Origin of the sequence: Sphaerochaeta halotolerans, assembly GCF_003429665.1 — a bacterium.
Lineage (GTDB): Bacteria > Spirochaetota > Spirochaetia > Sphaerochaetales > Sphaerochaetaceae > Sphaerochaeta > Sphaerochaeta halotolerans.
Genome location: NZ_QUWK01000009.1, coordinates 1 through 57,671 on the forward strand (window position 1 = coordinate 1; position 57,671 = coordinate 57,671).

The following is a 57,671-nucleotide window of genomic DNA, read 5'->3' on the forward strand; positions in this document are numbered from 1 at the left end:
AAGAAGTAGGCAACCGGGTCTATGGAATTGAATAGATTGGTGTCTTCAGTCTTCCAGACCTCGATGTTCTCCTGTTCTCCTTCGATGGTCCAAAGGTCAGTAATGGGGGGCTCAGCAATACCACTTCTCCCTGCGATGAACATAGCCCCACCATCTGTCTGCACGCCTACCGAGGCAGCACTTGATCCGTGGACATGCACTTTGGCGTGGATGCCAGGTTTCTGGGAGTTAGATACCAGAATTGAAGCAATTGCCCCACTCTCAAATCGTACAGTCCCAACAGCGGTATCCTCTACCTCGATGTAGGGGTGGTTCACATTCTCCCACTGTGCATAGACCTCCTTGACCGGTCCAAGGTACCAGCAAAGCAGATCCAGCTGGTGAGGAGCCTGGTTTATCAACACACCGCCTCCCTCACTGTCCCACTTGCCTCTCCATGGGTCACTGTTGTAGTAGTCCTCATCTCGCCAGCCCAGCATCGTGACCTGGCCGATCATAGGAGTACCGAGTTTCCCATCATCGATAGCCTTCCTGATACGCTGACTTGCAGGGAACCACCGGCGTTGGCTTATGACGCCAAGCTGCTTCTTTTCTTGCTTTGCCACCTCGATCATGGCATCACATTCACTCACGGTAAGTGCCATCGGTTTCTCTACCAGGACATGGGCACCTGCCTGCAAGGCAGTAATGGCATGCTTCTTGTGCAGTGGATGGGGGGTGGTGATGATTACAGCATCAACCTTTTCTTGTTTGACCATCTGCTGCATGTCGGTGAAAGGGGTAATGTTCCACTCAGCTGCAAACGCCTCAGCTTTCTCCTTGTTCCTGCCCCAAACAGCAACCAAGCTACTCTCTTTTGCTTCCCTGATCGCCTTTGCATGAACGTGTGCTACCTTGCCATATCCTACCAGTGCATAACGAACCATAGTTTTCCTCACTTTTTACCGGGAACCAGTACAACCTTGAGAAGTTCTTCTTCACGATTGTAGAGTTTGTCGAACCAAAGCGGACCTTCTTCCAAAGGTGCCACCTTGCTGATCAAGTCATCCACCACAAGCGTCTTGTTTGCCATCATCTTTAGTACAGCTGGGTATTCCCCGTTGATTGCACACGTTCCCTGGAGTCTAATCTGTCGGGTTACGACCTGTTGTAGTGGAATTTTGATTTCAGGAGTGATATTTCCCACTAGAACAACCTCTCCTCCTTTTTTTACCAGGGAGAGCGCTGTCTGAACGGGAGCTGTAGCGCCCACTGCCTCAAAGACAAGGGGGAGCATTTGTCCTGCAGTAATCTGCTGGACGTGTGAGAGCATATCGCTTTGTGTTGGATCAAATGCTTTGTCTGCACCTACCTCCAGAGCCTTTTTCCTTCTGTTCTCATCAAGATCCAATGCGATGATGGTACCACTGGTCATGGTCCTCAGTAGTTTGATGATCAGGAGCCCTATCAAACCGGCTCCTACCACTGCAACATCGTCTGCAAGAGAAACTTGGGCGAGTGAAATTGCATGGGCAGCAACGCCCGCTGGTTCAGCGAGGGATGCCTGTATAAAATCCAACGAGGGGGGAAGATGAAACAAGATTCGCTCTTCCACCAAGGCGTACTCGGCGAAAATGCCATCCTGTTTGTACTCTTCACAACTAACCCCAAGTACCCTGCGGTTGTCACAAAGATTGAACAAGCCTTGTCTGCAGTAGGAACAGGTACCACAGTAGATGGTTGAGTCAAAGGTAACACGGTCACCAACGGCAAAGCCGGTGACCATCGCACCAACTTCTTCAATGACGCCACTTCCTTCGTGCCCCATAACAATAGGGGGGCGACGTCGCCCGCTTGATCCATCATAGCCGTGGACATCGCTACCACAGATGGCAGCTGCCTTGACGCGAATGAGCACCTGGGTAGGGGATGTGATGACAGGGCGCTCCACATCTTGCATTTCCAATTTCTTATAGTCAGTGAGAACAAGTGCTTGCATCTTTACCTCTGAATACGTGCACTGCCACCCTGGGCAAGTGCTTCCACCTGGGCCAAGGTGGCCATGGTGGTATCACCGGGATAGCTGGTCAGGAGCGCTCCATGGGCCCAACCCAGGCGTAGTGCTTCCTCCGGCTCTTTCCCTTCCAACAGTCCATAGATGAGACCACTGGCAAAACCATCTCCCCCTCCAACCCGGTCATAGATATCCAGGTCACAGGTGGGAGCCTGATACCCCTTCCCATTGAGATGGAGTACTGCACTCCAGCGGTGTCGGTTGGTTGATTGTACTTCCCGCATGGTGGTTGCCACCGCCTTAATCTGGGGGAACCGCTTGGAAACGGTCTCCATCATTGCATAGAACGAGGATGGATCGAGCTTGTCAGTCTTGTGTACTTCCGGCCCCTTGAGCCCCAATCCGAGCTGGAGATCTTCTTCATTGCCGATGAGCACATCAACATGTTCAACGATGGAAGAAAGTGTCTCTTGGGCAACCTGCTGGGGATCTTGACCCGATTCAGCGACGGACTTCCAAAGCTTCTCACGATAGTTCAGGTCGAAGGAGATGATAGCACCTTGTTCCTTTGCTTTTTCCATTGCATGGATGATCAGGGAAGGAATGGTTGGGGAGAGTGCACTGAAGATACCACCGCTGTGGAACCATCTCACCTTCTGGGTGAAGATGGCATCCCAGTCAAAGCTATCCTTGGTGAGTAAGGATGCCGCTTCATTGCTTCGGTTATAGAAAACCACCGGGGCGCGAAGCCCTTGGCCCCGATCGCTGTACACATGGGCCATATTGGGACCCCTGACCCCATCATGGGCAAAGCGTTTGTAGAACGCCTGTACCCCCATTCTTCTGACCTCGCTCTCAATTTTCTGTCCGACGGGGTAGTCTACCATTGCACTCGCAATGGCTGTTCTTTGCCCAAAGGCCCTGCTCAGGTTTGCAGCCACATTATATTCACCACCTGAAACATGCAAATCAAGATTCTGGGCATATTCGAAAGGAATTACACCCGGGTCGAGACGAACAACCAAAGCTCCAAGTGAGAGAAAATCCAAGGATGCGTCCTCTTTGTTTATGAGTGGAAATGATGCCATCTACAGACCTCCAGTGTGTTTATACGGTATAGGTGGTGCTGGCGGTATCTCCGCCACGACCGGTCCAGTTAGTGTGGAAAAACTCTCCCCGATTCTTGTCGATGCGTTCATAGGTATGGGCGCCAAAATAGTCTCTCTGTGCCTGTAGAAGGTTAGCGGGCAGATGTTCAGTTCTGTAGCTGTCAAACCAGGAGAGTGCAGCACTCAGGGAGGGGGTGGGAATACCATTCAGCGCAGCAGCAGCAACTACTTCTCTCAGACTTTGATGATTTTCCTCTAGGACCTGAACGAAGTAGGGGTCCATGATTAGGTTCTGCAGCATGGGATTCTTGGTAAATGCCTCACTGATCTTGTCCAGGGATGCAGAGCGGATGATGCAACCACCTCTCCACATGAGGGCAATCCCTCCTAGGTCTAGGTCCCAGTTGTTTGTCTCTCCTGCTGTCTTGATCAGGCTGAATCCCTGTGCGTAGCTGATAATCTTCGCAGCGTAGAGTGCCTTGCCAAGCATGGTGATGAATGCTTTCTGATCAGAAACAGGGTGGTTGGGTGCTAAGTTGAACACTTTACTGGCTGCAAGACGTTCGTCCTTCTGGCTGGAAACACTTCTTGCAAAGACCGATTCAACGATCAAGGTCAAGGGAACACCCTCATGAAGTGCGCTGATGCCAGTCCATTTGCCGGTCCCTTTCTGTCCGGCTGTATCAAGAATCTTGTCAAGCAGGAAGGACCCGTCTTCTTCCTTATATCCAAGGATGTCCGTGGTAATCTCAATCAGGTAGCTGTCCAGGTCGCCTTCATTCCAATGAGAGAAGATACGCTGCATGCTCTCATTGTCAAGCTTCAAGAGACGATGCATGAGGTCGTAGATCTCACCGATAAGTTGCATGTCCCCATACTCGATACCGTTGTGCACCATCTTTACATAATGCCCTGCGCCTCCGCTTCCGATCCAGTCGCAGCAGGGCTGTCCATGTACATGTGCGCTGATGCCCTGGAGTATGGGCTTCACTGCCTCCCATGCAGATTTTGAGCCACCAGGCATGATGGATGGTCCCTTCAATGCCCCCTCTTCACCTCCCGATACACCTGTACCTATGTAGAGCAAACCCTTGCTTTCTACGAAGGCCATTCTCCTCTCGCTGTCTTCGTAATTGGAATTTCCCCCATCGATGATGATATCTCCTGCCTCCAGGAGTGGGATAAGCTTTTCAATGGTGTCATCGACAGCTTTTCCTGCCTTTACCATCATCATCACTTTTCTGGGACGTTCCAGATTTTCAACCAGTTCTTCAAGGCTGTGGGTACCTATGATGTTCTTTCCTTTCGCCCTGGAATCAAGGAAGGCATCGACTTTCGCGATGCTCCTGTTGAAGACAGCGACACGAAACCCTTTGCTTTCCATATTGAGCACCAGGTTTTCTCCCATTACTGCAAGACCAATAAGGCCGATTTTTGCTTTCATTGGTGTATGGCTCCTCATCTTAAATTCTTCGTTTTGCGATTACATCTCTCATTTTATTCAAATTTTCCACCCCTGAGTTCTCCAAAAGTTCAAGGATTTCCACATACAGGACATCGATGAGAACCAAGGAGGTGATTCTTGCGGAGAAGGACTCTGCGACAATTCGGGAGCAACAGGCTCTAACTGGCAGTACATAGTCTCCTAGTTTTGCTAGGGGAGAGCGTCCATTGCTGGTTAAAATCAGCAACTTGGCTCCATTGTTCCTCAGTTCTTCTGCCAAGGCAAGGGTATCATACCCTTCGCCGGTGTGGCTTATGATCAATGCAACATCATCCTTTGTCGCTTGACTGGCAAGCATCAGCTGCATATGAAAGTCTGCAGCGTACTGACAGTTGATTCCTGTTCTGATCAACTTATGGTAGGCATCTTGTGCAAGGGTATTGGATCCTCCTAGTCCCATGAGAAATACAGAGTGAGCCTTGGCTATCAGGTTCGCGATTTCCTTGATAGCCTTACGGTCAATGCTCAGCAATGTTTCTGCAAGCGTTTGCTGTGCATTCTTGAAGACCATGTCTACGACATCTTCTCCCTCGGTCACCTCTGTTTCAAAAAGTTGTTCATTTCTGGGTATGGTTTCCCTTGCGAGAGCGATTCGAAAGCGCTGATATCCTGAGTATCCCAGCTTGCGTGCAAAACGCACCATGGTTGATTCGCTGATCCCAATTCTTTCAGCAAGTTTCTCAATACTCGGGTTTACCGATTCCTTGGGGTGCTCAAGGATGAAGTCAGCTATTTTTTTCTCTTTCGCACTGAGTGTGTGATACTTGCTCCGAATTGTATAGATGGCACTGACTTCCTGCATAGAGCTCCTCTTGTAGGTAGTATAGTATGAAAAAAATATTCAGGCAATGAGAAAAAAATATTCATTTATCGCTATACAATTTCAAAAAAGGGGGTATACTATAGCTAAAAGGTTGTATTTGTACAATTTTACAAAGGAGATGAAGAAATGAAGACGAAAACAATGATCGTTTTTGTGTTGTTGCTCGGGCTTTTGTTGGCACCGATGTTTGCACAAGGGACAAAAGATGCAGCTCCGCAAGAAATTCGTGTTTTGTTGGCGAACCACCCTTACGGTGAGTTGCTGAAGACCAAGATTCCTGAATTCGAAGCAGAGACTGGAATCAAGGTGAACTATGAGAGTCTGCAGGAAAGCCAGCTTACCAATAAGTTGACCACTGAATTCGCAACCAACAGTTCTACCGTTGATGTGTTTATGACACGTCCACTCCAGGAAGGCTTGATGTTCATCAAGAATGGTTGGTATGAGAGTTTGGACAACTATGACTTTGCTGATTATCCTAAGAACTCAGTTGATATCGGCCGGAAAGATGGGAAAGCGTATATTGTTCCTCTCGTAACCGAGTGGCAGGTCATGTACTACCGCAAGGATTTGTTCCGTAAGGCTGGTCTCTCAATTCCAACCACGTTTGCAGAACTTGAGAATGCTGCAAGAGTCTTGAACAAGGATGGAATTGCAGGTATTGCCTCGAGAGGCAAGGGTGCTGCAGCAGTAACCCAGCTTTCTTCCTATGTCTACAACTTTGGTGGTAGGTATCTTGAGAATGGAGAGGCTGTTTTTGATAGCCCAGAGGCAATCGAAGCCATTCGTTATTATGGGAAATTGCTTGGAAATTATGGACCACAGGGTGTGACAAGCATGTCCTGGGAAAATATCATGCCAGTGTTCCAGGCTGGAAAGGTCGCAATGTGGACTGATGCAAGTGTCTTCTATGGACAGATTGTCGATCCAGCAAAGACCCAGATTCCCGCAGAGGACATTGGGATTGCACAGCTTCCCAGAGGGCCAAAAGATGATTCACCGTTCACTGTAGTTTCTTGGGGTATGGCAATGTCCTCAGCTTCAAAGAACAAGGATGCTGCACAGAAATTCCTCGACTGGGCAACAAGCAAGGAACTGGCCAAAGAAGGTATGCTCTCGAACATTACCATGGCTCGAAACTCCGCTTGGGCTGATGCTGAGGTCAGAGCAGTCATGAATCCGGGTTTGGTTGAGACACAGGCCCATGCCGCAAAGAACGGATACCCGTTTGACCGTCCATTCATGAGTTCTGTTGGACAGGCTCGTGACCTGATTGGAGAGGTTATCATCGAATCCATCAACACCAAGGGGACTTCAAGCAAGCTTGAGGCACTTGCCAGAGAAAAGGCAGATGCTGTCGATGAGCTTTTGAAGGCTGACGGTGAGTACGGACTCTAAGTAAGTAGTAACTGGAATTGGCCGACCGAGCGTATCGGTCGGCCTATCGCATTGCAAGGAGTTGTCCCATGGCCAAACAAGGTTTCTTAGAAAAAAATCTACGCTATTTATTCCCACTGCCTGCTGTACTATTCGTGATAATACTGATGGTGTTTCCGGTAGTGTATACATTCTTTCTTAGTTTTACTGATTGGTCATTGACCAGCGGGAAACCTCTCTCTATTGTGGGATTAGAAAGTTACCTCAAGGTGCTCAAGGAACCCAGGTTTATAGAGTCACTGGGAAGGACTTTCTACTTTACGTTTGGGGCAGTAATCGTGGAGATGGTTCTTGGAACCGTCCTTGCCCTGATTCTCAACCGGAAGTTCAAAGGGCAGGGTATGGTGAAAACCTTGTTGTTGTTGCCCTTGGTTGCAACTCCGGTTGCCATTGGTATTGTGTGGAACCTGTTTTACGATCCGACAATTGGTATTCTCAACTATGTGCTTAGCGTACTGAAGCTACCACAGAGTGGGTGGGTCAGTGATGCTAGGACCGTTATGCCTTCCTTGATTCTGGTGGATATCTGGGAGTGGACACCTATGATTACCATTATCGTCCTTGCAGGTCTTGCTGGTTTACCCTCTGAACCCTATGAATCGGCCAGGGTAGATGGGGCAAATGCCAGACAGGTTCTGTTTCAAATTACGCTTCCTATGTTGATGCCGACAATTCTTACTGCTGTTATCCTTCGGGCCATCGATGCCTTAAAAACCTATGATATCATCTACTCGATGACTGGGGGAGGGCCAGGGTATGCTTCGGAGAACCTGAATGTCTTGGCGTTTAAATATAGCTTTGAATATTTCAGAATGGGGCAGAGTGCTGTCATGTTGGTCTTCCTGTTTGCCATCGTCATGCTCTTCAGCTTGATGGTGATGCGCGTACGTAGCATTTTCGAGTTGTAGGAGGCCAAGACATGCAGAGAAAACCCATTCACTCAATACTCTTCGGCATTATGCTGTTGTTGATCATCATACCAATCCTGTTTCCCTTTATCTGGATGCTGATGAGTTCGTTTAAGACCCAAGTTGACATCATCAGTTGGCCTCCAAAGTTCATATTTACCCCAGTGATGCAGAACTATGAAAGGGTGTTCATAGAGCAGGATTTCCTGCACTACATGAAAAACTCAGTTATTGTATCGGTGGTAAGTGTATTCTTTTCACTTATTCTTGGGCTTCCTGCAGCCTATTCCATTGCTCGGTACAAGCAGAATAAACTTTCTGTCTTTATCTTGGTCGCACGCTTGATGCCAGGCATTTCATTTCTTATGCCTTGGTACATTGTCTTCTCAAGGCTACACTTGATGGATAGTTATGTTGCGTTGATCCTCAGCCATATGCTTATTGCACTTCCTTTGGTCGTATGGGTTATGGCTCCTTACTTCGATTCGGTACCTCGTGAGCTTGAAGAGGCTGCAATGGTGGACGGGCTGACACAGCAAAGTGCGTTCCTCAAGATTTTGTTGCCACTCTCCGGCCCTGGGGTAGTTACGGCAACCACGTTGAGTTTCATCTTCAGTTGGAACAACTTCATGTTCAGCCAGGTGTTGAGTCAACAGAAAACAAGAACGCTCCCCATCGCTGTATATAACTTCCTAAGCTATGTTGAAGTTGACTGGGGTGCAGTCATGGCAGCTGCGGTAGTCATCATGGCCCCGGCAATTATTCTTACGATGTTCTTCCAGAAGTATGTTGTCAAAGGACTTACAATGGGAGCTGTGAAAGGATAGTCCCGCTTTCTCTTGATGCTTGTCTAGTTTCCCCCCCATACCCTCTGCTATACTGTAGCAGAGGGTTTCCTACATGAGAAGAATCGGTGTTCACGAAACTCGTTTCAAGGAATACGGGAACGACGATGTCGTAGCCCTGTTTCCCAAAGTGAGGGAGAACGAATACAATCTGCTCGAAATCAAGGCAGAACGCTTGCTCTCCTTATCTCCCCTTGGGTTTAAACGGATATCCTTGGAAGCCCGAAATTTCCAGCTTGATCTCTCCTATTCCCTTGTCCTTGGCCCTCTCTATGACCTCTCATCCCAGGAGGAAGAGGTGAGAAAAAGGGGACTCTCAACAGTTGAACAAATCATCAGGAACATCGGGCAAATGGGTGGAGGAAGCCTAAATGGACCTTTTTACACTTCTTTTCCTCCTGTGCTCCACTTGAAACCTCAGAAGGATCGCTTATTTGAACAGAGTGTAGGCAGTCTAAGAACATTGGCTATCATTGCTGAGAACGAGGATGTCTTGTTGAACATCCGTCCGGTAAATCGTTACGAACACTTCTTTTTGAACACTGCCTCAGATGCTCTGCAGTTCGTCCGGGCAGTCAATCATCCCAGTTGCGGGATTGATCTTGATACCTTCCATATGAATATCGAGGAGTCGGACATGCTTGCAGCATTCGAGCAAGCCGGGTACTACCTACACTGCATCCATATCAGGGAGAACAATGGACAGGCAGTGGGCAAGGGACAGTTACCATGGGATCTTATCAAGGAAAGACTTGATCTCATACACTTTGAAGGTTCGCTTGTCCATGCCCCAGAGAGTGATATTCAGGATATGGAGATACCTCCTTTTGAGGGTAAGAAGATTAGGCAGATACTTAGCTAGGAGCTTTTCTTCCTTCCTTAAATTATGTAGGCTGTTTGCAGGAGCACCTATGCATAAAAATACATATGATACTACAAGTGTGATTACCATGGCCCCTGGAGTTTCCAGAAGGGTTCTTTCCCATACTTCAGAACTGATGTTGGTTGAGGTAACCTTCGCTTCTGGTGCGGTGGTTCCTGCCCATAGTCACCCCCATCAGCAAATAAGCTATATCAAGTCAGGGCGTTTTTCGTTTACAAACAACGGAGAGGAAGTGGTAGCAGATCCTTCCGATTCCCTGGTATTTCCTTCGAACGTGGAGCATGGTGTCACCTGTTTGGAAAATGGTGTGGTGCTCGATTGCTTCACCCCCGCTCGAGAGGATTTTCTTTAGGATCCCTTCAGGCTTGAGGGAGGAACCCCATGATGCTGTCGGAAGACCCTTGAGAAGTAGTTCTGATCATGGAACCCCGTCATCTCAGCTACCTCTCGTATGGTATAATTACTATCACAGAGGAGTTTATAGGCCTTCTCCATTCTGATCCTCGTCAGATATTCTACAAAGGTAGCTCCAAGATAGGTCTTGCAGAGCCGGCTGAAATACTTTGTATTCAACCCGATTAAATTGGCTGCATCCTCCAGTGAGATAGGGCTCTCCATATGTTCTTCCAGATACTGCTTGATGAAGGCAAACGGGCGTTCATACCGATCCATGCGGTCTTGCTCGATAGCTTTGCAGGCAGTATCAAGGAGATCCATGAGATATATTTCCATCTCCATCACTGAGCTCTTGGGGACACTGGGAATTCTCAGAAGTGTAACGGCTTTGCCAACTTCATATGAGAAGACCGTAAGTACCTCGAATAGCTCATCGATTGCCCTTTCTTCTTGTTCATGAGAACCCAGAATGACATCGAGGAGCTCATGAGCGAGAGTCCGTGCCCGTTCTAGCTTTGCATCCAAGGTCTCAGAGAGCATCTGATTCCGAATCTGGATAATCTTTCTCTGGTCTTTGGGGGTAACGAGTACATCACTGTATCGTTGCAATCGAAGATTCTGACGGAATGCCGTGGTGTAGGCAATTGAGGCAGTAGCGATGGAGTGGGGGATCAGTGCAAAATCGTTAAAGGGTACCCCGATACCGATGGTAATTTCCTGCTCTTTTTGTCTTCCTGCAATCTGTTCTATCACTTTTGCACTCTGATTGGTAAACAGCAAGACGGTGATTCGGTCAACAGAAGGGAAGTAACTGAGCCATAAATGCCCCCAAGTCCTTCCTTGCATGAAAAATTCCTGTATCTCTTCTTCCGGCAAACCTCCTATAATCAATGCTACTCCCTCTTTCTCCTTGATACCCTGCATCATGAAATAACTCTGCATAGCATCCTCGGACACACGGCCATATTTCAGCGCAGCAAAGAACTCCCTGGAGAAAATGTTCAGTACCTCCCGAATCTCCTCTTCTTGTTGCAACTTGTTCTCTTTCTGCTTCTCGAGATTGGCAATCAGGCGGTCGAGAAGGTCATAGACCTCTTTTCGCTGTACTGGTTTTACAAGGTATTCACTTGCCTTCAGTCTGATTGCCTGGTGGGCGTATTCAAAGGTGCTCCATGCAGTGAGAAATACAATATAGCACTCGCTGTGTTCCTTCCTGATGAGTTTTGCTGCTTCCAATCCATCCATACCGGGCATACGGATATCGAGAAAGGCAATATGGGGATGGTACTGCTTGGCTAGGAGTACCGCTTCATTGCCATTTCCGGCTTTTACAACCCTGATAGGGAGCTTTGCTCTTGTAACGAGCAGTTCGATTGCATCACATTCAAGAGGTTCATCATCTGCGATCAGCAGCGTGTACATGTCGTGTCCCTCCTAATTGATTTGGAATGGAAATGCTGACCACTGTTCCCCCTTCTTCACTGATACGATGTATAGCTACATTAGCCTTCCCCTTGCAGTAGTGGTCGAGTCGGTCGATGATGTTCTTGATTCCGATATGTTGCTTTGGCTTTCCTTTCTGCTGTATAAGCTTTTGCTCATCGATACCGACTCCCGTATCGGTAATAGTGATCAAGACATGCTTCTTCTGTGCTTGTACCCCAATGGTGATACTTCCACCCTCTACCTTTGGTTCAAGACCGTGGATCATGGAGTTCTCAACAAATGGTTGGATGACCAATGGGGGAAGCCTCATCTCCATAAGGTCAGGAGGACAGGTAATGGTGTAATGCAAACGGTCCTTGAACCGGAACTGTTGTATGGTGAGATATTCACGAACAAATTGGAGTTCTTCCCCAAGTGATACATCCTCGTGTTCCTCCAAGGTGTAGCGAAAAATGGAGGCAAGGCTATCGAGCAGATCGACGGTGGAATCAGCATTTTCGAACAAGGCGGTACGGCTGATAATGTTCAGTGTATTGAAGAGGAAGTGGGGATTGATCTGCGCCTGGAGTGCCATGTAACGCGCTTTTTCCAACTCCCTGGTGGTGCGTAGCTGTTCCAATTCCTGCTTATGGACCGTTTTCTCTAGTTTTTGATTCTCCTCAATCATGTGGAGCCGCTCCTTCAGACTCTCCCGCATCTGATTCATGCTCTGCTCGAGATAGCGAATCTCTTCTGGCCCTTCCAGGGGAATCGGGGGTCCATCAAACTGCCCATGGAAAATTTCTTTCGCAGTATCAACCATAGAATTCACTGGGGTGACCAGGCGCATGGTCATTCTGTACATGGCAATTGTGTAGGCTATCGCAATGAAAAGAAAGACGAGTATTGCAATGGTCCGATAATTGAGAATCTGTTGTCTTGTCTCCTGCATCCAGACAACCTCATTTTCCACAATTGCGCTCAGGTACTGGTTGAAGGTATAGTCTTGCAGATACGTATAGACCCTGTCGGTGGAGTAGAATAGGTTGAAGTACTCAAGTCCCTGACTCTCCTTGTCCATCGCTTGCAGCTTTTCAAGGTTAGCATTGATGTAGTTGATACCATTGCTGATGCCTTGATAGAGGAAATACCGTTGGGGATCTTCCTCATAGGATACAGCAATTCTCTGTAAACTGATGTTGATCTCTCTGTCCAAGAGGGAGAAATCAGCCAAGAGAGAGGCATGCTTCTGTGAATCGTCTTCATTGGCAATGAGCGTGAACAACGTCCTGCTTTGTGCAAGTTGTCCGCTCAATGTGTTGATGGCCTCATAGCGGCTGTTGCGGTTTTGCATCTGGGAGAGAAGGCCGAAAACAAGACTGAACACAATAATTACCAATGCAAGGATAATGCTTAGCATTGCCATGTTGTAGGAGAGCAGCCATCCTCTCAGTGTTCCTGCTTGTTTTTGGTGGTCCTGGTCTACGTCGTCAACTGTCATGATGAAACAGTATAGCATGTTGAGGGTGATAATGGAGAAGATATTCCTCAGTGCATTTGTATTCTACGATACCGGATATACCAGCTAAAGCATTGCGGGTGGTAGGACAAAAGGAAGATTTTTCATGAATTTTCCCCAATTTTCCGGCTTTCTTTGCAATGAATCGTACGAGATACTGTGGATGAATCAAAACACTTGTTCCTGAAGGAGGAACCCTATGAAAAAAATGCTCGTGTCCGTATTATTGGTCACCCTGCTCATTGCACCGGTGTTCGCATAAGGTACTTCTGAGAGCTCATCCCAGAAGCAGATTGTGCTTCGTCTTGCTGACAACCAGCCTATCGGTTATCCAACTGTCCTTGGTGACGAGGAATTCGCACGTTTGGTAGGAGAGTACACCGACGGTCGTATCAAGATTGAAGTGTACCCTCAGGGCCAGCTTGCTGATGAGAAGAGCGCCATCGAACAGGTTCAGTTTGGTGGAATTGACTTCACTCGTGTCTCCATTTCTCCCCTTGCATCCTTCCAGCCATTGTTGAATGCGTTGCAGATGCCGTATCTCTACCGCGATGCGAACCACATGTGGAACGTACTCAATGGTGAAATTGGCCAGTTCTTCCTTGACTCCATGGAAGAGAAAGGCTTTGTTGGACTGGTATACTACGATAGTGGTGCACGCTCCTTCTACAACACCAAGAAGCCTATCTACACTGTCAAAGATCTGGCAGGTATGAAGATTCGTGTTCAGGAGTCAACTCTGATGATGGGCTTGGTACAGGCTCTCGGTGCAGTTCCAACCCCGATGGCTTACGGAGATGTCTACAGTGCACTGCAGACCGGTGTTATCGACGGTGCTGAGAACAACTGGCCTTCCTATGACTCCTCCAGCCACTACGAAGTCGCCAAATATTACTCAATTGATGAGCACACCCGTGTTCCTGAAATGATCATTGCTTCCAAGATCACCATGGACAAGCTTTCTGCCGAGGATCAGGCTATTATCAAGAAAGCAGCCAAGGAATCCCAGGCAGTGCAGATTGCAGCATGGGCAGACTATGAGAAGAAGAGCGAAGCGAAGGTTCGCGCAGCTGGTTCACAGATCAATAAGATCAATGACCAGGCAGAGTTTGCAGCAGCAATGGCTCCTCTCTACGAGAGTCAGCTGAATGCAGAACAGAAAGCTTGGGTTGAAAAGATCAAAGCTGTCAAATAACGAATACGTGATTTACAAAAGGTGTGGAGCCAAGCTGGCTCCACACCTTTTGCTGTAATTCTGTCGAATTGGAGGTATCCCATGGAGCAGTTCAAGAAAGTACTTGACTCCCTGTTCGCCTGGATTCTCAAAGTGGCCATGGTGATGTTGACGGCGATGGTGGTAATCGTCTTCCTCAACGTTGTCCTACGGTATGGATTCCATTCTGGTGTCCATTGGGCTGAAGAGATATCCCTTGTTATCGTTATCTGGTTTACATTCATCTCCATGGCCCTCGGTGTCAAGGAGAACCTGCACATCAACATCACTGTGCTTCCCCGGAAGTTACCAGAGAAATTTTTTATTATCCTCGATGTCATCAAGGATGCGCTTGAGATACTCATCGGTGCCATATTGATACTATTTGGTTGGAAACTGACACTAAACGGTGCCAGGTCCTTCCTGCCGGCAACCCATATTCCCAACTCAATCAACTATGTAGTACTTCCTATCGTGGGAATCTTCATTATTCTCTACGCTGTACTCTATTTGCTTGAAGACTTGAAACGCTATAAGAAAGGAGGAGTACAGTCATGATGAATGCTTCAATGGGCTCCTTTATCCTGATTGGCTCCTTTGTTGTGATGCTGATCTTCAAGTTCCCGATTACGTTCTCCCTCTTTCTCTCCTCCGTTTTTGCCGCGATGTACCTCAATATTCCGATGATGTCCATTGTGCAGCGGTTGGTTAGCGGAGTGAACTCATTCAGCCTTTTGGCCATCCCGTTCTTCATCCTCAGTGGTGAGATTATGAGCCAGGGTGGCATCTCCCGTCGCTTGGTAGCCTTTGCAAATGCCCTCATCGGTAGGGTGCGTGGCGGGCTTGCACAAGTGAATATCCTTGCATCGATGTTCTTCGGTGGTATCAGTGGAAGCGCTGTTGCCGATGTCTCCTCCATTGGAGCCATGCTTATCCCGATGATGGTCGATGACGGATATGACCCAGACTTCGCTGTAGCAGTCACTGTTACCAGTGCATGTGAAGGGATCTTGATTCCTCCCAGCCATAATATGATTATATTTGCCATGGCTGCCGGTGGTGGTGTCTCAGTAGGAAAGCTCTTCCTAGGAGGGCTCCTCCCAGGTGTAGGCCTTGGCCTTATGCTCATGATCCCCACAGCAATTATTGCCTATATGCGTGGTTACCCCAAAGAGAAGGGATTTGGTTGGAAAAAGACCCTCAAGCTGGCACGTGATGCATTCTTTGGGCTTTTTACGATTCTTATCATCATGGGTGGTGTTATCAGTGGGGTATTTACTGCCACTGAGTCCGCAGCTGTTGCAGTGGTTTACTCGTTCATCATCACCTTCTTCGTCTATCGTGAGATTCCCCTCAAGCAGATGGGCTCCATCCTCCGCAACTCCCTGAAGACCTTGGCAATGGTTATGAGCTTGATTGCCGCAGCATCCTCATTTGGGTACCTGATGGCATTTCTACGTATTCCCCAGGCTGTCACCAATGGCTTGTTGGCAATAAGCGGAAATCGTGTGGTCTTGCTTCTCTTGATCAACCTGATGTTGCTGGTGCTTGGAACCATCATGGATATGGCTCCGTTGATCATCATAACCACGCCTATTCTCTATCCAGTAGTGGTTACCCACCTGGGGATGGATCCCATCCAGTTTGGTATTATGATGATCCTCAACCTGGCAATTGGACTCACCACGCCCCCGGTTGGGAGTGCGCTCTTTGTTGGTTGTTCAATCGGGAAGATCCCCATCGAGAAGGCGACCAAGGCAATCATGCCGTTCTATATCATGATGGTTGCTGATCTGATGCTGGTGACCTTCTTCTCTCCGACAACGATGTTCCTGCCTTCTTTGATGAACTAGAGCACCAATTTGTTCCAAATACAAGCCCTGTTGGCCTTTGTGGTCAGCAGGGTTTCTCATAGTTGCCGAGTGCAGAGACTCTTTGTATGTTATAAGTATAACCAAGGAGGTTTTTCATGCACATGACCTATTTTCTCCCAACCAAACTTGTATTCGGACAAGATACACTGTCAACACTTCACGAGCAGTCACTTCCCGGCAAGAAGGCGTTGATCGTTATTTCCAGTGGGACATCAACCCGGAAGTACGGCTATCTTGGTCGAGTGGAAGAACAATTGAAGCAAGCTGGTGTTGCCTATGAAGTCTTTGACAAGATTCTTCCAAATCCCGTTAAACGGCATGTTGCCGAAGGGGCTGCACTTGCCAAGGAGAAAGGTTGCGACTTTGTCATTGGTCTTGGTGGGGGGTCGGTTATCGACTCTGCAAAGGCAATTGCCATCATGGCAACCAATGAGGGGGATTATTGGGATTATGTCAGTGGAGGCTCTGGAAAAGGTAAGCCCATGAGTAAGAAGCCGCTTCCGGTTGTAGCCATTACCACTACAGCCGGAACCGGCACAGAGGCAGACCCTTGGTTGGTTATTACCAAGGAAGAGACCAATGAGAAGATTGGTATGGGTACTGAGGATACGTTCCCAACACTTAGTATCGTAGACCCGACTTTGATGGTCAGTGTTCCTCCCCAGCTTACTGCATTCCAAGGATTCGATGCACTGTTCCACAGCACAGAAGGGTATCTCAACAAGACAGCAAATACGTTCAGTGATCTCTATAGCTTGGAAGCAATCAGGCTTATTGGCAAGAGCTTGAGAACTGCAGTTGCGGATGGTAAGAACCTTGCTGCTCGTGAAGATGTGGCTTTAGCCAACACGCTTGCAGGTTTGGTCGAATGGACCAGTGGATGTATCAGCGAACACTCGCTGGAGCATGCCATGAGTGCCTTCCATCCTGAGCTTCCTCACGGTGCAGGGCTGATCATGATCAGCAAGGCATACTATACCCATATTGCCGAGAATCATATTGCAGATGAACGAATGGCAGCAATGGCGAAGGCACTGGGTAAGGAAGATGCAACAGAGGCAATGGATTTTGTAAGAGCATTGGAAGATCTCCAGAGGGATTGTGGGGTTGCAGACCTCAAGATGAGTGACTATGGAATGACTGAAGAGGAGATTCCCTTGATGGTGAAGAACGCCAGAGAGAATATGGGAGGTCTGTTCGAGGTTGATCCTATGACCCTCAGTGATAAGGATTGTCTGGAGATTTACCAGCAGTCGTTTAGATAGTTTACAATGTGGTATCATCCATCCGTTTCTTGTGTTGCAAGGGGCGGGTGTTTTTTTGTGTGGTACTCTGTTTGAGAACCATAGGGAAGAAGCATACTGTCAGCTAGTGGAGGATTAACCCTGTTGTCAAAAGCAATCGTTACAGCTTGGGGGAACCGACAACCTGCTATACTACTCACTACCGTGCATGAGAGCGGTATGTCCTGTAGCATCTATCCCACTTGTGCAGATCTTTATCAAGATACTGAGATTGTTAAGGCCAACAACTCCTTCAATACGACGAAACAGAACCACTGAGGGGGGGGAGCCTACTATGTGTTGAGGAAAGCATCCAATCCCGTCAAACACCCTGGGCACGGAGCACTCGTACTCCATGCCTAAGAGGGATACAGATGTCAGGAACAGTTCTTCTAATGAGCCAAGTGAGAGGAGAGCACGAGTTTCTCCTTCACGGTCAAACGAAGCACTTCTTCCTGAGAGACAAGCTTGCTGTACTGCTTCTTCAGAGCAGTGACGACCGCTTTCTGGCTAGGAAGTGCTTCTATTGCTTGCTCATAGCGATCAGTGAGCTCAAGTAGCAAAGCTTCTTTCTTTCCGTATGCATCAAGCAATACCTTCACTGTATCCAATAGTTCTTTCAGTTTAACTTGCACATTCAACTGGTATCCTCGATGCAATTCATCAACCAAGGTTGCTACCGGGACGATTCTCTTAACCCGGTATGCGTTGCTTCCAGCAAATACATATCCGCTGTTCAGCAATCCTCTTCTTGCATTGTTCAATGCAATGGAGATGCAGTAGTGAGCCTGTTCCGCCTTACAGGTAGCCAGGCACTTCCATGCGCATCGGAACGATGGATTGTTTCCAGCTTCACTATTGAGGATGAATTGGTTGCGAATTGCGCGACCCGGCATTCCTACAGGACTTTTGATGAGTCCTATTTGTTCCTTCGTGCAAGAGACATAGGCTTCCTTGAAACGAATATCAGCGTCACACTCGTCAGTGGCTACAAAACGGGTTGCCATCTGTACGGCACTTGCACCGAGACTGAGTACTTTGTAGATATCCTTCCCTGTGTAGACACCACCTCCTGCGATGACAGGAATAGCAACACCCTTGCTCTCTTCAAAGGGTTTCAATGCTTCTACTACCAAGGGAACGATTGTCTCCAGTTGATACTCTGGATCATCCAGTTGTTCAGCGGTGAAGCCGAGGTGTCCCCCGGCTTTTGGCCCTTCCACGACGACTGCGTCCGGGGTGTCGCCATACAGCTTCTCCCACATGCGGAAAATCATCTGTGCTGCCCTGGCAGAGCTTACAATAGGGGCGAGCTTGACATTCGCTTTTCTGAGTGCCTCCACGGGTATGTTCTTGATCGGGAGCCCTGCCCCAAGAAAGACAATATCTACTTTTTCTTCAATAGCTACATCGAGGAGCTGGTGGAAATCATTCACTGCGACCATGATATTTACACCAATGATTCCGTCGCTCATGCTCCTGGCTTTTCGGATCTCATTTCGAAATGCTCTAAGATTGGCTGCCCTACCGTCCTTATAGTAGTCCTTCTCAAGCAGTCCGATTCCGTTTGCAGCGATGACACCGATACCTCCAACGTTGGCTACAGCCGACGCAAGGGATGAGAGAGAGATTCCAACTCCCATTCCTCCTTGGACTATGGGAGTCCTTGCCACAAGATCACCGATCCTCAATTCCGGCCAGGTAATCTTTGCACTGAGAATTTTTTCAATGGCAGGCTTGACCTCTCCTAGATGGAGTTGTTGCACACAGTGTTGCAACACGTTCTTGAGATTCGTATGTAATGTTTCTAAGTCTGGTATTGTCATGCTCTATTCCTTTATTATCCGTTGCCGGTACTAATGTGTTCAAACATTAACACAATTACAAAAATTGTAATAGTGTTAGGAAAGAATCTTTATTGACACCCTGCTGTCTCCATCAAAGTGTTGTCTGATCGGGATTGCTTATGCGACGAGACTACTCAAGAAATAATCCAGTAATGCGGCTTCCTAAGGACCATCTTCCTTTTTCGCTTCAGTTGAGTTCACTCCTTGGAGTGCTTGAAACGCCCGGGTGAAGGAGGTAGGGGAGTCATATCCAAAGTATAGTGAGACCTTTCCCCCCGGCTGGTAAATCTGCCCGGTTTGAATCATAAAGAAATACCCAAGGAATTGAACCTTGGGTAGTGTCGAAAATGCTCTTAGAACTTAGTGCTTCTTCTTTTGGTAGGGGGTGTCCTCCAAGGGAAGGGATGTACGGAATATCCCGTCATAGCGGTAATACGCATTCTGACAAGCCGGAGCGGTAGGGATGGTGGTGAGTTCGCCAACCCCTTTCACCCCATAGGCAATAGGATGCTTGCCTGGTCCTTCCACCAACTTCACCTCCAAGGGAGGTACATCGGTGCTGCGAAGCAGTCCCAAAGTACCATAGCGGACCTTCGGATATCCCTCTTCGATGGGGAAGTCCTCAGTCAACCCATAGCCAAGGCCCATGGTAACCCCCCCTTCTATCTGACCGGTAAGGGCTTGATGGTTGACAATTTGCCCTACATCACAAGCAGCAACTACCTTCTCCAGTTTTCCTTCTTCGTCAAGGATGACAACCTGGGCTGAATAGCTGTATGCCACATGACTCACCGGATTCTTCTTCTTGCTGGTAATCGGGTCCGTTATGGATGTATATTCTCCATAGTACTCCTTACCTTCAAGATCCTTGAGAGAGGACGTCTTTAGATCCTCTTTTAATTTCAAGGCAGCTCTTCTCACTGCTTCTCCCGTAAAGAGCGACTGTCGACTTGCCGTACTGGTCCCAGAATCAGGGGTTCTGGATGTATCGGGATCTTCTACGACAATCTCGTGAGCCTTCAGGGAGCATGTCTGTCCAAGCATCTGGGTACAGACCGTAGCAACTCCCTGTCCCATACAGGCAGCACTGGTCCTGATATGAACCTTTCCCTGTTCAATCGAAAGAATGCAGCGGCCAGTATCGGGGAAACCAACACCCAATCCACTATTCTTGAACGCTAGGGCAATTCCTGCCCTAGGTGAGGAGTAATAGGCATCCTTAACAGCTTCAAGGCATTCAATGACACCGGTGTCATCGCTTGCAACCTGTCCATTCGGCATGATATCCCCTGGCCTAAGTGCATTGATTCTCCTAATTTCGTAATAGTCCATGCCCAATTCATCCGCAAGAAGATTGAGGTTGGACTCCACAGCAAAACAACTCTGGGTGACCCCAAATCCACGGAAAGCACCAGCTGGTACCATATTCGTATAGATTGCCTTACCGATAACCTCGAAGTTCTGGAAGTTGTATGGGCCAGAGGCATGGGTACATGCTCTCTGGAGTACCGGTCCCCCAAGGGATGCATAGGCTCCTGTATTGGCTAGGATAATTGCCTTTACACCGGTAAGATGCCCCTTCTCATCACAACTGGTGGTAATCTCAATATCCATGGGATGGCGCTTTGGATGAACCTGCAGGCTCTCTTGCCGGGTAAGCCTTACCTTGACAGGAGCCTTTAAAAGCCAAGCTGCAAGCGCTGCATGGTGTTGGACGCTCATATCCTCCTTGCCACCGAAACCACCTCCTACGAGCATGCTGTGACAATGCACTTTATTCGGTGGGAGCTGAAGCATTGTGCAGATCTCATGTTGATCATCATAGATGGATTGATCTGAGGTATGGACGAGTACACCCTCTTCTCCTTCAGGAAGGCCTACTGCACATTCTGGTTCCATGAAGGCATGCTCCGTGTACGGGGTTTTATAGGTACGTGTAATGACATGGGGACTTTCCCTGAATGCCTTCTCTACATCGCCACGGTGGATGTGCTCCAGGGAGAGCAGGTTGCCATCCTCATGTACCTTTGGAGATTCCGGTTCGAGTGCCTTGTAGATATCGAGAACAGGGGGGAGTACTTCATAGGAAACTTCCACCAGTTTTGCAAGCTCTTCCAAGGTTTCAGGGCTCTTGCCAACCACGAGACAGATTGCATCCCCGGTGTACCGGGTGATTTCCCCAACAGGAATGAACACCGGCCAGTCCTGCTTCATGTGTCCGATGATATTGTGGGGTACGTCCTCACTGGTGATGATACGTACGAAATCTGGATGCGTCTTTACCTTTGAATCATCAATGGACAGAACCTTTGCACGGGGAAACGCAGAACGTACAGCCTTGGCGTGCAACATTCCAGGAATCCTGATGTCATCGGCATACATACCTTTTCCTAGTGCTTTTGGTTCGGCATCTACACGGCGGTAACGTTTGTCGAGCCTTGGTTCTTCTTCAGTTTTAGGGACCGGCCGGTTCTCCCGAAAGAAGTCAGCACACATGAGAATTGCTTCCTCAATCTTCTTATACCCGGTACAGCGACAGATGTTTCCCCTGATGGCTTTTGTCACTTCTTCACGGGTTGGAGAGAGGTTTGTATCGAGCAGACTTTTTGCACTGAGAATCATACCAGGTGTGCAGTACCCACACTGTACTGCCCCAGCTTCAGCAAAACAGTAGGCAAATACCTCTGCTTCTCGCTCACTGAGCCCCTCAATGGTTGTAACCGACCTTCCTTCAAGCCGTGAAAGGGGGATAGTACAGGCCTTCATTTTCTTTCCGTCTACCAAGACAGTACAGGTGCCACAAATACCTTCACTGCAACCGTCTTTGGTGCCGGTCAAGTTCAAATCCTCACGGAGGAATCGTAGCAGTTTCTTGTCTTCACCGTTGTAGGTGATCTGATTTCCATTTACGCTGAATGCATACATAGCTGTGCTCTCCATCGTACGTTGGTACGTTTGGTTCTTTGGGAACAAGTGCTAGCCGCTTAGCGTCAGTACCCAGAACTGGATACATCGGTCTGTGATGCTATACATCCTCAAGATTGCAATGAACCCGAAAAAAGTCTATATTTTGTTGCGATAAGGTTACAATTGTTGTCTTTTTTTGTTGCAGTATACCGCAAAATAATAAAATAACCTCAACAAGGTAGAAATGAGCAACGCCCACTTCTACCATTGGTTCAGATATCCTAAATTCGCTTTTCTCTATTGAATGGGATACCAAGCGAAGTCGGACCAAGAAGCTGGCTCTCTCTACTAAATGCAAGGACAATGATGACCAGCACATAGGGCAACATTACCGCAAACTCATAGGGGAAGTTGATGCCTTGACCCTGAATAGCCAACTGCAAGGCTTGCGCCAAACTGAAGAGCAGTGCTCCACCCATAATCTTTACCGGATGCCAGTGCCCAAAGTAGACCAAGGCAACAGCAATGAATCCACGTCCAGCGATAATCTCATCACTGAACATTTTCACCTGTGCCAAACTGAGGTATGCGCCTGCAAGACCTGCCAAGGCTCCTCCCACAGCAAGTGCCTGGTAACGGACCTTGTTGACCTGGATACCAATTGAGTCAGCTGCACGAGGATTGGTCCCTACTGCACGTACCCTGAGCCCCCATGGTGTTTTGAACAGGATGTACCATGCAAGGGGAACAAAGAGGAATGCGAGGTAGACCAATACATTGTGACTGAAGAAAATTGGTCCGATGAACGGAATTTTTGAGAGGCCTGGGATGGGGAAATTCCCGATACCAGGGACTGATTGGGTTCCTCCGATGAAATGTCTGAACAGTGTGCCAGCAGTTCCGACCCCAAACATCTGTAGTCCAATACCTGCAATTCCTTGTGGTGCACGGAACGTTACTACAACAAAGGCGAAGAAGATACCAAGCAAGGCACCAACCACCATGGCAAGACCCAACCCCAGGACATTGTACATGCCGGAAGTGGGGCCTCCCTGCCCAATGCTATAGGGTACAAGCATTCCTAGGAATGCCCCCATAGCCATGATGCCTTCACAGCCAAGGTTGAAGACTCCTGCTCTTTGGTTGAACATCTCTCCAAGGCTGGCGATGAGGAGAGCGACCGAGAACGGGATACCCAGACTCAGGATGTTTACGATAAAGTTCATGCTTCCACCTCCACATGTTTCTTGCCGATTCCTTGGTATTTACGCCAGACCCGTTCCATCAGGTAGGGGTCGGCGAGAATCATCTTGGTAGCAACGATGACCAGGATGATGACACCCTGCAGCACATTGACCATGTTTGCTGGTACTCCGACCATGCGTTGGGTCATGTCCGCTCCAACGATCAAGAGACCAAAAAAGAAAGACGCTGGTATGATACCTGCAGGGTGCAAGCCTCCAAAGAGGGCGACAACAATCCCACTGAATCCGTACCCTCCAGTAATACCTTCAATTGCTCTTCGGTGAACTCCCGCGATCTCGATGGCACCTGCCATACCAGCAAAGGCACCACTGATTACCATGGCGATGACCAGATACCAAGTCACGCTGATACCGCCGTACCTGGCTGCCCGGGCACTTGCCCCAGCTGCTCTCATCTTGTAGCCATAGTTGGTCTTCCAAAGGAGGAGGTAAATAAGCAATGCAAGAAACAAAGCAAAGAAGATACCAGTATGCAATCGAGTTCCTTTGAGGAACCGATTAAGCCAGATCCCCGTTGAAAGTCTCATGGACTGGGGAGTCCCGCTTCCCATCGTAAGTTCTGCTGGATCGAGGAATGGACCACGCAGCATGAAGGTATAAATCTGGGCAGCAATATAGTTGAGCATTACCGTCGAGAGCAGTTCGCTGACCTGTAATTTTGCCCTCAGGATACCTGGGATGAATCCCCATACTCCTCCTGCCATTGCCCCAGCCAAGATAGCCATTGGAAGCAGGATTGGTTTTGGAAGTTCTGGGAAGGCAAGTGCCACTGCTGTGGTACCGAGTATTCCCATCGCCATCTGACCCTCTCCACCGATATTGATGATACCGCTGCGGTACGCCACCGAAATACCCAGTGCTATGATGGTGAGCGGGATAGCCCTGATCAGAACCTCGGTAAGCTGGAGGGTCGTCTTCAATGGCTCGAAGAGAATGACCCTATAGGTCTTGAAGACATCAGCCCCGATGGTCATCAAAATTATTGAACCGATCAACATTGCAGCCAAAATGGCCAGAATGATGATGGTAACCTTGTAGAGTACCCTAAACTGTTTGGTCATCTTTCACTCCTGCCATCAAAATACCAAGACTCCTGCGATTAGCATCCTTCCTGTCAAGGACCTTCTGAATCTGGCCCTTGAAGATTACCGCCACACGGTCTGAGAGGTCGAGAATCTCATCCAGCTCTTCACTGATGAGCAGGATGCCAATTCCTTCACGTCTGATCTCCAAGAGTTGCTTATGGATGAACTCCGCTGCTCCAAGGTCCAGACCTCTAATGGGGTAGACTGCAATCAAGAATTTTGGTCTTCTGGAAATTTCACGAGCCAGGATGACTTTCTGGATGTTTCCCCCCGAGAGAGATCCTGCCGCTATAGAGATATTGGGACTGCGGATATCGAACTTTACACGCAGGTCTTCTGCATTCTTGTCTATGGCCTTGTTCTTGAGGAATGCATGGTTGCTGAATTCGTCATGTTCAGTATCCTTGAGTATAAGGTTCTCCTTCAGTGAGAAAGAAGGAACAATGCCTTCTGTGTTGCGCTCCTCAGGGATATAGCCCATACCGGCTTCAATGATGTGGTGAGGGCTCTTGTTTGCGATGTTTTCGCCATAGAATTGGATCTCTCCACTCTCAACCTTCCTCAGTCCGTTGATGGCCTCAGCCAACTCCCGCTGCCCATTTCCTGAAACACCGGCGAGGCCTACGATCTCACCAGAGGAGATAGTCAGATTCAGATCCTTGAGAGCAAGAAATCCACGGTCACTCTTTACATTGAGGTTCTTGATATCCAGGACGGGAACACCCTCCGGGGCAGGTTCCTCATTCAGTGGAAGGTCTACCTCATGGCCAGTCATCAAGGCAGCAATGTCGGAAGGGGAGTGCTCATGGGTATTCCCCTCGAAAACAACCGCCCCATGACGAAGGATGGTAATCTTGTCCGAAAGGTCTTTTACTTCCTGCAGTTTGTGGCTGATGAAGATGATGGAGAGTTCACTGCTCATATTCTTGAGCAAAACAATCAGTTCATCAGTTTCTTGTGGGGTAAGTGCACTGGTTGGTTCGTCAAGGATCAGAAACCGTGCCCCCAGGCAGAGGGTTTTTACCAGTTCGACTCTTTGTTGTTCTCCAACAGAGAGTTGCCAAATATACGCATCGGGATCGACGACGAGCCCATATTTCTTTGCTATTTCAGTAATCCGGTCACGCACCATCCCAAGGTCCAGCTTGTATGGTGACCATGCCGCCTTGAATCCTAGGGCAATGTTCTCCAGAACTGTCATGTTTGCAACCAGCATGTACTGCTGGTGAACCATGCCGAGCCCTGCTGCAAAGGCATCATTCGGGGAGCGGAAGTGTACTTCCTCTCCATTGATAAGAATACGCCCTTCATCTGGCTGGTAGAGACCCATGAGTATGTTCATCAAGGTCGTCTTGCCTGCTCCGTTCTCTCCAACCAGCGCCAGGATCTGGCCCTCTGATATCTCCAAGGTGATGTCATCACTCGCCAAGACTCCAGGGAAGCGTTTGGTGATGTGTTCCATCCGCAGGTTGGTTATTTTCTTCTGTGTGAGTTCCATGGGGGAAGCCTCCGTGGGAAAGAATGAAAAAAGTAGTCATGCAGAGGTGTCCCTGCATGACCGGGAAACAATGTGCTTACAGTTTGGAGTAATCAACACTGGTGTAGTTGATGGTACCACTTGCAGCTTTGAATGAATCGATGGCTGCATTGACCTTCTCTTCAATCTCCCCTGCATACATGTTTTCAAGAGCAGGGTTGAACTCAAATACGAATCCACCGTTCTTGAAGTTCAAGGGAATTACTTCCCCACCCAAGATACCGGCGTCCAGCTTGGCCACGAGACCTTCGATGACGGATGCATAATTGTAGGAAGATGCTGCGATAACCTTGTAGCCCTCGGTAATGTGAATCTGGGCAATGTCCTGGCCAACCCACCAGATGTCCTTGTCAGGGTAGTCAGCAACAGCACGAAGTGCACCAAGAGCCTGCTGGCTGCTTCCGGTCAATACATCGGCACCACTTCTGATCTGTGACTGTGCAACCTCTCCGGCTTTTACGAAATCACTGAAGGACCCACTGTGTGCGACCATGATCTTGGCGCTTGGATTGACAGACTGGACACCTAGTACGAAACCACGGTTATAACGGGCAGCATCACCAGCATCAACAGGACCGACTAGACCGATGATATTGGCTTTGGTGGTCATACCAGCAATGATACCGGAAAGGTAACCGGTCTCTTCACTTTCAGGCATGTAGGTGAATACATTGTCGGGACCAACCTCTGCGCTGGTTCCAAAGGCGAAGGAAACATCAGGATACTCTTCAGCCATTTCCATGATGAGGTTCTTGTACTGTGCCCCATGTGCGATGATGATATCAAATCCCTGTGCAACATACTGGCGGGCAGCTGAACCGGCATCGACTGGTTTCATCTTCTCTGTGTAGCTGTACTCAATACGACCGGGCAGGCTCTTCTGGGCAGCAATGATGCCATCATGCATGGCCTGACACCAGCCCTTGTCGTCAATGGTGTTCTCGATGATCAAAGCAATTTTGACCACATTGGAATCAGCCTCCTCAGCTGGAGCCTCACTGCTACCTGCAGCAAAAAGCGAACCACTGATGAGCGCAAGACAAAACAGAATTGTCAGTAATTTTCTCATGTTCCTTCTCCTCTTGGAATATCAACCCATTTTTGGTGGGTCTAAGCTTTTTCTAGTATAGAGGCTTAATGGATACTCTGTCAAAAGAAAAGTGAAAATGAAACAGAAATTATCGATTGATAATTTGAGCTATCAGTGATATTTATCATAATATTACTAGGAAAATGACGATTTTTTTGTTGCAATTTTAGTGAAACCTAAATATATGAATATGGTATTGCACCATTCATATAGACTAAAAAACTAGACAATACTTCCAGGATGTATAGATTTTGCATTCTTTGTTGCAACTTTTGTTGCTTCGATTACAGCTTGTTGCAGTTTTACGCCTTGTAGCAACTGCACTGTCAGGGCAGCACTCAAGGAATCACCACATCCGATGGTATTCACCACCTCTGTCTTCACAGTAGGGGAACTGAAGAAACGAGAATTCTGTACCCAGAGTTCAGATGCCCCTCGGGAGATTACAAATGTACAGCCAAACTGATCATACAAACCACGGAGCATTTTCTTGACAGGCTCCTTGAGATCATCGGTATTCTGATGTTCGGCTACCTGGATTCCAAGGAAGGTATGGACTGCTTCACTCAGGTTGATCTTCACTACATCAGGGTGGTGGAGGATACAGCGCTTGAGGTCTTCACCTTTCAAGTCGAGCAAGACAAACTTTCCCAGTGCTTTCGCTTCCTGTACGAAATCAGCGTACAGAGCATCTGAATATCCAGGGGCACGGGTACCTAAAATTACCAGACCATCGCACTCCTTGATGTGCTGTGAGAAGAGGGCTCTGATCGGCTTTTCACAAGCTGGGTCGACAGGGAAGGGTTCTTGAACCAATTCAGTAGCTCCTTCACTGGTGAGCACCGTGACACAGGTCCTGATAGCACTGCCACTGTCCGCCCAAAGCGTGGTGAACCCATCTTTCCTGCAAAGGCTGAGCATCTCCTCTATCCGGTTTCCTCCCAAGTGGGTGAGCAAAAGGCTCTCGTGTCCTAGCTGGCTGATTATCCTGGCTGCATTCATACCCTTGCCCGATGCATCGAGGTAGTGTTCCTGAGCGCGATTTACCTCCCCTACGGAAAAGGAGGGGAAACGCATCGTGATCTGGAAGGTTGGATTCAAACAGACCGAGAGAATCTTCATGATAGTTTGAGCAGAATTGAACCGTGTTGTGGAATCAGCTGTCGGTAGGCAACACCTGTCTTGTCAAACATCAGCTTGGATGCTTTCGTGTTGTCAGCTTCACTGTACTTATCAGAGAGGAATACTACTTCCTTTATGCCCGACTGGATGATTGCCTTCGCACACTCATTGCAGGGAAACAATCCTACATACAGCGTGCAACCCTTCAGACTGCTGCTGATTGCGTTAAGAATGGCGTTCAGTTCAGCGTGGCAGACGTAAGGATACTTGGTCTCGAGCCATTCTCCTTCCCGTTCCCAAGGTATCTCGTCATCATCCACCCCAATAGGGAAGCCATTATATCCGACACCGACAATCTTGTGGTCGGTGTTTACAATGCAGGCTCCTACCTGGGTGTTCGGGTCTTTGCTCCTAAGTGACGAGAGGACGGCCACTCCCATGAAATATTCATCCCAACTGAGATAGTCTTTACGTTTGGGCATGATCAGTTGTCTCCTTTTCTAGCAAAAATTCGAGAATGGTATCTGTTAAGGATTGTTGGATGGACCGGTAGAGCAGAAGGGCATGACGGCTGTGATTGTAGTTTCCCATTTCTGTCTCAAGGATGTGGAAATCACTACTCCGTTGTTCCTTCTCTATGATCTTGAGATTTTTGAAGGGGACTGTCTGATCGTTGACATCGTGTATGGAGAACAGTGGGCAGGTAATCTTTCCCAGATCCCTGCGAACACTTTTCATGGCATGGACAAGGCTCATGCCCGGTCGGATGAAGAGCCCTCCATAGCCGAACCAATATTCGTTGCCATCCTCTCCCTTTGGATTGCCTTTCACCACATGGGCTCCAATGGATGGGGTGAAGAGTCCCAAAGTTCTGGTTATATACTGTTTCCAGTCAGTAATGATGCCGTCCCTTACACTGTTGTACACCACAGGGGCTGCAATAGTCACCAGTTTATCAGGGGAAAGGGTACTTTGGCAGTAGGTTTCACCCAGCTTGAGGGTCATCATCCCCCCCATGCTGATACCCAGCACGTAGAGTGTCTCATACTGATTCCTGAGGTTTTCGTAGTATCGGCAGAGGTAATCGAACCACTGGGTGAATGTGGTGTGGGCAAACTGCTTAGGATCTGTTCCGAAGCCGGGCAGCAAAGGTGCGTACACATCCAATCCTGCTTCATGAAAGCGCTCAGCGCTGTAGTGGTATACAGACGGGGTGGATGGAAAGCCATGGACAAGCAAGATTGCCTGCTTGTTTCCCGGTGTAGTTTTTATGATGCTTTTAGCCTCATCACAGAAGGTCTTGGATTCATCGACGGTGAGCGGTGCGACATTCCTGTCACGATAACCAAAGAGTGTCGCGTTCCAAACTATAAACACAATGATAAGGATAATGATAAGGAGTAGGATGGTGAACCTCATGGGATTTACTATATCCCAAAGTTTCGATGAAGGAAAGAGCGAAAAAACAAGAGCCTACCGGTGAGGATAGGCTCTTGGGATTGTTGTGAATCAAATTCTTTCTATCTAAGCCATCATGAATGGGATGACTGCAAGCAAGACACCAGCTGCAACGGCTGAGCCGATAACACCAGCAACATTCGGACCCATGGCGTGCATGAGCAGGAAGTTCTGGGGATCGGACTCCTGTCCAACCTTGCTGGAAACACGGGCCGCCATTGGCACTGCGGAGACACCAGCGCTTCCGATGAGTGGATTAACCGGGTGTTTCGGGTCAAGCTTGTTCATCAGCTTTGCAATCAGAAGTCCAGAGGCAGTACCGATAGAGAATGCAATCATGCCAAGAATGAGGATGCCCAAGGTGTTCAGGTTGAGGAAGTGGGAAGCTTCCATCTTTGAACCGACAGAGAGCCCGAGGAAAATCGTGACGATGTTCATCAGTGCATTCTGCATGGTGTCAGAAAGACGGTTGGTTACTCCACACTCCTTGGCCAGATTACCGAACATCAGGGAGCCGATGAGCGGGGTAGCCGAGGGGAGCAAGATTGCACAAGCGGTCAGAACGGTCAAGGGGAAGAGAATCCTTTCCAGCTTGGAGACCGGTCGCAGCTGTTGCATCTTGATCATCCGCTCTTCCTTGGTGGTCAGAGCTCGCATGATCGGGGGCTGGATGATGGGAACCAATGCCATGTAGCTGTAGGCAGCTACGGCAATGGGACCCAGCAGGTCCGGTTTTAGACGGCTAGTCACATAGATAGCCGTCGGGCCGTCAGCACCACCGATTATACCAATGGAACCGGCAGCATAGAGGTCGAAGTTGATCCCAGGGATGAAGCTCAGGGCAAGTGCACCAAGAAGGGCAATGAAGATGCCTGCCTGGGCTGCTGCACCGAGCAACAAGGTCTTGGGGTTTGCAATAAGCGGTCCGAAGTCCGTCATTGCACCAACGCCCATGAAGATCAAAATTGGGAAGAGACCGGTATCGATACCCATGTCGTACAACAGCTTGATAAACCCAGGAGCTCCTGAGGTAGGATCAATGCCTGCTACATATCCCATAGGGATGTTCGAGAGGATACAACCGAACCCAATGGTAACCAACAATAACGGCTCAAATTTCTTTGCAATACCTAGGTAGAGGAGGACAAAGCCAATGAGTATCATGACAAAATTGCCGACACCAAAGCCTTCAGCCATCCCCAAGAATCCAAACAGTCCTGTGGACTGCCAGAGTTGATTAAACGCTGAACCAATCATCTCAGAGTCTCCTTTAGCTGATCACCAGCAATTCGTCATCGCTTTGCATCTGCTGGCCTTGGCTTACGGCGATTTTGGTTACTACGCCATCACAAGGAGCATAGATCTCATTTTCCATCTTCATGGCTTCCATAATCAAGAGTACCTGGTTCTTCTTGACCTGCTGGCCTTCCTTTACATCCAAGCGAAGAATCAGGCCTGGCATGGGTGCATAGACAGAGACAGCTTCATGGGAAGCGGCAGCAGAAGCATCGGAGGCAACAGGAGCACTCCCGGCAGTATCCTTGGTTGTTTCGATGGCATTCTCATCGATGCCGAAAGCAACGTTGAGAGGATACTCATTGCCATTGACCATGGCCGAGTTCTTGGTGAGCTTGACACCATAGGCTTTTCCGTTGACGGTAACGGTGTACTCGCCCTTCTTCTTGGCAGCTTCTTCTTCGCGGTCAACCTTGTAAATGCCGTTTACCTGAGCTTTACCAGTAAGGTAGAGGATGCCCTTCTCCTTGCAGGAAGCAGCGATGAAGATGTTCTCATCGGTAAGAGGAAGTCCTTCCTTCTCGAGCATCTCTTTTGCTACCTTTACCCCTTTCTTGGGATCGGCATCGTTGATGTCGACAACCTTCTTGGTGGTGGGCTCCATCTTCATCTGTTCAGCACAAATCTTTACAACCTCGGCATCGGGTTCAACGGGAGTTTTTCCAAAGTAACCGAGAACCATCTTGCCGTAGCCTTCTGCAATCTTCTTCCAAGGTCCGAACATAACGTTGTTGAAAGCCTGCTGGAAGTAGAACTGGGAAACAGGGGTTACGGAAGTACCAAAACCACCTTTTGCTACAGTTTCTGCCATTGCCTCGACGATGGCGGGGAACTTGTCCATCATGTTGTTGTCACGCAGCATCTGGGTATTTGCCGTAAGGGCGCCACCAGGAAGTGGTGAGAATGGGATCTCAGGGCTGACGGTCATTGCTTCAGGGGGAATGATGTAGTCTTTCATACAATCCCTGAATACAGCTTCAGCTTCACGAATCTTCTTGATATCGATGCCCAAATCATAATCAGTATGACGCAATGCGTGCCACATGGTGATGATGTCCGGTTGACAGGTACCACCGGAAACCGGGCTCATGGAGAGATCGACCTGGTTTGCACCAGCTTCAATGGCGCTGACATACTGCTGGATGGAGACCCCTGCGGTGTCATGGGTGTGGAATACGAGGTTCATATCCTTGCCGAGCAACTTTCTTGCGCGCTTGATGGTCTCATATACATAGGCTGGGGTAGAGGTACCGCTTGCGTCCTTAAAACAGACGGACTGGAATTCAATTCCTGCATCCATGATCTGCTTAAGGGTTGCTTCATAGAAGTCAGGATCGTGAGCGCCCTCGGTGTTTGGGGGAAGGCTCATCATGGTTACTACTACTTCATGCCGCAGCCCTGCATCAACAATGGACTTTCCGCTGTCGATGAGGTTGTTGACATCATTGAGTGCATCAAAGTTACGGATTGTGGAAATACCGTGCTTCTTGAAAAGTTTGGCATGCAGGTCGATGACATCTCTTGGCTGGGAGTCCAAGCCTACAACATTGACACCACGGCTAAGGGTCTGCAGGTCTGCATCATCCCCAGCGACACGTCGGAACTCATCCATCATGGCGAATGCATCTTCATTGGTGTAGAAGTACAGGGATTGGAAACGGGCGCCACCGCCAGCTTCAAAGTGGTTGATGCCAGCCTCCTTGGCTGCTGCAACTGCAGGCATGAAATCCTTGGTGAATACACGTGCACCGTATACTGACTGGAATCCGTCACGGAACGCTGTGCACATAAAATTGACTTTCTTCTTCATTTGGGATGATCCTCCGGGGTTTCTTATTCTTTTGATTTTGCGAAGGCTGCTACGATTGCTGCTGCTATGTCTGCCTCACTGGCAGAAGGTGCAGAAGCTGCGACAACAGCAGGACTGCTTACGACGGCTTTGGGTTTCTGTGGTGCGATTTTTCTTGCAATTGCGCTCATGGCCTTGGTGAGAAAAACCAACAACGTAAGAAACACAAACACCGTAGCAATACCCAGAATTGTGAGGATGACCCCATTCTCCAACTGGGCGACAAGTTGCTCTTTCGGTAGTTGCGCTAAGAATACCATACGAACTCCTATTAAGGTTTATAGTGATCGTAGCCAAGGACTACAAATAACACACTGGGGGTTAGTATATCGGAATCATGGGGAGTGTTTCAAGTAAAGACACGATAAATGCTTTGTGGAATTTAGCATAGCTCATAGTAGAACGTTCATTTTTCTTCGAAAAAACAACCTCTTTCGAAAGTTCTGGTTTGCCTGTATACAATTATCTGGGTACCTTTTTATAGAATACTGCATCGATGACAGACTGTACTTTACTTCTCTTGTCTGTTTTCATCCTTTGCAGTAAGGTACTCTGAGGTAAAATGACCTTAGGAAGAAGGATATATATGGCTGAAGGAATGGATTTTGCACAGAAAATTGCCGAGGACAAAGCAATCAGGGGAAATATGGATAAGATTGGGAGAAAAATCCTGATCATGAGTGGGAAAGGCGGTGTGGGGAAGACCACTGTTACTGTCAATCTTGCCAATGCACTTGTCGACAGTGGATGTACTGTCGGCATTCTTGATACAGACCTCCATGGGCCAAATGTTGCAAAAATGCTCGGTTGTGAAAAGGAGATCCTCACCACTGAGAATGATGGAAAGACGTTCTACCCGGTTGAAGCCCGGCCAGGGTTGAAGGTAATGAGCCTTGCCTTTGCAATCGAACCCGATAGTCCTGTGGTATGGCGTGGGCCTATGAAGATTGCTGCCATCAGGCAGTTCCTGGCCCAGGCTGATTGGGGAGAGTTGGATTATCTTCTCATCGATTCCCCTCCCGGCACTGGTGATGAGCAGCTTACCGTCTGTCAGACCATTCCTGAACTTACCGGGACCATTATCGTAACCACCGGGCAAGAGGTTGCCATTCTGGACGCCAGAAGAAGTGTGAGCTTTTCAAGGAAGATGGGTGTGGCAATTCTTGGTGTCGTGGAGAATATGAGTGGCTTTATCTGCCCCGGCTGCAAGACTGAGATCCCCATCTTTGGTATCGGTGGTGGAAAAAAGATGTGTGAGCAGATGGGTGTTCCCTTCTTGGGGCGTGTGCCCCTTGAGGTCCCTCTCATGGAGGCTGAAGATGCAGGCAAGAGTTATTTGGGTATGCAGCCTGCAAGTCCTTCCTCTGCTGCATTGAAGGCTATCGCTGAGATCATCAACAGCGGAACCGCTGTCTCATCCCATCGTTCAACTGATTTTGCTGGATCTGCTTCCTGTGCACCTTCTGCTTGTTCCTCGTGTAGCAGTAACTGCTCATCCAGGAAAGGAGAGTAAGGGTATGTTTGACCCGTTTTCACAAGATGGAGAAAGTAAGGAGACTAAACATCTCGTTTGGAAGTCTGGTCAGCGTCAGCGTGTCTTTAAAGGACCAATCTTTGATATTTGCACCGTGCAGCGCACCAGTACGGATGGACGGAGCTCTTCTTTCATCGAGGTCGATGCTCCCAACTGGGTGACCATCATCCCCTGGTACCGAAACGAGCAGGGTGTTCCCATGATGATCATGGAGGAACAGTTCCGTCATGGGTCGAATACTGTTACCCGTGAGTTTCCTGCCGGGGTGGTGGAAGAGGGTGAAGAGCCGCTCGACGCTGCGCTCAGAGAGTTACGGGAGGAGACAGGTCTCGCCGGGGGTAGGATGACTGAACTGGGGAACGTCAGTCCGAATTCTGCCTTCATGAACAACCGTTCCTACTTTTTCCTGGTCGAGGATGCAGAGCATGTCAGTGACCAGGAACTCGATCCGAATGAACAACTGGATGTCTTTTCTGTTCCAGTGGCCGAAGTGGTTGCGAATATGGGCACCGGCATTTATGATAATGGTATTATGATGATTGCTTTAGGGTTTTTCCTTCGAGAGGCGCAAAAGCGTCCTGAGTTGGTGACTGCCCTGAAGAAGGAGTAGCTCCGATGAAACGAATACGTTTTGCTTTCCCTATATTGGCACTTGCCATTGTTCTTCTACTCTCTTCCTGTGTGACAGGAAGGGACTTGGTGCGGACCATCGAGGTGCATGGAACTGCAAAGGTGACCATCACTCCAGATATTGCTACCTTTTCCATCCAGGTCAGTGAGCTGGGAAAGACTACCGAAGAAGCCCAGAGGCTTGCAAATGCCAAGCTGGCGCAACTGCGCTCCGTTCTTGATGAGTACGGGATAGCTGAGGCAGATGTCAAAACCACTTCACTCAACTTGAGGCCGAGTTACCGTTGGGATGAGGGCGAGCAGATTCTCGAGGGGCAGGTAGCAAGTCAGAGTCTTTCTGTGAAGGTACGTGACCTGAAGGCGCTTGGTTCAATCATAGACCAAATGGGGAAGGTCAGTGGTATCTATCTCAACTCAGTACAACTTGATAAGGAAGACAAGAGTGAAGCACTTGAGCAGGCAAGATTGGAAGCAATCCAGAATGCAAAAGCCAAAGCTGAGCTCTATGCAGAAAGTTCAGCCATGCAGGTAGGTTCCCCTATCACAATCAGTGAATACTCCGTTGCCTCTAATCCCTACAATACAAGGATGAAGATGGAAGCAGTATCTGCGGTTGCTTATGACATGGCTACTGAGATTCCGGCAGGAACAATGGAGGTCTCCTCCACGGTTTCCATTGTGTATGAGATGTACTGATAGAGAGAAAATAATGAATAGCAACTTGTTTTTAAACAAGGAAATGAAAAAAAGCTATGAAAGGACTTAACAGACAAGAGATTTATTGGTATAGTGTAAGTGTCCGAACGTGTGGGCGAGTAGCTTATGACATATATTCTCTCTCCCACCGTGTGTCTTGTCGTTTTTTCCCCCTCTTTTTGAGGTAACGGCAGGTACAGGCCGCGAATATGCGGAACTCCTTCAAGGGTGCAAGCTTGAGGGAGTTTTTTTTGGCTCTTCACATTTTCTTGTGTGATTGGAACCGAAACAGTTCCCAAAAGCTGAGGATATGCTGATTAATCCGATCAACTATACCAAACAGGTTGTTGAGGGAGATTGCGATCACACTTGCCCAGTTACCAAGGATATCAAATGTTCTACCAAGTTTTACATCCCTGCAGGGTCCGGCCCAATCAACCGACCGTTTTCGTCCTGCTCCCAGAAAATGCAGATTCCTACCAGTTCCTTGTAAACAACAGCTGGATGGCAATGGCTGATGGTTATAAGCTTAACTTCGTACTTGCAGGACCGGGGAATGGCACCTGCAAAAGTCTAAGAATACCGATACTTGAATGCTCTTTGCGAAGATGTTAGCTACAGCCTCTTCTTCATGAAAACTCTAGACGTAACACGTCATATGTGTTAATCTGTGATTGAAAATAAAGGATTCAGACATGGAAACAACTGTCCGTAACAAAAAAACCCTGGCAGAGCAAACTGCTGATCGCTTGACAGAAACCATCATGAATGCTGAGTTTAAGAAAGGGCAACAGTTGCCCAGTGAATTCCAGCTCGCTGAAAAACTCGATGTAGGTAGGGGTACCATCCGGGAAGCAATCAAGATCTTGATATCTAGGCATGTTGTTGAGATTAAGCGGGGGACCGGTACGTTTGTAGCGGAAAAACCGGGACAGGTCGAGGACCCACTGGGCTTGGCTTTCATCAAGGACAAGAAGAAACTGTCGATGGACCTCTATGAGATGCGCCTCATGATTGAACCCCAGATCGCTTCTCTCGCCGCCAGACGTGTGACCAAGGAAGGGATGATGAAGCTCGAGGCATCATTGCAAGCTATAGAAGAGAATATCGCCAAAGGGATGCCATGGACAGATGAAGATATTGCTTTCCATGAAACGATAGCAGAGGCATCGGGCAATCAATTGGCATCAACGCTCATTCCGATTATCCATTCTGCTGTCAAGGTCTTCGCCTACTTGTATGGGAAACCTCTCACCGAGACAACCATTGCAACACACCGCGAAATCATGGACGCCATCAGGGCTAAGGATCCCGAACGTGCGGAGATTGCCATGAGAAATCATCTACAGCGAAACAAGGTTTACGCTGAGCACCTTAGAGAGACTGCAGGAGAAAATGCATGAGGGATAATACCTACGACATCCTTATCATAGGGGGTGGCGTCATCGGATCATCTGTTGCGAGGGAACTTTCCAGGTACCGCCTGAGAATAGGTGTCCTTGAGAAAGAGCTCGATGTGGCGTGCGGTAATTCCTGCAGAAATACCGGCATGCTTCATGCCGGTTTCACTTACAAGCCTGGTTCCCTGAAAGCTGAGTGCGCGGTGGAAGGGAATCGAGAGTTTGACCAGGTGGCACAGGAGCTTGATATTCCTTTCAAGCGAACCGGCAAAGTGGTAGTTGGCTTTAGTGATGAGGACATGCAAAACATCCTCAGGTTCAAGAGAATTGGCGAGCTGAATGGGGTGCGAGGCCTGGAGATGATCGACAAGGCCAAGCTAAACCAGATTGATAACAGCGCGGGGGGAGAGTTTGCCCTATACAGCCGAGATTCTGGCATCCTCAATCCGATGTTGTACAACATCGCCCTTGCGGAAAATGCCCATCAAAACGGTGTGGACTTTTTCTTTGACAGCGAAGTTAAGGCCATTAAAAGGCAGGGTGAACATTTTCAGGTCACAGCTGGTGATTCGGTTTTCTCCAGTCGCTGGATTGTGAACTGCGCTGGGATGCATTGTGTAACTATTTCTGAAATGTTGGGATTGCATGGGCACCAGGTGAAGGGCTTCAAGGGAGAGTATTATGTGTTGGACAAGAAAGCCAGTCAGTTCATGAACATCCCAGTCTACCCTGCTCCCAATGCCAAAGGGGGCTTCTCCACCCATGCAACACCTACTGTCGACGGAAATATCTTGGTCGGTCCTGATTCCTATATCACCGAGGATCCTGACGATTTTGCCTCCACCCGCGATCATATGCAGGGTCTCGTAAAAGACGGCTCGGCGATATTCAAGCATATGAAGGCTGAGTATTTCATCAGGAATTTTGCCGGGACCCGTTGGAAACGGGTAGACCCTGAGACAGGTGATGTCCTGGACTTCCTTATTGAGAACAGGGATGACCATCCAGGGGTGGTGAACCTGATCGGAATCGAGTCTCCCGGACTTACCTGCGCCTTGCCCATTGCCCGCCGTGTGGTGGCAAAGATTCAGGAAAAGGAAGTACTGGAGGTAAACAATGATTTCAATCCATATCGCAAGGGAATTGTACGTTTTGCAGAACAGTCGAAAGAACGGAAGAAAGAACTCATAGCCACTGATCCTGACTATGGAGAGATAGTTTGTCGCTGTGAAACTGTTACACGGGCTGAGATTGTCCAGGCAATCAACAATCCTCTCGGAGCGGTGACATTGACGGGCATCAAGAACCGCACCAGGGCCTGTATGGGTAGATGCCAAGGGGGGTACTGTGAAACACGAATCACGGCCCTGATCCAGGAGCAGTGCAAGGTGAGGGAACATGAGGTGATGTACCAACACAAGGGCTCTGGGATGTTCATCGGCAAGGTAAGGGAGGTCCTGGATGGAGAATAAGGATGTCATTATCATCGGTGGAGGCCCTGCCGGGCTGGCTGCAGCCGTTCAACTGTACAAACTTGGGATTACCAATATTCTGATCCTTGAGAGGGAAAAGCATTTGGGAGGTATCTTGCGGCAATGCATCCATGATGGATTCGGCCTTCAGCGGTTTTGTGAATCGTTGAGTGGCCCTGAATATGCCCAGCGATTCATTGACGAGGTAAGAGAGCTGAACATTCCCTATATGACTGAGGTGACGGTAACAGAAGTGACTGCCGGTAGGAAAGTGACAGCCATCTCCAGGAGAGGAGTCATGGAATTCCAAGCCAAGGCGGTAGCATTGACCATGGGTTGCAGGGAACGGACACGTGGTGCGATCAGTATTCCAGGGACCAGGCCAGCCGGAGTATATACTGCTGGAGTTGCGCAATCCTATATGAACCTTGCGAACATCATGCCGGGACAAGAGGTGGTAATTCTCGGCTCCGGTGACATCGGCCTGATCATGGCCCGTAGATTGACCCTTGAAGGGGCTCATGTCAAAGCCGTATTCGAGGTACAGCCCTATCCCAGTGGTCTGCCACGCAACATCGAACAGTGTCTCAATGACTATGAAATTCCTCTTTTCTTGAGCCATACGGTGGTTGATGTCAAAGGTCATTCTCGGCTTGAAGGTGTAACCGTAGCCCAAGTCGATGAACAATATCGACCTATTCCGGGAACAGAACAAGAGTACAATTGCGACACGCTTATTCTCTCAGTAGGTCTTATCCCTGAGAATGAGCTTTCCCTTGGAGCTGGCCTCACACTCGATTCAAGGACCAAGGGAGCTGTCGTGGATGAAGATTACCAGACAAGCTGCACAGGAATCTTTGCAGCTGGCAATGTCCTGCAAGTCCACGACCTGGTGGATTTCGTCTCCATCGAGGCTGAACGCATGGCTCTTTCCATCCAAGAGTGCTTCCTCTCTTCCCAGTTTGGGAATGCAGAAATCGAAATCGTTGTTGATGCCTCCATATCCTATTCAGTTCCGCAGAAAACTACTGGGAAAAAGGACTTTACACTCTCTCTGAGACCGAAGAGGCCAGGTCGTAATTGTACAGTTTTCGTGAAACAGGAAAATGTGACTATCGCCCGAAAGAAGTTCGCCAAAGTCCTTCCCGCTGAGATGATCCAGCTTGCCATTCCAGCAGAAAGGATTGACCCAGAGAAGAAATTGGAGATTACACTCATATGAGAAGAGAGTACACCTGCATCATCTGCCCCATCGGCTGTGATATGACCGCAGAGATTGAAGATAATGAAATGGTTTCTCTCGTTGGCAACAATTGCGCCAAGGGTAGAGTATATGTACAGCAGGAGTTGACCAATCCGATACGTACTATCGCAACCTCCGTTCTTGTAAAGGGAGGCGAATTGCCCTTGGCAAGTGTCCGTCTGAACAAACCGGTACCCAAGGCCAGCCTTTTCAAGGTGATGGCAGAGGCAAAAAAAGTGATTCTGCTTGCGCCGGTAAGGATTGGACAGGTGGCTTTACAAAACGTTGCAGGAACCGGTGCAGACTTGGTTGTTACCAAGCATGTAGATGCGATTCATTGAATGGGTAGGCTTGGCTACTCCCTAATTCGCTTATAGGCATTCCTCTTACGCCAGAGATGGGCGAACATGAATTTCTCCCCTTTGTTCCTGTCTTGTTTTTCCAGGTATGCAAGGATTTTTCTGTGTTCTTCCTGGGTTTGCATCTTTCCTTGGTTGCTGAGGCGTTGGTAGAAGAGCGGGCTGTTTGTGTTCAGGTTCAGCCTACTGAAGGCAGGGAGCTTCTTGGAAAGCATTCCCAAGAACTATTTCTGCTTCTACGATGTCGGGCTTCTTAGGCTCAAAGAGCGGTCGTCCACCATGTTCATCTCCACAGACGCTACGTTCCCGCAGTCCACGGGTACATGCCCAATCCCTCAGGTTCATGCTGGCGTTCCTGTCACGTTCGACCAGCTTCCCGCAGGATGGGCAAATCCACTCCCTGACAGAGTGGGGTAAATTCCTATATGTTGTTTTACACGTATTGCAAGTCTTCGAGGACGCGTAGAAGCGAGGTGCCAGCATGAAGCGCTTCCCTCTCTCCCTGCACTTCTGCTCCATCCTCATCCGGAAGAATCCAAACGAGGCATCACATAGGGATTTGGCCAGCTTGCGGTTCCTGAACCTTGGAAAGCCCGCTTCCTTTCTTTGGAAGAATTTCTTGTAAGCGGTGTCCAGATTCCTCGATGCCATCTGCAGGGCCTGGGAGTTGACCTCGCCAAGCCAGGGATAGACTTTCTTGAGAATACCTTTCATTGCCAATCAGAAAAACGTATGAGCACTAGCATCTCTCGCCCAAAGTCGGGAGACTTCTGGTGCTCTTTCTTATAAAAGAGCGTTAGGAGAGGTTAGCCTCAGTAGTCAATTGAACACTGCTCTCATGTAGTCATTGAGGTCCTCTTGTTCATACATCATCCGGTAGAGTGCCTGTACGAGGGGGAACTCCTCTTCTACATGTCTTTCGCGGGTGAGTTCACCCATCAACTTGACGGTTCTGCTTCCCTCAATGACTGTGGCTGAGCTGCCACTGTTGTCAATGGAGAATCCTTTTCCCATCAAGAGGCCGAGCGTCCTGTTCCGGGAGAGGTCATTGAGACTGGTCAGTCCCAAGTCCCCGAGCCCACAGTAGCAGAAGATGGTTTCTGTACTGCAGCCAAAAAGACTGAGAAAATGGCGCATTTCCCCGACTGCCTTGGTGTAGATGAGAAAGTCGACATTCGGTGAGTTGAACCGGCCGCTGACCAGTCCGATTGCAATGGCATACATGTTCTTCAGGATACTCATCAGCTCGACTGAACGAATATCATCGGTGTAGTCCAAGTAAAGCCCAGTATCCTTGAGCACTTCCTTCTTGAACCGGTCATAATCCTCTCTCTTTCCCCCAAAGGTGAAGGAGGAGGGTAGCCCATGAAGCACTTCGATTGCGAAGGTCGGTCCCTTCATGCTTGCTGTTCTGGGAAAGGGAATCTGTTCGGTGATGAAGGCCCCATCATCACTCATGCCCTTTGCCAGGTTGATTACGAGACAGTCTTCCTTTGTATACTCCTTGATCTCCTCGGTGAAGGAGATAATGACCTTTGAGGGGATAACAAGGAGAATACAGTCGGCACTGCGGAAAATCTGCTTGTCACTTGTTGCCCTGATGCTGGTGTTCAGGAAGTGGGTAGGGAAGTACTTGGTATTCCGATGGTTCCGGTTGATATCCTCAACTACATCCTTCTCGATGGACCAGAGGATGACGGTATTATTGGTATTCCAAGAGAGCCGTTCGGCCATGGCGGTGCCAAAGACACCGGCTCCTGCAATTACGATGGTATTGTGATAAGGCAAGGCGCAACTCCTTCTTCGTGTGGCCAGATCATGGTTCGGTGTGGGATGTTTGCTTCATAGAAGATTGTCTGATCTTCTGCAATGAAGCCAAGCTTCTGATAAAATCCCTCACTCTGAATCTGGGCATGGATATAGATAGGCTTATGAGAAACGCTCAAGGCACAACGTACCAAGAGTTCTCCATAATGCAACCCACGGTAGGTGGAGAGCACTGCAATGCGTTCCAGTTTGGTTCCTTTTTCCGTCATCCGGATACGTACAGTCCCTACTGCTTCATCACCGATGAGCAGCAGGAGATGACCGCAGTCAGGGTCTTTTCCATCGAAATCGATGGCCTCGCTTACGCCCTGTCCTTTGACGAAAACCTCACGTCGTATGTGCTTGCACATTGCAAGATAGCCCTGATTGGTCATCAGGGAAGCACTCCCTGGTTCAAGGTATATGACAGTCTGTTCCATTCTGCCCATCATAACGGCAAGTCATGTCTTCGAGCAAGGGGGTGCAAAGTAGGGAAGAAAATGGGGAAAACAGCGTTCACTCACACAATCTACTTGATCTTCTTGAAGATATAAATCCTTGAACCGAAGTCTCCCAACACTCTGGTCATGGCATCATAGCCAGTCCCACCGAACTGTTGGTTTAGCTTGATACCTGCCCAGGCAACCTGCTCACCGGTAACCCGGTAGTGTTCAACCTCACTGTCAAGGGTGACTGCTTTGCTGATGGTGTCCTGGGCGATACCTCCCTCAGTGATGGGGAGCGGGCTCACCTGGTTGAGTAGATTTCCGAACATTTTGATGTCGATACGCTGTTGACGGGGGAACACCTCATAGACAGCATTCAGGTCAACTATTTCCACGCGTAGCTTGTCAGAACCTGGATTTGAAGGATTGAGCTTCTGGGCGAAAAGTACCAGAAGTTCACTCTTGTCCTGGCTTGCTACTGCCCAGACTACCTGGTTGGAGGTGCTGTTTGCCAGCTTCACCCTCGTAAAGGTTCCATACTGCAGCAAGGCGCGGTGTGCCTTGTAGAAGGCAATCTGTGCCTTAATGGCATCCTTCTGCTGCCCTTTCAGCTTCGTGACATCCAGTTCATAGCCAAGCACGCCGAATGCTGCAATGTTGAACCGTGACTCGAGGTCGGTTCTTCTCAGCGTCTGGTGGTTGGGAGAGTCACTGACATGGCTGCCCATGGTTGAGAGGGGGTAGCCACAGCTGGTGCCTTCCTGTATATACAACCTGCTGAGAGCATCGGTGTTGTCACTGGTCCATGTCTGTGGCATGTAGCAGAGCATCCCTAGGTCGAAGCGGTTGCCTCCACTCGCACATGACTCAAAGAGTACATTGGGGAAGGCTGCAGTGAGCTTCTCAAGTAGTTCATAGAGTCCCAGGATATAGCGATGGAAGAATTCACCGTGGTCTTTCATTTCTCTGTTTGTGCTATACATGTCACTGAATACACGGTTCATGTCCCACTTGATGTAGTTCACGTTTGCAAAATGCCAAACATCTGAGAGTTGCTTGAAGAGGTAATCCCGTACATCTGGTCTGGTAAGGTCAAGAATGTACTGGTTCCGTCCCACACTTGGGCGCCTGCCTGGTATGGCGACCATCCAGTCGGGGTGTTTCTTATACAGCTGGCTTTCAATGCTCACCATCTCCGGTTCCACCCAGAGGCCGAACATCATGCCAAGCCTGTGTACTTCGAGGGAGAGGTTTTCCAACCCTGAAGGGAGTTTCTTTGGATTTACGGTCCAGTCTCCTAGACTGGTGGTGTCATCGTTGCGGAGTCCAAACCATCCGTCATCGAGCACGAACAGCTCAATACCGAGGTTGGCACTCTCCTTTGCCAGGTTGATGAGTTTGTCCTCTGTGAATTTGAAGTAGGTTGCTTCCCAGTTGTTGATCAGAACCGGTCGTTCACGGAACTTCCAGGGGCCACGAATGATGTGGTTGTTGATGAAGTGGTGGAAGTTCTGGCTTGCTCCATTGAGTGCATCGGGCGAGTAGGTCAGTATTGCCTCAGGGGTTTGGAATCGGTCTTGCGGGGCGAGGACCCAGCTGAAGGTTGCTGGGTTGATTCCCGTCAGTACCCTGACCTTTCCATAGGGGGATGTTTCGACCAGTTCGCGATGGTTGGAGCTGTAGATGAGGTTCATCCCGATGGTCTCTCCATTCTCCTTGGTGAGGAAGATGCAGGGGTTGTGATCAGCGCTGCTGACGCCACTCTTGCTGTCGTTGATCATAATGCCTGGGGCAAGAGGACGTTCATGCATGTACCGCTCACGGGACCATGCTCCATCGAAGGTGACCAGCTTCCAGTCATCAGTGTCTAGATCGAGCTGTGCTGATGCAAGGTTCTTGATAGTCACTTCCTCAGTGCTGTCGTTGTACAGGGTGGCACGCCTCGTGATGACATTGCTGTCTTCGAAGACGGTGTAAGTAAGGGCAAGTCGCAGGGGGAGGCAAGTTTCCTTGAGCATAACTTCCAAGGTGGTACAGGTACTCTTGTCCCCATAGGACTCAGGCAATCCACTGAAGGTTCTGGGCTTTCCAGGGAGAATGCGGTAGCTCTTGACGATGAAGTCGAGTGTTTGCATGCCACGGGAATAGGAAATGTCGACAGAACTCTCTCGATAATCACCTTTGCCCATGGTAGAGTATTCCATGCAGAGGTTGGTGAAGAAGAGGGTTGGATGGTCACTGTCGTAGGCAGTACCGGTGCCGATGCTGATACTCCTTTTCTCTGCCAATGCATCGATACTGATGGTCTCTTTGCTGAGATATCTGCCATAATAGAGGTGTTCAAGGTGCCCTGTTTCGGTTATGGCGAACAGGTAGGTGGTTTTCTTTGTGGATAGGTTGAACAGTCGGTCCTTCTTGGAAATCATAGAATGGTACTCCTTGAACTTGGAAACGGTCTATGCTACCAGTATACTGTCATTGAGCTGTTTTTAACACCATGTTGTGGAGCTTTTAAAAGGAGAAGTAGGTATGGATATTCGTCGACTGAGATTATGGGAAAGCAGGAATGCCACTGTTCTTACCAACGACCTGATCCAGGTGGTGTTGGAAGACCAGGGTAGTATGGTGCTGGAACTCAGTGCGCTCTTGGAAAAGGGTGGACGGATTAATGCTCATCTGATGCCATATTACCGTGGAACGGGTACTTCTGTGTTCAGCGATGAGAATGCCGAGTTTTGGAAAACCAGTCCGTTCCTCTACCAGAAAGCAGGATCCTATTTCAGTTTCCCAAACTATGGTCCTTCCTATGATGGAATCCAAGGACTCCAAGAGCAGAGTGGGTTCACAGCCTCTGCGTATTGGATGGTGGAGCGCTATGGAACAGATCCTGAGTTTGGAGGGGTCTGGCTTATGAGCATGGTACGAAACAGGAAGGAACACTACCAGGTACGGAAGATTGATATGTTGCTTCCGAACCATCCTGTACATTATACGGCAATTTTCATTACCAACAACGGGAGTGAAGACCTGCTTGCCAATACTGCTTGGAATAATGAGGTTGGCTCTCCTTTTTTGGAGTCTGGTTGTGTGCTTAATGCCAGTGCACAGAGTTGGAGGACTGGGCCGGAAGAATCCCTTACCGGAGTTGTTTCACGCTTGCAGCCCAACGTTCAGTTTGATGACTGGAAGAAGGCTCCTCTGAAGCAAGGAGGAACTGTCGATTTGACTGAGGTTTCTCCCCCCATTGGAAAGACTGACTTTATCAGTGGGGCAATCCCAAGGCTCTCCAACCTTGGTTGGTCAAGTGTGATCAACCCGAGGCAGCAGATGGTCTACTTTACCTTCTTCCCCGGCCCTCAGGCATTGGGAGAAGGGGAGATCGGGCTGAATTTCAACAACTTCCTCTTTGACTATGGTGGGCGTACTGAGACTCCTTGGGCGCTGTATCCGGGAGGGATGAGTCAACAGTACTCGATTAACTGTGGATCGGGTACAAACAATCTGTATGCCGGTACCAAGGAAGCATCTGCTTCTGATACCTTGTTCGATGCTGATACTACGGTAATCATACCAGCAGGAGAGACGCGTTCTCTCTACTACGCAACAGCTTTTGCTCCGTACGACAACAACCGAATTGGCGGGAATTTCTACACTGTAGAGCAGGTGGAGGAGGGACTCCTCCTCAAGAGGACGAGGAGTTACGCAATCATCCCAGCTGACTCGGTATTCCACTGTATCAAGACCCTGGCAAAACGTGTAATGGCAACTGATTAAAAGAAAGGCCACCCCGGTGAGAGGGTGGTCTTGGACAGACAAGTTTGTATTGGTTTATTGAGCATAATATTCTACGTAAACGGTTCCAGTGTAGGTAGCTTGTGTCGCATTGGCTGCTTCGGTAGCATTGAGTTGTACATTAATGGGATAGCTGTCAACAACCATTTGATTAACGCCAGTTCTGTTAGTAATCTCAACTGAAGCAGGAGGCGTTGCTTCAGTGGTGTACTGAACGGATCCAACTTTAACAGTGTAGTTGATAGGGCTTACCGTGCCATTTGTCAGCTGTGTTGCTCTGAGCTTAAGAATATAACCATCTCGGTTATTGGTCTTGGTCAGTACATACCCAATGGCGGGGTCAGTCAGTTCATCTTCAGCTGACATTTCGTAACTATCTAGAGCAGTTGCATTCTGGAAGCTTGATACATCAGTTGCCGTTTCTTCAGCAATCTTTATAACGTTTACACCCTGGATCACTGTAGAGACATCAAAAGTATCAGATGTAGTCGGATCAACAGCAAATACAGTGAAGGAAGCGAGAGCCAGTACCAACAAAGTTGCAATAATATTCTTCTTCATTTTAAACATCCTTTAGGAGCTACGCTCCAGTGCAAGTTATCTATGCTTTCCCAAGCACATTTATATAATAGTAATTCTAAGGACTTATGTCAACAGGTGTGATTAGTTTTTTGAAAATACTGAGCAATGTAATAGAAAATATTACAATAATATGTTTAAGTTATTATAATATAAAAGAATAAAAAATTCTTAACGTAAGATAAACTTATGTCAACTTATAGCAATCAAAGTTTGATATTTGAGCATGTTTTACTATGGTTATACAAATAGTACCAAAATAATTCTTTGTAATGTACTAACTATGACAGAAGTTGGTGAAATATATGCCTATTTACTGATAATCTATACTGATTGTGACAATATCTCATTAAATATGGGTAGAAGTTTGTAGAAGTGGCTGCATGTAGATCGAAGAATAATTCTAATACAAGTGGAATTATCCTATAATCTGAAACTGAGCAAGGACGGTCAAGCTCAAGTTTTGTTTCTCAGCTAGAGTGCAGTCAATGGAGTTGTAAGGTGACTATGAGAGAAGAACACAAAGAAGCGGTCCAAAGGATGCTGGAGTTTATTGATGAGCATCTAAGTAAGCCGATCACACTACATCAACTGGCACAGGCTGCCCAGTATTCCCCCTGGCATAGCGCGCGAATGTTCAAGGAGACTACTGGTATGGCTCCATTCACCTACTTGAGGCACCGACGTTTGAGTGAAGCCGCAAGAAGGTTGGAGAAGCCAGAACAGAAAGTGGTGGATGTGGCGTTTGATTTTGTGTTTGATTCTCATGAAGGATTCACAAGGGCGTTCTCAAAACAGTTTGGGATGAACCCGAATGAGTTCAGGCAGCACTGGAATGAGTTTGTCACGAATAGAGCTGCGCGTCGCACAACAACCCCAAAACAAGATTCTGAAGGAGAAACTACAATGAAGACTGTATTCGTACAAGTGGTGGATCGCCCGGAGCGAAAAGCTGTTGTGAAGAGCTCGCAGAAGGCAACTGACTACTTTTCCTATTGTGAAGAGGTTGGTTGTGATGTTTGGGAGGTGCTGAGTTCTATCAAGGAAGCTCTCTACGAGCCGGTAGGGATGTGGATGCCTGAGAATTTGAGAAGAATCGGAACTGGTGAATACATGCAGGGGGTAGAGGTTCCCAAAGATTTTGCTGGAATTGTTCCCAAGGGGTACGATCTGATTGATCTCCCTGCTTGCCAGATGATGATATTCCAGGGACCTCCGTTTGAAGACGAGGACTTTGAAGAAGCAATAGCAGGACTGTGGGATGTGATGAAGAGGTATGATCCAACATTCTACGGGTTTACCTGGGCAGACGAAGATGGTCCCAGGTTCCAGATGGAACCATTGGGGTATCGAGGATATATAGAAGCAAGGCCTTGTAAGAGGGTCTGAAATAATAGATAAACCATTGAATGTATTGCAGCCTCCCCAAATAGGGGAGGCTGTTTGATTTTCGGTAGAGTAAACAGGCCAAGATGAGAATCTTGTTCAGTAGGAACGAAGCCAGTCCAGACAGATCCAATGTTGGTCGTTTTGGATTCTGTGACAATCTTATCTGGAACCCGGAATCACCAATTCGCGCTATCAGAGGCTTAAAACACCACTCTCTGAGGAAAATGTGACTATTCTTCCTGGAACCGAAAATTATATTAAAAGAAGGTTGACTAAAGTTGGCCAACCTTCTTTTAAATTTCTTTATTGTTAAGTATTTATTCAGCAGTAATATTAAAAGTTATCACACCAGTGTAACCGCCTGTTGCAGCTGAGAAATAGTCGTTTTGATTCAGCTCTGCTGAAATTTTGTGACTTACAACTATCATTCCGTTTTGTGCTTCAGTTGCATTAATCGCCCTTACTACAACTGCACTCTCAGTAGTGTTTGTTATATAATTTGCATTATTTGCAGTAACTGTATAATTGATAACTGGAGCATTTGTTAAAGTTTCATTAGTAGTTTCCATAGCTTCAGCTGACATTGAAATGCTATAAGGTACATTTGTTGCCATTGTTAAGTATGCATCCTCAACAGTATCGCTCCCATCTTCAACGAAAGTAATGGCTATCGAATCCTCAGACGTTAATCCTAAGAAATGTCCATAATTATTAAGCGTAGCAGGCGCTACAGTAATTTTAAAATTACTTTTCCCAGCAACATTTGTCGTTAAATCTAATTCCGCAGCAAACACGCCAGCCATTCCGATTACCAGTACCAATAAGATTGCAATAGTCTTTTTCATATCATTCATCCTTTTTAAGGGCAGTGCCCTTGTGCAAGTTATTAAGCTCTTTTCCCTAAGCTTGTCTGTATATTAATAAGAAAGGAGACTTATGTCAATACTAAACTAAAAAAAGTTTGAAAAAACCTGATAATTTTTTTATAAATTTCTAAATATTTAAATTATATAGATTTAGGAAATATCCATCTTATTATAACTTGTGACAAATGGGTGTGTTTAAGACAGTATTCCATCAGTTTACACTTTTTGTCTGGGTCTTGGGTAAGAGCTAATTGGGGTATATATACCCTACTTACGTTATAAGTACGGTGGAAGCAAAAGCCGGTTTTTCTGTATGAACTTGAATAAATATTCAGCTATGAGCGGTATTTTTAGTCGGTTAGCGCTTTTTATGAGTAAATACACAGGCAATATGCATGGATCGTGTAAGAACCCTTGCAAGCTGATATGTGCCAGGGTTATTGATATATATAAGGAACCGAGGTTTTATGCTTGGTAAGGATTTATATAGAGAAACAGCCGCTGAATTGTTCAGCGGCTGTTAAAGAGGTGCCAATCGGATTCGAACCGATGTATAAAGGTTTTGCAGACCTTTCCCTTACCACTTGGGTATGGCACCAATGCTCATTGCATGATGAACATAACAGGTTTTTAACCGATAATCAAGTAGAATTGGATTCTTTCTTGCCGGAGAGTAGCTGGTCCTCTGCTTTTCTCTTGTTCTTCCATTGACAGATGAACGTTTATGATTGTATGCTCTGTTTGTAACGGGTTAAAAGTACAAAAACATTCAAGGAAGTGTTCATGTCAAACATACCAGCAAGCAGACAGCACGATATTCTCACTCTCATTCGTCAGGAGGGGAGTGTGACGGTCAGCTTGCTAGCTGAACAGTTTTCTGTCAGTGAACTTACCATCAGACGTGATCTCGACCACCTTGCAAAGAAAGGCTTGGTTGAACGTACCCATGGAGGGGCGACTGCCAGGAGAAATCTTCCGGTGGAACCAGACTACCTGCAGAAAGCAAGTGAATACCCCCAAGAGAAAGCAGCCATTGCAGAAAAAGTCGCTTCTTTCGTAGAAGAAGGCGATACGCTCTACATCAACAGTGGTTCCACCACGTTTGAAGTGATTAGGGCAGTAGTTGCACTGGAGAAGCGAGTGACCATTGTCACCAACAACATCGATGCCATCTACCTCTGTAAAGAGAGTGAAATTGTCAGACTTATTCTAGCCGGTGGCATCTACCGAAACCGAAGCCATTCAGTCTCTGGTTCTCTCTCTTCTCTGATCATAAGCCAGATACATGCAAACAAGGCCATCATAGGAGTGGATGGGTTTTCCCCATCCGCAGGACTCACTACCCCCATCTTAGAAGAGGCTGAGACCACCCGGGCCATGATCGAGCACACGGTGGGCAACGTGTTTGTCGTGGCAGCAAGCAACAAGATTGGGGTGGTGTCAAACTTCAAGACTGTCTCTCTTGACCAGGTCGATGCCCTGGTAACGGATGAAAAGGGAGCAGAGATAGTTAAGCAAATGGAGATTCCAGAGAGTCTGGAAATCATCGTAGCAACCAATATATAGGAGTGCCGTATGAAGTATATGGATGAGTATGCAAAGCAGTATGAAGATTGTGCCTGGATTCCTTTCGAGGACTTGGAGAAGTTCATGGAAGAAGCCTTGGTGCATGCAGGAGTACCCAAAGATGATGCAAAGATCATCAAGGAGGTACTGATCGCAAGTGACAAGCGGGGAATCGATAGTCATGGTATCGGGAGACTGAAACCAATCTACATAGACCGCATTGACATCGGGATCATGAACCCTGTCACTGAAATCGAGGTCTTGAAAGACCAGGCTGCCACTGCCGTTCTTGATGCCCACAATGGAATGGGGCACGTCGCTGGACACAAAGCTATGGAGATGGCCATCGAGAAGGCGAAGAAGTATGGCCTTGGGATGGTGGCGGTGCGCAACTCCAACCACTACGGAATTGCTGGCTACTATGCCACCATGGCAACCGATGAGGGAATGATTGGAATCACAGGAACCAATGCCCGCCCCTCCATTGCACCTACCCACGGCGTAGAGAATATGCTGGGAACAAACCCTCTTACTTTCGGTATTCCAACCGATGAGGAGTTTCCTTTTGTTCTGGACTGCGCAACCAGTGTCTCCCAGCGGGGAAAGATTGAAGTATACGGCCGTGCAGGAAAAGAACTTCCTGAAGGTTGGGTAATTGACCACGAAGGAAAGACCAGAACCGATACGCAGCAGGTGCTCAAGGACCTGACAACCGGTATGGCTGCCCTTACTCCGCTTGGAGGTATTGGGGAGACCACCGGAGGTTATAAGGGCTTCGGGTATGCAACCGTTGTTGAGATTCTCTCAGCTGCTTTGCAGGATGGTTCCTGGATGAAGGCTCTCAATGGATTTGATGATGAGCACAAGCCCATCCCGTACCCACTTGGACACTTCTTCATTGCCATCAACCCAGAGTTCTTCATGGGATTGGAAACCTTCAAGCGAATTGCAGGAACCATTTGCCGTGAGCTTCGCGCTAGCAAGAAGGCACCAGGGGAAGACTACATCTTCACAGCAGGAGAGAAAGAACATCTGGCTTACCAGTTCCGGAAGGAACATGGATGCCCGGTTCCTCCAAGCCTCCAGAAGGTTATGATCACCCTTCGTGACCGGTTCAAGATGGACTATCAGTGGGATTTTGAAAAATAAACAGGAGTTATTACCATGCAAGATGATTTGACCAAGCGAGCACTCGATTACCATATGAAAGACGGAGTTCCTGGAAAGGTAACCGTAGTTCCCTCAAAGCCCTGCCAGACTGCTGATGATTTGGGTCTGGCATACACCCCCGGTGTTGCCAAACCGGTACTGGCCATAGCAGAGAACCCTGAGGATGCCTATAAGTATACCTCAAAGGGCAACCTCGTTGCTGTTATCTCCAACGGAACCGCCATCCTCGGCCTTGGCGACCGTGGAGCCTTGGCAAGTAAGCCTGTCATGGAAGGCAAGGGTGTACTGTTCAAGAGGTTTGCCGATATTGACGTCTTTGACATCGAGCTCGACACCAAGGATCCTGATAAGATCATCGATATTGTAAAGACCCTGAGTCCTACCTTCGGAGGAGTGAACCTTGAGGATATCAAGGGACCTGAGTGCTTCCGTATTGAGCAGGAGCTGATAAAGAGCTGCAACATTCCCATTTTTCACGATGACCAACATGGAACTGCCATTATAGCCACCGCTGGCTTGATGAACAGTTGTGAGATTGTCGGCAAGAAACTGGAAGACATCAAGATTGTGGTCAATGGTGCAGGTGCTGCTGGTATCTCTTGTGCGAAGATGTTCGTTGCCGCTGGTGTGAAGAGGGAGAACCTCCTCATGTGCGACAGCAAGGGCGTCATCTATAAGGGAAGAACAGCAGGCATGACTCCTGAGAAGGAAGAGTTTGCAACCGATTTGCCGGCAAGAACCCTAGCTGAGGCTTTGGTGGATGCTGATGTTCTTATGGGCCTCTCTGTTGCAGACTGTGTTACCCCTGAGATGTTGCTGTCCATGGCCAAGGACCCTGTGGTCTTCGCCATGAGTAACCCGAATCCTGAGATTGCCTACGAGCTTGCAATGGAGACCAGGGATGATTTGATCATGGCAACGGGAAGAAGTGATTATCCCAACCAGATCAACAACGTATTGGGTTTTCCCTTCATCTTCCGCGGTGCTCTGGATGTCCGTTCAGTGATTATCAGCGAAGGGATGAAGATGGCAGCTGCGAAGGCTTTGGCTGCTTTGGCAAAGGAACCTGTTCCGGCCTCGGTAGAAAAGGCCTATGGTGGACAGAAGTTCAGCTTTGGTCGGAACTACATCGTTCCCAAGCCGTTTGACCCCCGTGTAATCGAATGGGAAGCTGTTGCTGTTGCAAAGGCTGCCTGTGAAGAAGGATTGGCAGGGAAACCCATCACTGACTGGGAAGGCTACAGGAAGAGCCTGGTAAAGCGAATGGAGAAGTACTGGAACTAAGCTCTTCATACACACTTTTTCCTATACAGAGACTCCTTTCCTGTGTTGCAGGAGGGGAGCCTCTCCTTTGGTTATCCAGATATAAAAAGCCCTCCGACAGACGGAAGGCTTAATCTTTACGTAGTATTCTTTGGTTTTTACTCTACACCCAGAATCTGTTTTATCTGATCTTTCACCTGGTTCAGGATATTGGTGTACTGTTCATCCAGCTGACCCAGTTGCTTGTCCAGAAGCTTCATGAACTCAGGATCCTGCTCAGGGCGGAGCGTGAAATTAGGACCATACTGCTGTTGGAGCTGAGCTTGCTTCTGCTGAAGGTGGGGAGCAAACTGTTGCTTCATCCGTTCAATCAAGTCCTCCTGGTTTTCCAGGTACTGGCTGAAGAAACCTTCCAGTTGTCCAAGCAACTCTTTCAATTCCTCGTTGCCATCACCCAGGATTTCCCCAAGTTCAAGGACCTTTGAAAAGGATTCCTTGTAGGTAGCATTGCGAGGAAGGGAGAGATTGGACAGGAATGTGATTGCCATTCCTTCCTTTACTGCATCCTTCTCTTGGCCAACGTAGGAGGCATACTGTTTTTTCGTTCCCTCCTTGGTGGCATCTATATCCATGAGGAAGGTTGCTGCAAGTTGTCTGCCCCTCTTGATTAGTTGTTCTTTCTTGATTTTCTTCGGGTCGGCCTGTAAATTTTCTGTCTTCTCCAAGGCCAGTTCCCATGCAGATTTTATTATTGCCATAACATTCTCCTATCGACCTTAGTAAAGATAGTACAGTTCTCCATCTTGGACAAGTCATGGTTTGGTGGTACCCTCAACCCATGGAACTGGAGCAGAGCATCATATATATCCTTGATCTGTTGGGGACCTTCATTTTTGCCATAACCGGCGCAGTAAAAGGGGTACGGCTCAAGTTGGACATTCTTGGAGTAGTCGTCTTTGCCTGCACAGTCGGATGTGGAGGAGGCATGCTCAGGGATGCAGCAATTGGGGCAACCCCGGTCGCCGCCTTCTCAAACAGCGCCTACATCTTAATCTGTGTGGGCACCGGTTTGACAGTTTTCTTTCTTGCTCCCAAGGTTGTGGGTCGCTGGAGAGTCATTCTCTTTGCCGATTCCCTTGGTCTCGGAGTCTTTACAGCCCTTGGAGTTGCAAAAGGGGCAATGTTTGGGATCGGGCCGGTAGGACAGTTACTCTGTGGCGTGTTTTCTGCAGTGGGAGGCGGTGTTGTCCGTGATGTCATGAGCCGCTCGATTCCCACCGTATTGACCAGTGACTTCTATGCAACCGCCAGCCTCATCGGTGGCATACTTTACCTTGCACTCGAGTTGACAGAAATTGGACTCTTGAGCAAATGTATCATAGTAAGTAGTGTGGTCTTCTTGATTCGCCTCGTTGCAATCAAATACAACGTCCACCTTCCTGTGGCACATACTGCCCTACCGGTGGACGACCAGCCACCACTACACTAACGAAAAGGACTGAACATGCATTCAAAACCTATCTATTATGAAGAACCTTATCGGCAGACCCTCCAAGCAGTTGTCACCTCCATTACAGAAAAAGGAGTAGTCTTGGACAAGACCATCTGCTACCCCGAAGGGGGAGGGCAGGCAGGAGACAGGGGAACCATAGCAGGGAAACCTCTTCTGGATACTACAAAGGACAATGAACACACCATTTACCACCATGTGGAAGACCCTGATTTTTCTGTCGGGGACACGGTGGACATCTCTCTTGACTGGGACCACCGTTATCACTACATGCAGATGCATACAGCCCAGCATGTGGCCAGCGGCTTGTTGTTCCGCCACTTCTCCATAGCCACGGTCAGCGTACACCAAGGAGAGCGAATCCTCACCATAGAGACTGACCAGAAGGAAGTTCCTGTCTCCGTCTGCTATGCCCTGGAGGATATGGTGAACCAGAGCGTGCGTGAAGCAAAGCCAGTTACCTATGAAGTCCACACCCAGCAGAGTGCCCAGGCTTTGGACCTGAGAAGATCGATTAAAGTGAACGGGGACGGGGTGAGGCTGGTAGTCGTTACTGATATCGACACCGTTGCCTGTGGTGGGCTCCACGTAGCCAACACCAAGGAGATTGATTTCTTCCACTATGAAGGGCAGGAGATGATCAGGGGGCATGTTAGGCTCATCTTTACCATTGGAACCATCGCTCGGGAAGAAATCCGCAAGAAAGAACGGATTGTTGCACAATTGAGTGCTCTCTTCTCTTCTCCGATGGAAGATTTGGTTGAGACCGCTACCAAGGCAGTCACCCTGGCATCTTCTGAAAAGAGCGCACTGAAGAAGTGCAATGAACGGCTGGCATTCTTGGAGCTGGAAAAACGGATTATACATGCTCAAAAAAAAGAGAGCACTCCTGTTGTGCTTTGGGAGGTAGAGGATGACCTTTCTCTCAAGGACATCGGAAAGGCTGCCACTGCATTTGAAAATTTGGCTCTCTGCGCCGTACAGCAAAATGGTGAGCAGGTGCTCTGGCTCATCGCCCTGGTAGGAGAAGCCTCTACCTTGTTTGATTTCGCCAAGCAGAGACAGAACCTGCTTTCCACCATTGCCGGAAAGGGTGGGGGAAAGCCACCTCTCTACCAAGGAGTGGGAACAGGGGAAGGGCTCATCCTGCTCAAAACATTCAAGGATCTACTGATATGAAGTTGCCTGCGTGGCTGAAAGCACTTTTCAAGAAAGAAACCTATCTCAAGGAGGATGGGTCGCTGGATGTACGAAAACTCCTCCTGCGTACCTTCCTCCTAATGCTCTTTATCTTCGGGATGTATTTCATTGGTCTCAGGTACTACCGGCTCGCAGGGTGGGACCAGAACGTAGTAGTGCAGCAGTTCATTGAAAACTTCGGGGTACATGGGGTCGCAATCTACGTCTTCATCGTAGACCTCTTCGTGCTACCACTCTCTGTGGACTTGATGTGGCCCTTTGTAATGGAGTGGCACCCCGCGCTGGCTATCCTGGTCATGGGTGCCAGCTCAGTAGCAGGGGCGTTTTGTGCCTACCTATTTGGGAGACTTGTTGGTTTGATGCCCATCTTCAGGAAGTGGGTACTCAAGCAATCAGGAACCCATACCGAGCAAATCATCACCAAGTACGGAATCTGGGCGATTGTCATCAGTGGCTTGACCCCGCTACCCTTCTCAACCATCTGCACGGTGGCAGGAATCCTGGAACTGAAAGCACATCACTTCCTTCTAGCCAGCTTGATTCGCTTCCCCCGTATGGCAATCTACTACCTGATCTTTACCGGTCTGATCAACATCGGTTGAGCAGAGAGGTAATCTCCTGGGCAACCATGCGGGTACGAAGCGCACTGTCTCCTGTATACTGTGTTGCATCCAAGGCCTCCAAGGCAGCTTCCTTGGAGAGGAAGGAGAGGATTGTCGAATCTTCACTGAGCATGGCCTTCAAGGTGTTTGGTTTGCCATCTTGTACCTCTGCCCAGGCTTTCAGACTGTACTCCCTGATGATCTCGTGCATCTCCTGGCGGTTGGCTCCCTTTCGGCCTAGCTCCATCAGGAGGCGTTCACTTGCAGCAAAGATTCCGTATGCTTCCAGGTTGCGTGCAATTCCACTCTGGTGGATCTGCATTCCCTCAACCACCTTGTTGGCAGTAAGAAGTACCTCATCCAGGGCAAGGAACATATCGGGAAGTACCAGACGACGGTTAGCACTGTCATCGAGCGTTCGCTCGAGAAGAGTCGATGCAGCGTTTTGCCAAAGTACCTCATTCTGTGCGGAGATGTACCGGCAGAGGCTGTCGATCTTCTCGCTGTTGATCGGATTGCGTTTGAACGGCATGGCTGAAGAGCCTACCTGCTTTGCCCCAAATGGCTCACTCCATTCCCCAATGGGGGGGCTTTGGAGCAGGCGAAAGTCGATGAAAAACTTATAGAGTGTGCAAGCAAGTGAGCTGAGTGCCGTACCCACGCGGTAATCCTGCTTACGTGGATAGACCTGGGTGGCTGCGGTAAATGCTTTCAGTCCCAGATGCTCCATGACCCGTTGTTCCAGATCCATTGCAGACATCGTATGGTCCTTGAGCAACTCCGTGTAACTTGCACTGGTGCCAACGGCTCCTTTCATTCCCTTCCCGCGAATAGATGCCTGCACAGCCAAGAGGCCTTCCAGATCCTCTTTGATATCCTGGGCAGTTTGGGCAAGGCGGTAACCCACCGTAGTGGGTTCAGCCGGTTGAATGTGGGTGAAGGCCATGCAAGGGGTATCTGCATATGCTTCCATCTTCTCCAGGAAGAGGGAGAGAAGGGTCTTGGTTTTTTCTATGATCAGGGAGAGTGCTTCTTTGAGCCGTATGGCATCCATGTTGTCCAGGATGTCCATGCTGGTTGCTCCCAGGTGAATGATTGAGCCAGCATTTGGGCACTGTTCTGCAAAGGTCTTGATCTCCGCCATGAGGTCATGATGGATCTCTGCCTCAATCTCGCTGGCTCGCTCGATGTCAATGTCTTCTTGGTGGGCGATCAACTCAGAAAGTTGTTCCTTACTGACCAAGCCGGCTTCCTCCTGGGCGCTTGCAAGGGCAACCCAAACCTTCCTAAGGAGTTTTCTCTTATGCTCCTCGCTGAATACGGTTCGCATTTCCCCACTTGCGTAGCGCCAAGAAAAGGGTGAAATGTAGGTGTCATGGGTAAAGCTTTGCATACAGACCTCCGCTTACCCATGACTGTACCCTCTATGCCAAGCGTAGGTCAATCGACATAACGGATGCTCTCCCACGCCTTGTTGTAC

53 protein-coding genes and 1 tRNA gene (1 of these 54 running past the window's edge) are annotated in these 57,671 nt (G+C 48.5%); 24 read left to right on the plus strand and 30 right to left on the minus strand.

Annotation, left to right across the window (positions count from 1 at the left end; all coding sequences use genetic code 11):
• The 5 genes from DYP60_RS09195 to DYP60_RS09215 all read right to left on the minus strand — a co-directional run.
• On the minus strand, positions 1–926 hold a 926-nt coding region (locus DYP60_RS09195; RefSeq protein ID WP_206363124.1), incomplete at its 3' end, for a Gfo/Idh/MocA family protein.
• A gap of 8 nt (positions 927–934) precedes the next feature.
• Positions 935–1,978, minus strand: coding sequence for a zinc-dependent alcohol dehydrogenase (locus DYP60_RS09200; protein WP_117330718.1), 1,044 nt, complete (start codon positions 1,976–1,978; stop codon positions 935–937).
• A gap of 2 nt (positions 1,979–1,980) precedes the next feature.
• Entirely contained in the window at positions 1,981–3,081 is a 1,101-nt protein-coding gene (locus DYP60_RS09205) for a sugar kinase (protein WP_117330719.1), read from the minus strand.
• 19 nt (positions 3,082–3,100) lie between these two features.
• Positions 3,101–4,546 (minus strand): decarboxylating NADP(+)-dependent phosphogluconate dehydrogenase, encoded by a 1,446-nt coding sequence (gene gnd / locus DYP60_RS09210; protein ID WP_117330720.1) that lies wholly within the window; start codon positions 4,544–4,546, stop codon positions 3,101–3,103.
• Positions 4,547–4,565: 19 nt separating this feature from the next.
• Positions 4,566–5,408 carry a MurR/RpiR family transcriptional regulator gene (locus DYP60_RS09215; RefSeq protein ID WP_117330721.1) on the minus strand — a complete coding sequence of 281 codons (843 nt, stop codon included), beginning with the start codon at positions 5,406–5,408 and terminating at the stop codon, positions 4,566–4,568.
• Between the two features lie 147 nt (positions 5,409–5,555).
• On the opposite strand from DYP60_RS09215, the gene DYP60_RS09220 reads away from it, so the two are divergent.
• The 5 genes from DYP60_RS09220 to DYP60_RS09240 all read left to right on the plus strand — a co-directional run bounded on the left by DYP60_RS09220 (position 5,556) and on the right by DYP60_RS09240 (position 9,854).
• Complete coding sequence (locus DYP60_RS09220) at positions 5,556–6,827, plus strand: ABC transporter substrate-binding protein (RefSeq protein WP_117330722.1); 1,272 nt, start codon at positions 5,556–5,558, stop codon at positions 6,825–6,827.
• Positions 6,828–6,895: 68 nt separating this feature from the next.
• Positions 6,896–7,774: a carbohydrate ABC transporter permease gene (locus tag DYP60_RS09225; RefSeq protein WP_117330723.1), complete on the plus strand. Its 879-nt coding sequence runs from the start codon at positions 6,896–6,898 to the stop codon at positions 7,772–7,774.
• Positions 7,775–7,785: 11 nt separating this feature from the next.
• Positions 7,786–8,601: a carbohydrate ABC transporter permease gene (locus DYP60_RS09230; RefSeq protein ID WP_117330724.1), complete on the plus strand. Its 816-nt coding sequence runs from the start codon at positions 7,786–7,788 to the stop codon at positions 8,599–8,601.
• Between the two features lie 73 nt (positions 8,602–8,674).
• The gene (locus DYP60_RS09235) at positions 8,675–9,481 is read left to right on the plus strand and encodes a sugar phosphate isomerase/epimerase family protein (protein ID WP_117330725.1); all 807 of its coding nucleotides are present in this window, start codon (positions 8,675–8,677) and stop codon (positions 9,479–9,481) included.
• A 49-nt stretch (positions 9,482–9,530) separates the two neighbouring features.
• Positions 9,531–9,854 carry a cupin domain-containing protein gene (locus DYP60_RS09240; protein ID WP_206363125.1) on the plus strand — a complete coding sequence of 108 codons (324 nt, stop codon included), beginning with the start codon at positions 9,531–9,533 and terminating at the stop codon, positions 9,852–9,854.
• Here the strand turns inward: DYP60_RS09240 and DYP60_RS09245 are convergent.
• Both DYP60_RS09245 and DYP60_RS09250 read right to left on the minus strand, forming a co-directional pair.
• Entirely contained in the window at positions 9,851–11,320 is a 1,470-nt protein-coding gene (locus DYP60_RS09245; protein WP_117330726.1) for a response regulator transcription factor, read from the minus strand. The genes DYP60_RS09240 and DYP60_RS09245 overlap by 4 nt on opposite strands.
• Positions 11,295–12,824, minus strand: a complete 1,530-nt coding sequence (locus tag DYP60_RS09250) for a sensor histidine kinase (RefSeq protein ID WP_165849547.1) — start codon at positions 12,822–12,824, stop codon at positions 11,295–11,297. The genes DYP60_RS09245 and DYP60_RS09250 overlap by 26 nt, the downstream gene beginning before the upstream one ends.
• 313 nt (positions 12,825–13,137) lie before the next feature.
• Here DYP60_RS09250 and DYP60_RS09255 point away from each other — a divergent pair, with 313 nt between their 5' ends.
• The 4 genes from DYP60_RS09255 to DYP60_RS09270 all read left to right on the plus strand — a co-directional run bounded on the left by DYP60_RS09255 (position 13,138) and on the right by DYP60_RS09270 (position 17,194).
• Complete coding sequence (locus DYP60_RS09255; protein WP_338067794.1) at positions 13,138–14,037, plus strand: TRAP transporter substrate-binding protein; 900 nt, start codon at positions 13,138–13,140, stop codon at positions 14,035–14,037.
• A gap of 81 nt (positions 14,038–14,118) precedes the next feature.
• Complete coding sequence (locus tag DYP60_RS09260) at positions 14,119–14,613, plus strand: TRAP transporter small permease (RefSeq protein ID WP_117330728.1); 495 nt, start codon at positions 14,119–14,121, stop codon at positions 14,611–14,613.
• On the plus strand, positions 14,613–15,908 hold the full coding sequence (locus tag DYP60_RS09265; RefSeq protein ID WP_206363130.1) for a TRAP transporter large permease: 1,296 nt from the start codon (positions 14,613–14,615) through the stop codon (positions 15,906–15,908). The genes DYP60_RS09260 and DYP60_RS09265 overlap by 1 nt, the downstream gene beginning before the upstream one ends.
• Positions 15,909–16,024: 116 nt before the next feature.
• Positions 16,025–17,194 (plus strand): iron-containing alcohol dehydrogenase, encoded by a 1,170-nt coding sequence (locus DYP60_RS09270; RefSeq protein ID WP_117330730.1) that lies wholly within the window; start codon positions 16,025–16,027, stop codon positions 17,192–17,194.
• A gap of 410 nt (positions 17,195–17,604) precedes the next feature.
• Here DYP60_RS09270 and DYP60_RS09280 read toward each other — a convergent pair whose 3' ends face one another.
• The 12 genes from DYP60_RS09280 to DYP60_RS09340 all read right to left on the minus strand — a co-directional run bounded on the left by DYP60_RS09280 (position 17,605) and on the right by DYP60_RS09340 (position 32,928).
• The gene (locus tag DYP60_RS09280) at positions 17,605–19,038 is read right to left on the minus strand and encodes an NAD(P)H-dependent flavin oxidoreductase (RefSeq protein WP_206363126.1); all 1,434 of its coding nucleotides are present in this window, start codon (positions 19,036–19,038) and stop codon (positions 17,605–17,607) included.
• 381 nt (positions 19,039–19,419) lie between these two features.
• Positions 19,420–21,999: a selenium-dependent xanthine dehydrogenase gene (gene xdh / locus DYP60_RS09290; RefSeq protein WP_240622853.1), complete on the minus strand. Its 2,580-nt coding sequence runs from the start codon at positions 21,997–21,999 to the stop codon at positions 19,420–19,422.
• Between the two features lie 248 nt (positions 22,000–22,247).
• The gene (locus DYP60_RS09295; RefSeq protein ID WP_117330732.1) at positions 22,248–23,192 is read right to left on the minus strand and encodes an ABC transporter permease; all 945 of its coding nucleotides are present in this window, start codon (positions 23,190–23,192) and stop codon (positions 22,248–22,250) included.
• Positions 23,189–24,292 carry an ABC transporter permease gene (locus tag DYP60_RS09300; RefSeq protein WP_117330733.1) on the minus strand — a complete coding sequence of 368 codons (1,104 nt, stop codon included), beginning with the start codon at positions 24,290–24,292 and terminating at the stop codon, positions 23,189–23,191. Before DYP60_RS09300 ends, DYP60_RS09295 begins: the two co-directional genes overlap by 4 nt.
• Positions 24,276–25,814 carry an ABC transporter ATP-binding protein gene (locus DYP60_RS09305; protein WP_117330734.1) on the minus strand — a complete coding sequence of 513 codons (1,539 nt, stop codon included), beginning with the start codon at positions 25,812–25,814 and terminating at the stop codon, positions 24,276–24,278. Before DYP60_RS09305 ends, DYP60_RS09300 begins: the two co-directional genes overlap by 17 nt.
• A gap of 76 nt (positions 25,815–25,890) precedes the next feature.
• Positions 25,891–26,922, minus strand: a complete 1,032-nt coding sequence (locus DYP60_RS09310; protein WP_117330735.1) for a BMP family lipoprotein — start codon at positions 26,920–26,922, stop codon at positions 25,891–25,893.
• Between the two features lie 243 nt (positions 26,923–27,165).
• Positions 27,166–28,065, minus strand: coding sequence for a 1-phosphofructokinase family hexose kinase (locus DYP60_RS09315; RefSeq protein WP_117330736.1), 900 nt, complete (start codon positions 28,063–28,065; stop codon positions 27,166–27,168).
• Positions 28,062–28,547, minus strand: a complete 486-nt coding sequence (locus tag DYP60_RS09320) for a deoxycytidylate deaminase (protein WP_117330737.1) — start codon at positions 28,545–28,547, stop codon at positions 28,062–28,064. The genes DYP60_RS09315 and DYP60_RS09320 overlap by 4 nt, the downstream gene beginning before the upstream one ends.
• Positions 28,534–29,484 carry an alpha/beta hydrolase gene (locus DYP60_RS09325; protein ID WP_240622854.1) on the minus strand — a complete coding sequence of 317 codons (951 nt, stop codon included), beginning with the start codon at positions 29,482–29,484 and terminating at the stop codon, positions 28,534–28,536. The genes DYP60_RS09320 and DYP60_RS09325 overlap by 14 nt, the downstream gene beginning before the upstream one ends.
• Positions 29,485–29,589: 105 nt before the next feature.
• Positions 29,590–30,780 (minus strand): sodium ion-translocating decarboxylase subunit beta, encoded by a 1,191-nt coding sequence (locus tag DYP60_RS09330; RefSeq protein WP_117330738.1) that lies wholly within the window; start codon positions 30,778–30,780, stop codon positions 29,590–29,592.
• 13 nt (positions 30,781–30,793) lie between these two features.
• Complete coding sequence (locus DYP60_RS09335) at positions 30,794–32,629, minus strand: biotin/lipoyl-containing protein (protein ID WP_117330739.1); 1,836 nt, start codon at positions 32,627–32,629, stop codon at positions 30,794–30,796.
• Positions 32,630–32,652: 23 nt separating this feature from the next.
• The gene (locus DYP60_RS09340) at positions 32,653–32,928 is read right to left on the minus strand and encodes an OadG family protein (RefSeq protein WP_117330740.1); all 276 of its coding nucleotides are present in this window, start codon (positions 32,926–32,928) and stop codon (positions 32,653–32,655) included.
• A gap of 326 nt (positions 32,929–33,254) precedes the next feature.
• Here DYP60_RS09340 and DYP60_RS09345 point away from each other — a divergent pair, with 326 nt between their 5' ends.
• The 7 genes from DYP60_RS09345 (at position 33,255) to DYP60_RS09380 (ending at position 39,984) form a co-directional block, all read left to right on the plus strand.
• Entirely contained in the window at positions 33,255–34,181 is a 927-nt protein-coding gene (locus DYP60_RS09345) for an Mrp/NBP35 family ATP-binding protein (protein WP_117330741.1), read from the plus strand.
• A gap of 4 nt (positions 34,182–34,185) precedes the next feature.
• Positions 34,186–34,812 (plus strand): NUDIX hydrolase, encoded by a 627-nt coding sequence (locus DYP60_RS09350; protein WP_117330742.1) that lies wholly within the window; start codon positions 34,186–34,188, stop codon positions 34,810–34,812.
• Positions 34,813–34,817: 5 nt separating this feature from the next.
• Entirely contained in the window at positions 34,818–35,528 is a 711-nt protein-coding gene (locus DYP60_RS09355) for an SIMPL domain-containing protein (protein WP_117330743.1), read from the plus strand.
• 695 nt (positions 35,529–36,223) lie between these two features.
• Positions 36,224–36,931, plus strand: a complete 708-nt coding sequence (locus tag DYP60_RS09365; RefSeq protein ID WP_117330745.1) for a FadR/GntR family transcriptional regulator — start codon at positions 36,224–36,226, stop codon at positions 36,929–36,931.
• Positions 36,928–38,400, plus strand: coding sequence for an NAD(P)/FAD-dependent oxidoreductase (locus tag DYP60_RS09370; RefSeq protein ID WP_117330746.1), 1,473 nt, complete (start codon positions 36,928–36,930; stop codon positions 38,398–38,400). The genes DYP60_RS09365 and DYP60_RS09370 overlap by 4 nt, the downstream gene beginning before the upstream one ends.
• Positions 38,390–39,622, plus strand: coding sequence for an NAD(P)/FAD-dependent oxidoreductase (locus DYP60_RS09375; protein WP_117330747.1), 1,233 nt, complete (start codon positions 38,390–38,392; stop codon positions 39,620–39,622). The genes DYP60_RS09370 and DYP60_RS09375 overlap by 11 nt, the downstream gene beginning before the upstream one ends.
• A complete protein-coding gene (locus DYP60_RS09380) occupies positions 39,619–39,984 on the plus strand; it encodes a DUF1667 domain-containing protein (RefSeq protein WP_117330748.1) in 366 nt (121 codons plus the stop codon). Before DYP60_RS09375 ends, DYP60_RS09380 begins: the two co-directional genes overlap by 4 nt.
• Before the next feature lie 14 nt (positions 39,985–39,998).
• Here DYP60_RS09380 and DYP60_RS09385 read toward each other — a convergent pair whose 3' ends face one another.
• From DYP60_RS09385 to DYP60_RS09405, 5 genes are all read right to left on the minus strand, one after another.
• Positions 39,999–40,217, minus strand: coding sequence for a GntR family transcriptional regulator (locus DYP60_RS09385; protein ID WP_117330749.1), 219 nt, complete (start codon positions 40,215–40,217; stop codon positions 39,999–40,001).
• Complete coding sequence (locus DYP60_RS09390) at positions 40,186–40,716, minus strand: zinc ribbon domain-containing protein (protein ID WP_117330750.1); 531 nt, start codon at positions 40,714–40,716, stop codon at positions 40,186–40,188. The genes DYP60_RS09385 and DYP60_RS09390 overlap by 32 nt, the downstream gene beginning before the upstream one ends.
• A gap of 105 nt (positions 40,717–40,821) precedes the next feature.
• Positions 40,822–41,790, minus strand: a complete 969-nt coding sequence (locus DYP60_RS09395) for an NAD(P)H-dependent glycerol-3-phosphate dehydrogenase (RefSeq protein ID WP_117330751.1) — start codon at positions 41,788–41,790, stop codon at positions 40,822–40,824.
• Entirely contained in the window at positions 41,766–42,248 is a 483-nt protein-coding gene (locus DYP60_RS09400) for a GNAT family N-acetyltransferase (protein WP_240622855.1), read from the minus strand. The genes DYP60_RS09395 and DYP60_RS09400 overlap by 25 nt, the downstream gene beginning before the upstream one ends.
• A gap of 89 nt (positions 42,249–42,337) precedes the next feature.
• Positions 42,338–44,680 carry an alpha-galactosidase gene (locus DYP60_RS09405; RefSeq protein WP_117330752.1) on the minus strand — a complete coding sequence of 781 codons (2,343 nt, stop codon included), beginning with the start codon at positions 44,678–44,680 and terminating at the stop codon, positions 42,338–42,340.
• Between the two features lie 103 nt (positions 44,681–44,783).
• Between DYP60_RS09405 and DYP60_RS09410 the strand changes: the two genes are divergently transcribed.
• Positions 44,784–46,028, plus strand: coding sequence for a hypothetical protein (locus DYP60_RS09410; protein ID WP_117330753.1), 1,245 nt, complete (start codon positions 44,784–44,786; stop codon positions 46,026–46,028).
• A 54-nt stretch (positions 46,029–46,082) separates the two neighbouring features.
• Here the strand turns inward: DYP60_RS09410 and DYP60_RS09415 are convergent, their stop codons facing one another.
• Complete coding sequence (locus tag DYP60_RS09415; RefSeq protein ID WP_117330754.1) at positions 46,083–46,607, minus strand: hypothetical protein; 525 nt, start codon at positions 46,605–46,607, stop codon at positions 46,083–46,085.
• A gap of 525 nt (positions 46,608–47,132) precedes the next feature.
• Between DYP60_RS09415 and DYP60_RS09420 the strand changes: the two genes are divergently transcribed.
• Positions 47,133–48,014, plus strand: a complete 882-nt coding sequence (locus DYP60_RS09420) for a helix-turn-helix transcriptional regulator (RefSeq protein WP_117330755.1) — start codon at positions 47,133–47,135, stop codon at positions 48,012–48,014.
• A 317-nt stretch (positions 48,015–48,331) separates the two neighbouring features.
• On the opposite strand, the gene DYP60_RS09425 is transcribed toward DYP60_RS09420, so the two are convergent.
• Positions 48,332–48,859, minus strand: a complete 528-nt coding sequence (locus DYP60_RS09425) for a hypothetical protein (protein WP_117330756.1) — start codon at positions 48,857–48,859, stop codon at positions 48,332–48,334.
• 547 nt (positions 48,860–49,406) lie between these two features.
• Positions 49,407–49,478 (minus strand) — tRNA-Cys (locus DYP60_RS09430).
• Between the two features lie 185 nt (positions 49,479–49,663).
• Here DYP60_RS09430 and DYP60_RS09435 point away from each other — a divergent pair.
• From DYP60_RS09435 to DYP60_RS09445, 3 genes are read left to right on the plus strand one after another with little or no spacing between them, the layout of a single operon-like run.
• The gene (locus DYP60_RS09435) at positions 49,664–50,446 is read left to right on the plus strand and encodes a DeoR/GlpR family DNA-binding transcription regulator (RefSeq protein WP_117330757.1); all 783 of its coding nucleotides are present in this window, start codon (positions 49,664–49,666) and stop codon (positions 50,444–50,446) included.
• 9 nt (positions 50,447–50,455) lie between these two features.
• On the plus strand, positions 50,456–51,595 hold the full coding sequence (locus DYP60_RS09440; protein WP_202384425.1) for an Ldh family oxidoreductase: 1,140 nt from the start codon (positions 50,456–50,458) through the stop codon (positions 51,593–51,595).
• Between the two features lie 15 nt (positions 51,596–51,610).
• Positions 51,611–52,900, plus strand: a complete 1,290-nt coding sequence (locus tag DYP60_RS09445; RefSeq protein ID WP_117330758.1) for a malic enzyme-like NAD(P)-binding protein — start codon at positions 51,611–51,613, stop codon at positions 52,898–52,900.
• A 137-nt stretch (positions 52,901–53,037) separates the two neighbouring features.
• Here DYP60_RS09445 and DYP60_RS09450 read toward each other — a convergent pair whose 3' ends face one another.
• The gene (locus DYP60_RS09450) at positions 53,038–53,637 is read right to left on the minus strand and encodes a DUF6657 family protein (RefSeq protein WP_117330759.1); all 600 of its coding nucleotides are present in this window, start codon (positions 53,635–53,637) and stop codon (positions 53,038–53,040) included.
• 80 nt (positions 53,638–53,717) lie between these two features.
• On the opposite strand from DYP60_RS09450, the gene DYP60_RS09455 reads away from it, so the two are divergent.
• The 3 genes from DYP60_RS09455 to DYP60_RS09465 are packed head-to-tail and all read left to right on the plus strand — an operon-like array spanning position 53,718 to position 56,191.
• Positions 53,718–54,368, plus strand: coding sequence for a trimeric intracellular cation channel family protein (locus DYP60_RS09455; protein WP_117330760.1), 651 nt, complete (start codon positions 53,718–53,720; stop codon positions 54,366–54,368).
• Between the two features lie 15 nt (positions 54,369–54,383).
• The gene (locus DYP60_RS09460; RefSeq protein WP_117330761.1) at positions 54,384–55,568 is read left to right on the plus strand and encodes an alanyl-tRNA editing protein; all 1,185 of its coding nucleotides are present in this window, start codon (positions 54,384–54,386) and stop codon (positions 55,566–55,568) included.
• Complete coding sequence (locus tag DYP60_RS09465) at positions 55,565–56,191, plus strand: YqaA family protein (protein WP_117330762.1); 627 nt, start codon at positions 55,565–55,567, stop codon at positions 56,189–56,191. The genes DYP60_RS09460 and DYP60_RS09465 overlap by 4 nt, the downstream gene beginning before the upstream one ends.
• Here the strand turns inward: DYP60_RS09465 and purB are convergent.
• Both purB and DYP60_RS09475 read right to left on the minus strand, forming a co-directional pair.
• A complete protein-coding gene (gene purB, locus DYP60_RS09470; RefSeq protein ID WP_117330763.1) occupies positions 56,178–57,584 on the minus strand; it encodes an adenylosuccinate lyase in 1,407 nt (468 codons plus the stop codon). The two genes, DYP60_RS09465 and purB, sit on opposite strands and share 14 nt — an antisense overlap.
• 47 nt (positions 57,585–57,631) lie before the next feature.
• Positions 57,632–57,671 carry the final stretch of an extracellular solute-binding protein gene (locus tag DYP60_RS09475; RefSeq protein WP_117330764.1) on the minus strand. Its footprint extends 1,034 nt past the window's final position, so only the last 40 of its 1,074 coding nucleotides appear in the window; its start codon lies off the right edge, out of view; it ends in the stop codon at positions 57,632–57,634.

Excerpts from the sequence above, each read along its gene's own strand:
- DYP60_RS09200 (WP_117330718.1), bottom strand. The coding sequence starts at position 1,978 with ATGCAAGCACTTGTTCTCACTGACTATAAGAAATTGGAAATGCAAGAT.
- DYP60_RS09205 (WP_117330719.1), bottom strand. The coding sequence starts at position 3,081 with ATGGCATCATTTCCACTCATAAACAAAGAGGACGCATCCTTGGATTTT.
- gnd (WP_117330720.1), bottom strand. The coding sequence starts at position 4,546 with ATGAAAGCAAAAATCGGCCTTATTGGTCTTGCAGTAATGGGAGAAAAC.
- DYP60_RS09215 (WP_117330721.1), bottom strand. The coding sequence starts at position 5,408 with ATGCAGGAAGTCAGTGCCATCTATACAATTCGGAGCAAGTATCACACA.
- DYP60_RS09220 (WP_117330722.1), top strand. The coding sequence starts at position 5,556 with ATGAAGACGAAAACAATGATCGTTTTTGTGTTGTTGCTCGGGCTTTTG.
- DYP60_RS09225 (WP_117330723.1), top strand. The coding sequence starts at position 6,896 with ATGGCCAAACAAGGTTTCTTAGAAAAAAATCTACGCTATTTATTCCCA.
- DYP60_RS09230 (WP_117330724.1), top strand. The coding sequence starts at position 7,786 with ATGCAGAGAAAACCCATTCACTCAATACTCTTCGGCATTATGCTGTTG.
- DYP60_RS09235 (WP_117330725.1), top strand. The coding sequence starts at position 8,675 with ATGAGAAGAATCGGTGTTCACGAAACTCGTTTCAAGGAATACGGGAAC.
- DYP60_RS09240 (WP_206363125.1), top strand. The coding sequence starts at position 9,531 with ATGCATAAAAATACATATGATACTACAAGTGTGATTACCATGGCCCCT.
- DYP60_RS09245 (WP_117330726.1), bottom strand. The coding sequence starts at position 11,320 with ATGTACACGCTGCTGATCGCAGATGATGAACCTCTTGAATGTGATGCA.
- DYP60_RS09250 (WP_165849547.1), bottom strand. The coding sequence starts at position 12,824 with ATGACAGTTGACGACGTAGACCAGGACCACCAAAAACAAGCAGGAACA.
- DYP60_RS09260 (WP_117330728.1), top strand. The coding sequence starts at position 14,119 with ATGGAGCAGTTCAAGAAAGTACTTGACTCCCTGTTCGCCTGGATTCTC.
- DYP60_RS09265 (WP_206363130.1), top strand. The coding sequence starts at position 14,613 with ATGAATGCTTCAATGGGCTCCTTTATCCTGATTGGCTCCTTTGTTGTG.
- DYP60_RS09270 (WP_117330730.1), top strand. The coding sequence starts at position 16,025 with ATGCACATGACCTATTTTCTCCCAACCAAACTTGTATTCGGACAAGAT.
- DYP60_RS09280 (WP_206363126.1), bottom strand. The coding sequence starts at position 19,038 with ATGACAATACCAGACTTAGAAACATTACATACGAATCTCAAGAACGTG.
- xdh (WP_240622853.1), bottom strand. The coding sequence starts at position 21,999 with ATGGAGAGCACAGCTATGTATGCATTCAGCGTAAATGGAAATCAGATC.
- DYP60_RS09295 (WP_117330732.1), bottom strand. The coding sequence starts at position 23,192 with ATGAACTTTATCGTAAACATCCTGAGTCTGGGTATCCCGTTCTCGGTC.
- DYP60_RS09300 (WP_117330733.1), bottom strand. The coding sequence starts at position 24,292 with ATGACCAAACAGTTTAGGGTACTCTACAAGGTTACCATCATCATTCTG.
- DYP60_RS09305 (WP_117330734.1), bottom strand. The coding sequence starts at position 25,814 with ATGGAACTCACACAGAAGAAAATAACCAACCTGCGGATGGAACACATC.
- DYP60_RS09310 (WP_117330735.1), bottom strand. The coding sequence starts at position 26,922 with ATGAGAAAATTACTGACAATTCTGTTTTGTCTTGCGCTCATCAGTGGT.
- DYP60_RS09315 (WP_117330736.1), bottom strand. The coding sequence starts at position 28,065 with ATGAAGATTCTCTCGGTCTGTTTGAATCCAACCTTCCAGATCACGATG.
- DYP60_RS09320 (WP_117330737.1), bottom strand. The coding sequence starts at position 28,547 with ATGCCCAAACGTAAAGACTATCTCAGTTGGGATGAATATTTCATGGGA.
- DYP60_RS09325 (WP_240622854.1), bottom strand. The coding sequence starts at position 29,484 with ATGAGGTTCACCATCCTACTCCTTATCATTATCCTTATCATTGTGTTT.
- DYP60_RS09330 (WP_117330738.1), bottom strand. The coding sequence starts at position 30,780 with ATGATTGGTTCAGCGTTTAATCAACTCTGGCAGTCCACAGGACTGTTT.
- DYP60_RS09335 (WP_117330739.1), bottom strand. The coding sequence starts at position 32,629 with ATGAAGAAGAAAGTCAATTTTATGTGCACAGCGTTCCGTGACGGATTC.
- DYP60_RS09340 (WP_117330740.1), bottom strand. The coding sequence starts at position 32,928 with ATGGTATTCTTAGCGCAACTACCGAAAGAGCAACTTGTCGCCCAGTTG.
- DYP60_RS09345 (WP_117330741.1), top strand. The coding sequence starts at position 33,255 with ATGGCTGAAGGAATGGATTTTGCACAGAAAATTGCCGAGGACAAAGCA.
- DYP60_RS09350 (WP_117330742.1), top strand. The coding sequence starts at position 34,186 with ATGTTTGACCCGTTTTCACAAGATGGAGAAAGTAAGGAGACTAAACAT.
- DYP60_RS09355 (WP_117330743.1), top strand. The coding sequence starts at position 34,818 with ATGAAACGAATACGTTTTGCTTTCCCTATATTGGCACTTGCCATTGTT.
- DYP60_RS09365 (WP_117330745.1), top strand. The coding sequence starts at position 36,224 with ATGGAAACAACTGTCCGTAACAAAAAAACCCTGGCAGAGCAAACTGCT.
- DYP60_RS09370 (WP_117330746.1), top strand. The coding sequence starts at position 36,928 with ATGAGGGATAATACCTACGACATCCTTATCATAGGGGGTGGCGTCATC.
- DYP60_RS09375 (WP_117330747.1), top strand. The coding sequence starts at position 38,390 with ATGGAGAATAAGGATGTCATTATCATCGGTGGAGGCCCTGCCGGGCTG.
- DYP60_RS09380 (WP_117330748.1), top strand. The coding sequence starts at position 39,619 with ATGAGAAGAGAGTACACCTGCATCATCTGCCCCATCGGCTGTGATATG.
- DYP60_RS09385 (WP_117330749.1), bottom strand. The coding sequence starts at position 40,217 with ATGCTTTCCAAGAAGCTCCCTGCCTTCAGTAGGCTGAACCTGAACACA.
- DYP60_RS09390 (WP_117330750.1), bottom strand. The coding sequence starts at position 40,716 with ATGAAAGGTATTCTCAAGAAAGTCTATCCCTGGCTTGGCGAGGTCAAC.
- DYP60_RS09400 (WP_240622855.1), bottom strand. The coding sequence starts at position 42,248 with ATGGAACAGACTGTCATATACCTTGAACCAGGGAGTGCTTCCCTGATG.
- DYP60_RS09405 (WP_117330752.1), bottom strand. The coding sequence starts at position 44,680 with ATGATTTCCAAGAAGGACCGACTGTTCAACCTATCCACAAAGAAAACC.
- DYP60_RS09410 (WP_117330753.1), top strand. The coding sequence starts at position 44,784 with ATGGATATTCGTCGACTGAGATTATGGGAAAGCAGGAATGCCACTGTT.
- DYP60_RS09415 (WP_117330754.1), bottom strand. The coding sequence starts at position 46,607 with ATGAAGAAGAATATTATTGCAACTTTGTTGGTACTGGCTCTCGCTTCC.
- DYP60_RS09420 (WP_117330755.1), top strand. The coding sequence starts at position 47,133 with ATGAGAGAAGAACACAAAGAAGCGGTCCAAAGGATGCTGGAGTTTATT.
- DYP60_RS09425 (WP_117330756.1), bottom strand. The coding sequence starts at position 48,859 with ATGAAAAAGACTATTGCAATCTTATTGGTACTGGTAATCGGAATGGCT.
- DYP60_RS09435 (WP_117330757.1), top strand. The coding sequence starts at position 49,664 with ATGTCAAACATACCAGCAAGCAGACAGCACGATATTCTCACTCTCATT.
- DYP60_RS09440 (WP_202384425.1), top strand. The coding sequence starts at position 50,456 with ATGAAGTATATGGATGAGTATGCAAAGCAGTATGAAGATTGTGCCTGG.
- DYP60_RS09445 (WP_117330758.1), top strand. The coding sequence starts at position 51,611 with ATGCAAGATGATTTGACCAAGCGAGCACTCGATTACCATATGAAAGAC.
- DYP60_RS09450 (WP_117330759.1), bottom strand. The coding sequence starts at position 53,637 with ATGGCAATAATAAAATCTGCATGGGAACTGGCCTTGGAGAAGACAGAA.
- DYP60_RS09455 (WP_117330760.1), top strand. The coding sequence starts at position 53,718 with ATGGAACTGGAGCAGAGCATCATATATATCCTTGATCTGTTGGGGACC.
- DYP60_RS09460 (WP_117330761.1), top strand. The coding sequence starts at position 54,384 with ATGCATTCAAAACCTATCTATTATGAAGAACCTTATCGGCAGACCCTC.
- DYP60_RS09465 (WP_117330762.1), top strand. The coding sequence starts at position 55,565 with ATGAAGTTGCCTGCGTGGCTGAAAGCACTTTTCAAGAAAGAAACCTAT.
- purB (WP_117330763.1), bottom strand. The coding sequence starts at position 57,584 with ATGCAAAGCTTTACCCATGACACCTACATTTCACCCTTTTCTTGGCGC.